Genomic DNA, 57671 nt, shown 5'->3' with positions numbered 1-57671 from the left:
GAGAGTTACCTGCTGGTGGACAAACTCATCGCCGCCGCCCAAGCCAGCGGCGCTCAGGCGATCCACCCCGGCTACGGGTTTCTTTCGGAAAACGCCGGCTTTGCCCGCGCCATTGAAGCCGCCGGGTTGATTTTTCTCGGCCCGCCCGCCTCGGCCATCGACGCCATGGGCAGCAAGTCCGCCGCCAAGGCGCTGATGGAAAAAGCCGGCGTGCCGCTGGTACCCGGTTACCACGGCGATGCCCAGGACATTGCCACCTTCCGCGACGCCGCCGAACGCATCGGTTACCCGGTGCTGCTCAAGGCTACCGCCGGCGGCGGCGGTAAAGGCATGAAGGTGGTGGAGCAGCAAAGCGAACTGGCCGAAGCCCTGGCCTCGGCCCAGCGCGAGGCGCTGTCGTCATTCGGCAATAGCCAGATGCTGGTGGAAAAGTACGTGCTTAAACCGCGGCACGTCGAGATTCAGGTATTTGCCGACCAGCATGGCCACTGCCTGTACCTCAACGAGCGCGATTGCTCGATCCAGCGCCGCCACCAGAAAGTGGTCGAAGAAGCCCCCGCCCCCGGCCTCAGTCCCGAGCTGCGCAAAGCCATGGGCGAGGCCGCAGTAAAAGCCGCGCAAGCCATTGGCTATGTCGGCGCTGGCACCGTGGAGTTCCTGCTGGATGCGCGCGGCGACTTCTTCTTTATGGAAATGAACACCCGTCTGCAGGTGGAACATCCGGTCACCGAAGCCATCACCGGCCTTGATCTGGTGGCCTGGCAGATTCGCGTGGCGCGGGGCGAAACGCTGCCGCTAACGCAGGAGCAGGTGCCGCTGATTGGCCATGCCATCGAAGTGCGCCTGTATGCCGAAGACCCGCAAAACGATTTTCTGCCGGCCACCGGCACCTTGCAGCTGTACCGCGAATCCGCGCCTGGCAGCGGCCGGCGGGTGGACAGCGGCGTGGCACAAGGCGATCAGGTGTCGCCCTTCTACGACCCGATGCTGGGCAAGCTGATCGCCTGGGGCGACAACCGCGAAGAAGCGCGTCTGCGTCTGCTGGCCATGCTGAGCGAATTTGCCGTCGGCGGGGTGAAAACCAACCTGGCATTTCTGCAACGCATCCTCGCCCACCCGGCCTTTGCCGCGGCCGAGCTGGATACCGGCTTTATTCCCCGCTACCAGACGCAATTGCTGCCTGCCCCCAGTGAACTGCCGCCGGCCTTCTGGCAATTGGCCGCCCGTGCCTGGCAACTGACCCTGGTAGCCCCGCAGCGCGACGATGACCCGCATGCGCCCTGGGCCACCACCAGCGGTTTTCGTGCCGGCCTGCCGGCGGAAACCGATCTGCATCTGAGCTGCGGCGGCGAACAGCAGGTAATCCGGCTGCGCGGTAGCGACAGCAGCGTGCAGCTGCGTGGCGACTACCTGCTGGTGGACGACCACGGCCTGCGCCGCCAGCATCTCGCCATCCGCCAGGGCGCGACGTTGTATCTGGACTGGCAGAACGAGCTGCACGCCGTGCAGCTGTTCGACCCGATTGCCGCCGCCGAAGCCAGCCATCAGCAGCATGGCGGGCTGACGGCACCCATGAACGGCAGTATCGTGCGCGTGCTGGTGAAACCCGGCCAAAGCGTAGTGGCCGGCACTGCCCTGGTGGTGCTGGAAGCGATGAAAATGGAACACAGCATCCGCGCGCCGCAGGATGGCACCGTCAAAGCGCTGTATTGCGCTGAGAGCGAGATGGTGGCCGAAGGGGCCGTGCTGGTTGAGCTGGAATAGCATCACGGCCGTCCCGGCTAAAGCCCCTCCCATAGGGACCGCAGTTCCCTGTGGGAGGGACTTTAGCCGCGACTCCTGGAAAAGAGGGCCCGTGGCTAGCTGATGCACTGTGCAGTGGTCCATCACCGTCATTCCTGCGCAGGCGGGAATCCACAATACTCAACGCAATGAAGATCGGAATGTCGGAGATTGCTATGCCCCTGCCCCACCACGTCCGCCTGGTCGAAGTCGGCCCGCGTGACGGTTTGCAAAACGAGAAACAGGCCATCAGTGTCGCGGCCAAGGTAAGGCTGGTGGACCAACTGTCCGCCGCCGGCCTGGGTTATATCGAAGTCGGCAGCTTTGTCTCACCCAAATGGGTGCCGCAAATGGCCGGCTCGGCCGAGGTGTTTGCCCAGATTCAGCGTCAGCCAGGCGTGACCTATGCTGCCCTGACGCCCAACCTCAAAGGGCTGGAAGCTGCCATTGAAGCGGGCGTTACCGAGGTGGCGGTGTTTGCCGCCGCCTCCGAGGCGTTCTCGCAAAAGAACATCAACTGCTCGATTGCCGAAAGCCTGGCGCGCTTTCAGCCGGTCATGGCGCTGGCCAAACAGCACGGGATCAGCGTGCGCGGCTATGTCTCCTGCGTACTCGGCTGCCCCTATGAAGGTGATGTGGCACCGGAACAGGTGGCGATGGTGGCCCGCGAATTGTTCGCCATGGGCTGCTACGAGGTATCCCTGGGCGACACCATCGGCACCGGCACCCCGGCCAGCACCCGCACGATGTTCGAGGTGGTCGGCCGGGATATCCCCCGCGACAAACTCGCCGGGCATTTCCATGACACCTACGGCCAGGCCCTGGTGAATATTTACGCCAGCCTGCAGGAAGGTATCGCCGTGTTCGACAGCTCGGTCGCTGGCCTCGGCGGCTGCCCTTACGCCAAGGGTGCCACCGGCAACATCGCCACCGAAGATGTGCTGTATATGCTCAATGGCATGGGCATCAGCACCGGTATCGATATGGGCAAACTGATTGCTGCCGGCCAAGGGATTTGCGACGTGCTCGGCAAGGCCAATGGCTCGCGCGCGGCTAAAGCGTTTTTGGCCAAGCAATAAGAGCATCGCGGCTGAAGCCGTTCCTACGAGATCGCGCGCTTTCGTAGCAGCGGCTTCAGCCGCGATGCTTTCAAGGAGCTACCGGCGGCGTATAGGTCAATGTGGTTCCCAACGCCCACAACAGCAACAACACCAGCGGCGCATGCACCAGCAGCTGCACAAAGGAAAACCCGATCAAGTCCCGCGCCCGCAGCCCCAGCACGCCCAACAGCGGCAGCATATAAAACGGGTTGATCAGATTCGGCAGCGCCTCGGCCGCGTTGTAGATCTGCACCGCCCAACCGCGGTGGTATTGCAGCTCGTTAGCCACCTGCATCACATAGGGTGCCTCGATGATCCACTTGCCGCCGCCCGACGGAATGAAGAAGCCCAGCACCGCCGAGTAAGTACCCATCAGCAGCGCGTAGGTGTCGTGGCTGGCGATCTGCACAAAGAAGGTGGAGATATGGTGGGCCAGGGTCTGGCCGTCGCTGCCATTCACCGTGGTCATGATCGCGGCAATCGAGCCATACAACGGAAATTGGATCAGCACGCCGGTGGTGGTCGGCACCGCGCGCGCCACGGCGTCGAGAAAACTGCGTGGCCGCCAATGCAGCAAGGCACCCACCATCAGAAACAACAGGTTGTAGGTATTCAACCCGGAGATCGCAGTGATCGCCGGCTTGCTGGCGAACTCCTGGGCCAACCAGCCGCCAGCCAGCACCACCAACACCAGGATCAGCAACGGGCTGTGTTCCAGCCACTCACCCGGGCGCGTCGGCTTTTCCAGCTTGGCGACGGTGAAACTCGGGTCAATGCCACAGGCCTTGGCATCGCGAGCACTGGCGGCACCCGGCGCGGTGACGTACGCGATGAGCAGGGACACCAGCACCAACGCCAGCAGCAACACGCCGGACTGCCAGAGAAAGATGGTTTCGGTAAAGGGGATTACCCCGGTGATGGCCAGAATCGACGGCGGCAGGCTGGTGGGATTGGCCTGCAACTGCGCCGCCGAGGAAGACAGCCCCAGCGCCCAGACCGCGCCCAAGCCCAGATAGGCCGCCGCCCCCGCCGCCCGGTAATCCATATGCAGCTCTTCGCGTCGCGCCAGGGCACGCACCAACAGGCCGCCAAACACCAGGCTCAGGCCCCAGTTGAGCAAGGACGCCGACATGGAAATCAGCGCCACCCAGGCCACCGCCTGACGTCCGTTTTTCGGCACCCGCGCCAGCACATCTATGAGCCGCGAAGCCGGCCCGGAGCTGGCCACCACATAGCCGCCAATCACCACAAAGGCCATCTGCATGGTGAATGGAATCAGGCTCCAGAAGCCGTCACCAAAGGCCTTGGCGGTCTGCTGCGCAGGGGCACCCATACCCAGCACCGCCAGGCTCACCAGCAATACGGCCAGGGTGGCGAACACCCAGGAATCGGGAAACCAGCGCTCCGCCCAATTGGAGCAACGCATGGCGAACCGCGCGAACGCGCTTTTTTCGACTTGAGTATTCATGCTCGAACCTCATGTTTGTTGTTCTACTGGCTCGGTTATCCACGGTGTCTGTACGAACGCATCGCGGCTGAAGCCGCTCCTACGGTCCGCACAACCTGTAGGAGCGGCTTCAGCCGCGATACTTTTCGGCAAACGCTCTAAACCACACAGTGTGATAGTGCCGCGCCGCTGCGTTTAGTTCCGTCTGTATGCGTCTGCCGGCCTTTCTGGCACGCTTGCCCCTCTCCCACACAAGGCCCACGCCCGATGAAAGACGCCGACAACCTCAAGGACTACCGGCAGGTACGCCAACTGGCGATCCGTTCGTTGTTCGAGATTGTCGAGCAGTCCAGTGAGGGCACGGTGATCGTCGACAAGGACGCGCGCATCGTCTGGATGAACGAGCGTTATGCCCGCCGTTATGGACAGCCCAGCGCCAAGGCGACGGTGGGCCAGGAAGTGGAAAAGGTCATTCCAGGCAGCCTGATGCGCCAGGTGGCGGAGACTGGCGAACCGATCCTGCTGGATATGCTCGACACCCCCAACGGCCCGCTGGTGGTGATGCGCCTGCCAATCCATGACGGTGCCGGCAAGGTGATCGGGGCCATCGGTTTTGCCCTGTTCGACCAGCTCACCCGCCTGGCACCGCTGGTCACCCGCTTCACCCAGATTCAGAAGGAACTGGCGTCCACCCGCTCGCTATTGCAGGCACGCCAGGCCAAATACAGCTTTTCCCATTTTATTGGCACCAGCGCCCGCAGCCTGGAGGTGAAACGCCATGCGCGGCGTGGTGCCAGCAGCGAAAGCCCGATCCTGCTGCTGGGCGAAACCGGCACCGGCAAGGAACTGCTCGCCCACGCCATTCACAGCGCCAGTGCACGGGCCTACAAGCCCTTTGTCAGCGTCAACTGTGCGGCGATTCCGGAGAATCTGCTGGAAGCCGAGTTCTTCGGCACCGCCCCCGGTGCCTTTACCGGTGCCGACCGCAAAGGCCGTTCCGGCAAGCTGCAACTGGCCGAAGGCGGCACTCTGTTTCTCGATGAAATCGGCGACATGCCCCTGGCCCTGCAAAGCAAATTGCTGCGGGTGCTACAGGAGAAGGAATACGAACCGCTGGGCTCCAACCAGATGCTGCGCAGCGATATCCGCCTGATCGCCGCCACTTCGCTGGATCTGGAAAGCGCAGTGAGCGCCGGCCGCTTTCGCGCCGACCTGTACTACCGCCTGAATGTGCTGCCGATTCAGGTGCCGCCGTTACGCGAACGCCTGGACGACCTGCCGGCGCTGTGCGATGCGATTCTCGATGAACTGCTGATGGGTGATGGACGTGGCCATTTCGAACTGGCTGGCGATGCCCTCGCCCTGCTCGCCAGCCATGCCTGGCCGGGCAATATCCGCGAGCTGCGCAATGTGCTGGAACGGGCGGCGTTGCTTAGCGACGAGCCCGTGCTGAATGCCGCCGCGCTGCGGGTGGCGATTGGCCGGTTAAGTCCATTGCCCGCCCGGATAGCGCCCAAAGTCAGTGGCGACCAGGACTTCTACAGCGCCCGCGCCGCGTTTGAGCGCCAGTTGATCGAACAAAGCCTGGCGGCGCACAACGGCAATGTGGTGGAAGCGGCGAAGCGCCTCGGGTTGGGGCGCTCGACGTTGTACAAGAAGATGGTGGCGCTGGGGATTGGCGACTAGTAACACCGACTTCCCATCCACCACCGTCATCCCAGCGCAGGCTGGGATCCAGAATCTCGGACCATACGGATATTTACGCACGACACGAAAGTCTGGATCCCCGCCTGCGCGGGGATGACGGGGGGTTATACCTGCAACAACCGATCCCGCAGCTTGGTGATCTCATCGCGCATCTGCGCCGCCGCCTCGAACTCCAGGTCCCGCGCCAACTGGTACATCTTCTCTTCGAGCTGACGGATACGTTTGTTGATTTCGCTGGGCGAGCGCAGTTCGTTTTCGTAGCGCGCGTTTTCTTCCGCAGCCTTGGCCATACCTTTGCGCTTGTTGCTGCGCGAGCCTGGTACCACGGCACCTTCGAGGATGTCCTGGACGTCTTTCTTCACCCCCTTGGGGATGATGCCATTGGCCAGGTTGAAGGCGATCTGCTTGTCTCGCCGGCGCTCGGTCTCGCCGATGGCGCGCTCCATCGAACCGGTAATCCGATCGGCATACAGAATCGCCCGGCCATTGAGGTTGCGTGCGGCGCGGCCGATGGTCTGGATCAGCGAGCGCTCGGAACGCAGAAAGCCTTCCTTGTCGGCGTCGAGAATCGCCACCAGCGACACTTCCGGCATGTCCAACCCTTCGCGCAGCAGGTTGATGCCCACCAGCACGTCGAAGGCACCAATGCGCAGGTCGCGGATGATTTCCACGCGTTCAACGGTATCGATATCCGAGTGCAGATAACGCACACGCACGCCGTGGTCGGCCAGGTAGTCGGTAAGGTCTTCGGCCATACGTTTGGTCAGGGTGGTGACCAGCACGCGCTCATCGATGGCACTGCGTTTCTTGATTTCCGACAGCAGATCGTCCACCTGGGTGGTGGCAGGCCGCACTTCGATCTGCGGGTCGACCAGACCCGTCGGCCGCACCACTTGCTCGATCACTCGGCCGGCGTGCTCGGCCTCGTATTGGCCCGGGGTGGCCGAAACAAAAATGGTCTGCGGGCTGATGGATTCCCACTCGTCAAAACGCATCGGCCGGTTATCCAGCGCCGAGGGCAGACGGAAGCCGTATTCCACCAGGGTTTCCTTGCGCGAGCGGTCGCCTTTGTACATGGCACCCACCTGCGGCACGCTGACGTGGGACTCGTCGATCACCAACAGGGCGTTGGCCGGCAGGTAGTCGAACAGGGTTGGCGGTGCCTCGCCGGATGCGCGCCCGGACAGGTAGCGGGAGTAGTTTTCGATGCCGTTGCAGTAGCCCAGTTCGACGATCATCTCGATATCGAAACGGGTGCGTTGCTCCAGGCGCTGGGCTTCCACCAGCTTGTTATTGGCGCGCAGGTAGTCCAGGCGCTCCTTGAGCTCGACCTTGATGTTCTCCACCGCGCTCAGCAGGTTTTCCCGCGGCGTCACGTAGTGGCTTTTCGGGTACAGGGTGTAGCGCGGCAGCTTGCGCAGCACCTCGCCGGTGAGCGGATCGAAGGAGGCGATATTTTCGATCTCCTCATCGAACAGCTCGACGCGAATGGCCTCCAGATCCGATTCCGCCGGGAAGATATCGATCACATCGCCGCGCACCCGGAAGGTGGCGCGGGCGAAGTCGATATCGTTGCGGGTGTATTGCAGGTCAGCCAGACGGCGCAGCAGCTCGCGCTGGTCCATACGGTCGCCACGGTCCAGGTGCAGGACCATTTTCAGGTACGACTGCGGGTCACCCAGGCCGTAGATGCACGACACGGTGGTGACGATGATCGCGTCAGAACGCTCCAGCAGCGCCTTGGTGGCTGACAGACGCATCTGCTCGATATGGTCGTTGATCGAGGCGTCTTTCTCGATAAAGGTGTCCGAGGACGGCACATAGGCCTCGGGCTGGTAGTAGTCGTAGTAGGAGACGAAGTATTCGACCGAGTTGTTCGGAAAGAAGCTCTTGAACTCGCCATACAGCTGCGCGGCCAGGGTTTTGTTCGGTGCCAGCACCAAGGTCGGACGCTGCACCTGGGAGATCACATTAGCGATGCTGAAGGTCTTGCCCGAGCCGGTCACGCCCAGCAGGGTCTGATGGGACAGCCCCGCTTCCAGGCCTTCCACCATTTGTCGAATGGCCTCTGGCTGATCGCCAGCGGGCTGAAAACGGGTCACTAACTGAAACTGCGACATTCATTACCTCGACAAAAGGCTGTGACGTGGCGAAAAACCCTACGTCAAACCTGGCGAAATGCGTGCAGACGTTATCGCCCCACGCAACCTTGGTCGCTATACTAGCGGCCCACTTGCGCAACCCCTAGCACCTGCGTTGCAAGGCGGTTGTTTTGGTTTACCACCCTCTTCTTCGAGCTCCCGCATCATGAGTTTGTTCTCTGCCGTCGAAATGGCTCCGCGTGACCCTATCCTTGGTCTCAATGAAGCATTCAACGCCGACACCCGCACCACCAAGGTAAACCTTGGCGTGGGTGTGTACTGCAACGAAGAGGGCCGCATTCCGTTGTTGCGCGCCGTTGCCCAGGCCGAACAGGCACGTATTGCCGCGCATGCACCGCGTGGTTACCTGCCGATCGAAGGCATTGCCGCCTACGACCAGGCCGTACAAAAACTGATTTTCGGTGCCGACTCGGCACTGCTGGCGGAAGGCCGTGTGGTCACCACCCAGGCTCTGGGCGGCACCGGTGCGCTGAAAATCGGTGCTGACTTTATCAAGCGTCTGCTGCCGGACGCCGTGGTCGCCATCAGCGACCCAAGCTGGGAAAACCACCGCGCACTGTTCGAATCCGCCGGTTTCCCGGTACAGAACTACCGCTACTACGACGCCAGCACCCACGGGGTAAACCGCGCCGGCCTGCTGGAAGACCTGAAGGCCCTGCCCGCCCGCTCGGTGGTCGTGCTGCACGCCTGCTGCCATAACCCGACCGGTGTGGACCTGGGTACTGACGACTGGCTGAACATTCTCGAAGTGCTGAAAGAGCGCGAGCACGTGCCCTTCCTCGATATCGCCTACCAGGGTTTTGGTGACGGTATAGAAGAAGACGCCGCCGCAGTCCGTCTGTTCGCTAAATCGGGGCTGACCTTCTTCGTTTCAAGCTCGTTCTCGAAATCGTTCTCGCTGTATGGCGAGCGCGTGGGTGCGCTGTCCATCGTCACCGAGTCGAAAGATCAGGCCGCCAAAGTGCTGTCGCAGGTCAAACGAGTGATCCGCACCAACTACTCCAACCCACCGACCCACGGTGCCACCGTAGTCGCTTCCGTGCTCAACAGCCCGGAACTGCGTGCCCTGTGGGAAGAGGAACTGGGCGAAATGCGCGTGCGCATTCGCGACATGCGCATTGCCATGGTCGAGCAACTGGCTGCCCTCGGTGCCAAGCGCGATTTCAGCTTCGTCGCCCAGCAACGCGGCATGTTCTCCTACTCCGGCCTCACCGCCGAACAGGTTGAACGACTGAAAAGCGAGTTCGGCATCTATGCCGTCAGCACCGGCCGTATCTGCGTCGCCGCACTGAACACCCGCAACCTCGGAGCCGTCACCCACGCCATCGCCAACGTCCTGTAAAAATCTTCAGGGGAAGCTTGCTCACGCTTGACTTCCCCTTTTGAATCAGTAGGATACGCACCGTTGTCGAAAGACAGCTGTTCCGCGATAGCTCAGTTGGTAGAGCAAGTGACTGTTAATCACTGGGTCCCTGGTTCGAGTCCAGGTCGTGGAGCCAAATTCAAAAAGCCTCAGTTTCGACTGGGGCTTTTTTATGCCCTGAATATTTCGTACCGCAGCAGCTGACCTCCTGCCCTTCGAATTGCTGGAGCTGCGTGAACAGGAATCATGAGGCCAATATCAGAACAACCGTCGTCCCAGCGCAGGCTGGGACCCAGAGTTTTGGAACGAGCGGTGTTTTCTTGAAAGACGCTGGACCCCAGCCTGCGCTGGGATGACCCGAGCTATCGTCGTCACTAACGCGAAGGCGTGAATCCAGCGGTCCGCCGAAGGCGATAGACACGCTCATCCATCCGACTCAACCCACGCTGCAAAAACTTCCAGTTTTCTTCCGCTTGCAGCCCATTCTCGACATGCAGCAAAAGCGGCTGCCATTCTCCCAACAACGCCTGCACCTCCTCATCCGGCACCGAAAACGGCGGCCCATCCATTTGGCTCTGCTCGTAATCCAGGCTTACCAACAACCCCTGGCAGCCACTCGGCAGCACCCTCGTCAGATGCTGTGCATAGGCCTCACGCGCTGCTGGCGGAAAGGCTATCAGCGCCGCTCGGTCGTAAAAGGCAGTGCAGTCGCGTATATCGTCGGCAGTTAGCGCAAAGATATCGCCACACCAGAGCTGCACATTCGCAGCCTCATACACACGGAACGCGCCCTGCTCACGCACCTGCGGCTGCAGTTCCTGCTCGCGGAAAAAATCGACCACCGCTTGCTCGACCAATTCCACCCCGAGCACCCGATACCCCTGCCCCGCCAGCCACACCATATCCAGGCTTTTTCCGCATAACGGCACCAGCACCTGCGCGTCGGCGGGCACATTCAGTTGCGGCCAATACTGTTGCAGATAGGCATTGGTGGTCGGCGCATGAAAGCCGATCTGGTTGTTCTGCCAGCGCCTTTGCCAGAAGTCGGGCTGCATGATTGCCTCACTAATTCGATCAAATTGCTCGAAATTTTATACTGGTTTTCGATATATCCAAGCTCGAAGATGCGGCCATGAATATCGAGGATCTGCCCATGTCGCTCCCTAGCCTGTTTATCTCCCATGGCTCGCCCATGCTGGCGCTAGAGCCCGGTGCCAGTGGTCCGGCCCTTGCCCGCCTGGCCGCCGAGCTGCCAAGGCCGAAGGCCATTCTGATGGTGTCCGCACACTGGGAAAGCAATCAACTGCTGGTCAACAGCAACCCGCAGCCCGATACCTGGCATGACTTTGGTGGCTTTCCACCGGAGTTGTACGCGGTGCAATACCCGGCACCGGGAGCGCCAGAGGTAGCGGTCGCCGCCCGTGATTTGCTAGTGGCCGCTGGCCTGCCGGCCGAGCTGGATGCCAATCGCGTGTTCGACCATGGCGTTTGGGTGCCGCTGAGTTTGATGTACCCGGATGCGGATATACCTATCGCTCAGGTTTCCATCCCTACCCGCCTCGGCCCCGCCTTCCAGACCCGTGTCGGCCGTGCGCTGGCCAGCCTGCGGGAGCAAGGCGTGTTGCTGATCGGCTCGGGCAGCATCACCCACAACCTCGGCGAGCTGAACTGGCGCGCCGGGCCGGAAGTGATCGAGCCGTGGGCCAAAGCCTTCCGCGACTGGATGGTCGATCACCTGGCTGCTGACGATGAACAAACGTTGCATGACTACCGCAGCCAGGCACCGTTTGCCGTGCGCAGCCACCCGCGCGATGAACACTTGTTGCCGCTGTACTTTGCCCGGGGTGCGGGCGGTACGTTCAGCGTCGCGCACAAGGGGTTCACCATGGGGGCGCTGGGGATGGATATTTATCGCTTTGGTTGAAGATCAAGAGCATCGCCGCTGAAGCCGCTCCTACGGATCACGCGCCCTTGTAGGAGCGGCTTCAGCCGCGATGCTTTCGCCCATAAAAAAACCCGCACTTGGCGGGTTTTTTATCGACTAGCGCAGGCGCTTAGTCTTCGCGATAGCGACGCAGCTTCAGCTGCTTACCGGCAACGCGAGTGTCTTTCAACTTGGTCAGCAGACGCTCCAGACCTTCTTCCGGCAGTTCAACCAGGCTGAAGCTGTCGCGCACCTGGATGCGGCCGATGGCTTCGCGGGCCAGGCCGCCTTCGTTGAGGATCGCGCCCAGCAGGTTCTTGGCGGCGATACCGTCGCGTGCGCCCAGGGCGGTACGGCAACGGGCACGGCCTTCGGCCAGCGGCATTGGAGCGCGACGCTCACGCGGCTCGCTACGCTCGGAACCGGCAGGACGCTCGCTACGCTCACGCGGTGCGCTGGTCGGCACCAGTGGCTGCTCACGCTCCACTTCCGCCAGGGTCAGCGCTTGGCCATTGGTGGCCTTGCGCAGCAGGGCCGCGGCCAGGGCACGCGGGCTGCAACCGATATCAGCGGTCAGACGATCGAGCAGATCACCGTGGCTGGCTTCGGCATCGGCAACCAGCGGCGCGAGGGCGTTGGTCAGCTTCTTGATGCGGGCGTCCAGCACTTGCTGGCCGTTTGGCAGGCGCACTTCGGCAACTTTCTGCCCGGTAACGCGCTCGATCACTTGCAGCATGCGACGCTCACGTGGAGTCACCAGCAGCAGGGCGCGACCGGTACGGCCAGCACGGCCGGTACGGCCGATACGGTGTACGTAGGATTCCGGGTCGTACGGCATGTCCACGTTCATTACGTGGGTGATGCGCGGTACGTCGAGACCACGAGCAGCAACGTCGGTAGCGACAACGATGTCCAGACGGCCATCTTTGAGCGACTCGATCACGCGCTCACGCTGGTTCTGGGCGATATCGCCGTTCAGCGCAGCAGCCTTGTAGCCTTTGGCTTCCAGCGCGGCGGCCAGGTCCAGGGTGGCTTGCTTGGTACGTACGAAGGCGATCAGCGCGTCGAAGTCTTCCACTTCCAGCAGACGCAGTACGGCAGCGTGCTTCTGGTCAGCGTGAACCAGCAAGTGAGCCTGCTCAATGGCGGTCACGGTCTGGGTTTTGGTTTCGATTTTGACGTGCTTCGGGTCACGCAGGTGCTTTTCAGCAATGGCGCGAATCGAGTGCGGCAGGGTGGCCGAGAACAGTACGGTCTGACGGGTAGCCGGCATGGCCTTGAAGATAACTTCCAGGTCATCCATAAAGCCCAGCTTGAGCATTTCGTCCGCTTCGTCGAGAACCAGGTGCTGAATAGTCGACAGCACTTTTTCGTCGCGACGCAGGTGGTCAACCAAGCGACCCGGGGTAGCCACAACAATTTGAGCGCCATTACGGATGGCTTTCAGTTGTGGGCCCATCGGTGCGCCGCCGTAAACGGCAACCACGTTAACGCCAGGCATTTGCTTGGAGTAGGTTTCGAAAGCGGTAGCAACCTGCAGGGCCAGCTCGCGGGTCGGTGCCAGGATCAGCGCTTGTACTTCGCGCTTGGCGGGGTCGATGCGATTCAGAATTGGCAGGGCGAAAGCGGCGGTTTTACCAGTACCGGTTTGCGCCTGGCCGATCATGTCGTGGCCGGCAAGAATGACCGGAATGGCCTGCAATTGAATAGCCGACGGCTCTTCGTAACCGGTAGCGATTACTGCAGCGAGAATATTGGGGTTAAGTCCGAGCGCGGCGAAGCCGCCGGATACCTGGGTCATGGGTCTGCCTCAAAGTGCATCCGCAAAGACCCATGTTCCAAAGCTGCGCATGCCGTGTAAGACCCGAAGGTAACCCTGGCAGCCCTGTAGGCGGGGATTTGCGAAAACGTATTAATGAAAAAAGAAGATATTCAGGATGCTCACTTGGTGAACTGCAACCGAAGCTCGCTCCGGGAAAAACCTGCAAAACCTGAACACGGCTGTCTGAAGCCGGCGCGCACTATACCGGAAAATCTTGACCTCGGTGAAAGTTTTGCCAAGAAAATCCTGACGCTCCGCCAGCCGGTCACCGATTTAGACCGCTGCAACGCTTGTGAGCCGTGGCGCACAGGCGTACATGGACAAGCCAAAGCAGCCCAGCTATACCGCACCAGTCGCCCTCTTTCTTGCCACTTCCAATAAGGATAAATCGCCATGAGCAGCAGCAACGAAGGCCGCGTTACCCGTGAAAAACGTGGGCACATCATGCTCATCGGCCTCGACCGGGCGGCGAAACGCAATGCCTTTGACCTGCCGCTGCTCAACGACCTGACTCTGGCCTACGGCGAATTCGAACGCGACAGCGAAGCCCGGGTGGCGCTGGTGTTTGCCCATGGCGAGCACTTCACCGCCGGCCTGGATCTGGCCAATGTCGCCGCCACCTTTGTCAGCGGCTGGCAGATTCCGCCGGGCGGCTGCGACCCCTGGGGCGTATTCGGTGGGCCGCGAGTGAGCAAGCCGGTGATCGTTGCCGTGCAGGGGTACTGCTACACCATCGGTATCGAGCTGATGCTCGCCTCCGATATCAACCTGTGCGCCAGCAATACCCGTTTTGCCCAGATGGAAGTGCAGCGCGGCATCTTTCCTTTTGGCGGTGCCACCCTGCGCATGCATCAGACCGCTGGCTGGGGCAATGCCATGCGCTGGCTGCTGACCGGTGACGAGTTCGACGCCCACGAAGCCTGCCGCCTTGGCCTGGTTCAGGAAGTGCTGGCCAGCGAAGACCTGCTGCCGCGTGCCCTGTACCTCGCCGAACGGGTGGCCGCCCAGGCACCGCTGGGCGTGCAGGCCACCCTGGCCTCGGCACGCCAGACCATCAACGAAGGTGAAGACGCGGCCGCCGCCAACCTGCCGCTAACCATGCGCCGGCTGATGGCCAGCGAGGATGCCCAGGAAGGCGTACGCGCCATGCAGGAACGCCGCCCCGGCACATTCAAAGGGCGCTGATTCAGGTGGCCGGGCGAACCAACTCGATCAGAGGCTGGAGGGAATAACCGAGCTGCGCCTGCAACGCCGCCGCGCGTTGCTCCAGCGCGGCGATATCCAGTTGCTGATCGAGATCGGCCGGCACGAGCAGGATCACATTGCCCTCCTTGACCGGCAGCTCCCAGTAGTGACGGTGGTACAACCCACGCAGCAGTGCCGCGCCCAGGGGCTTGCCGTCGTCACTGGCCCATTGGTTGATCACCAGCCAGCCGCCCGGATTGAGGCGCTGCTGACAGCCTTCGAGAAAGCGCCAGGCCAGATGGCCAACGGCGGGGCCGGTGTCGGTATACAGGTCGACGAAAATCAAGTCGGCACACTCGGCACTTTCCAGCAGCTCCAGGGCATCGCCGATGCGCACGTACAGCCGCGGATCATCGTCCAGGCCCATATATTCCATGGCCAGGCGCGGCACATCCGGGCGCAGCTCGATGGCCTCGACATCCTCCAGCGGCAGAAACTTCAGACAGGCCTGGGTCAGGGTACCGGCACCAAGGCCGAGAAACAGCGCACTGTCCGGCTGCTCGTGGCACAGCGCGCCAATAAACATGGCGCGGGTGTAGTCGTACTCCAGCCAAGTGGGCTCGGGCAGGAACACGCAGCTCTGCTCGATGGCATCGCCAAACTCGAGAAAGCGGTAGTCGCCCACCTGCATGACCTTGATCACCCCGTGCTCGTCATGCACCTCGGCCAATAGCAGCTCTTCGGTCAGCTCGTCCCGTGGCGGCTGTTCAGGCATTGCAGTCTCCAGCGTTCATGACATCCCCGACCAGAGGTTTGCAGGGAAAGGCGCAGATTGTCATTGAAGAGTCGGGGCCTGGTCACGCGATAATTCGCCCACTCAAGCCCTGCCTACAATAAGAAATTCAGGAGCACGTCATTTATGTACGCCATCATTGGTGCCGGTCCTATGGGCCTGTGCACTGCCCGACAGCTGCAAAAACACGGCATCGCCTTTATCGGCTTCGAGCTACACGACGACGTCGGCGGCCTGTGGGATATCGATAATCCCCACAGCACCATGTACGACTCGGCGCATCTGATCTCTTCCAAGGGCACCACCCAGTTCAGCGAATTCCCTATGCGTGACGAGGTGGCACCCTACCCGCACCACAGCGAAATGCGCCGCTACTTCCGCGACTATGCCGAGCATTTCGGCCTCTATGAAAACTTCCAGTTCGGCACCCGCGTGCTGCGTATGGAGCGTCAGGAGAAAGGCTGGAAGCTGTACACGGAAAAAGCCGGCGTCGCCCATGAATGGCAGTTCGACGGCGTGCTGATTGCCAATGGCACCCTGCACAAACCCAACCTGGCCAAGCTGCCGGGCCAGTTCAGCGGCGAGCTGCTGCACTCCAGCGACTATCGCTCGGCGGAGATTTTCGCCGGCAAGCGCGTGTTGATCGTCGGCTGCGGCAACTCGGCCTGCGATATCACCGTGGACGCCGTGCACCGCGCCGCTTCGGTGGACCTCTCGGTGCGCCGCGGCTACTACTTCCTGCCCAAATTCCTCCTCGGCCGGCCCATCGACACCTTTGGCGGCGCGGTAAAACTGCCGCGTGCCTTGAAGCAACGCATCGACGGCCTGCTGATTCGCGCGCTGATCGGCAAGCCGTCCAACTACGGGCTGCCGGACCCGGATTACAAACTCTACGAATCGCACCCGGTGGTGAACTCCCTGGTTCTGCATCACCTTGGCCATGGCGATATCAAGGCGCGCCGCGACGTGGTCAATGTCGACGGCAAATGGGTGACCTTCACCGACGGCGAGCAGGCCGAGTACGACCTGATTCTGCAGGGTACCGGCTACAAGCTGGACTACCCCTTTATCCAGCGCAGCCACCTCAACTGGCCGGAGACTGCCGGTGCGCCAAAGCTGTACCTCAATGTGTTCCATCCCGAGTACGACGACCTATTTATGATGGGCATGGTCGAGGCCTCGGGCCTGGGCTGGCAGGGGCGTGCCGAGCAGGCCGAACTGGTAGCGCTGTTTATTCGCCAGCTGCAGGCCGACAGCCCGGCGGCCAAAGCCTTCCAGGCCACCAAGCGCGAGCGCGCCAGTATTCGTCTGGATGGCGGTTACCAGTACCTGGAACTGGAGCGCATGGCCTACTACGTACACAAAGATACCTACCGCCAGAGCATCGCCGAACACGCCGCCGAACTGGCCCTGGCCGAGGCACACGCGACGCCATTGGGCGCCACCGCGAATGCCACCTGAGGTTCATCTGGCGCTAGGCGTTTTTATTCTGCTGGCCTACACCCTGGAAGCCATTACCGGTTTCGGCAGCGTGGTGATTGCCCTGTCGCTGGGGGCCCTGCTGCTGCCCATTGAGCAACTGCTGCCGATTCTGGTGCCGCTGAATATCGCCATGACCGGGTACCTGAGCTGGCGCTACCGACGCCTGATCGACCGGCGCTTGCTGCTCGGCAGCATTCTGCCGGGCATGCTGCTGGGAACGCTGCTGGGCTATTGCCTGTTGCCGTGGCTGGACGGCCAGGCGCTGAAACGCGGCTTTGGTGTGCTGGTGTTGTGGTTCGCCGCGCGAGAGCTGCTGCGCCGCCCGAGCGCAAAAGTCCGCCATGTACCGATCTGGATCATGCGCGCCATCACCACCGCCGCGGGTATCTGTCATGGCCTGTTTGCCTCTGGCGGGCCGTTGCTGGTGTTCGCCCTGGCCGGCAGCAATCTGGATAAAAGCCGCCTGCGCGCCACTCTGGTGGCGGTGTGGTTCACCCTCAACGGGCTGCTGACCCTGGCCTTTCTGCTCGATGGCCGGCTGCTGCCGGCACTGCCGCAGGTGCTGAGTTATGCGCCCTTGCTGGTGCTCGGCGTGTGGGCAGGCGAGCGCCTGCATCGACAAGTGCACGAGCGCTATTTCCGAAACGGCATCTATGCGCTGCTGATGATCACCGGCGTATTGCTGATCGCGCCGTGGACATTGTTCTAAAAACGCGTATGCAGTGCCTCTATCGCGCCAATCGGCAGCCTCTGCGCTTGTGAGCCCGGGCTGATCGGTTACCATGCCTGTCCGCCTAATCTGCTTGAGCCGAGAACCTCGATGTCGCAACCATGGAGCCCCAGCAGCTGGAGAGCTAAACCCATCCAGCAGCAACCGCAGTACCCAGACGCCGCCCACCTGAGCACCGTTGAACAAACCCTGGCCGGTTATCCGCCACTGGTGTTTGCCGGCGAAGCGCGCGAACTGCGCCGCCAGTTTGCCGAGGTCACCCAGGGCCGTGCGTTTCTACTGCAAGGGGGCGATTGCGCCGAGAGCTTTGCCGAGTTCAGCGCGGCGAAAATTCGCGACACCTTCAAGGTGCTGCTGCAGATGGCCATCGTCATGACCTTCGCCGCCGGCAGCCCGGTGGTAAAAGTCGGGCGCATGGCTGGCCAGTTCGCCAAGCCGCGTTCGGCCAATGACGAAACCATCGACGGCATCACCCTGCCCGCCTACCGCGGCGATATCGTCAACGGCATCGGCTTCGACGCCAAAAGCCGCGTGCCAGACCCGGAGCGCCTGCTGCAGGCCTACCACCAGTCCACCGCCAGCCTCAACCTGCTGCGCGCCTTTGCCCAGGGCGGTTTTGCCGACCTGCATCAAGTGCACAAATGGAACCTGGAATTTATCGAGAACTCGGCGCTCGGCGAAAAGTACAACCAACTGGCTGACCGCATCGACGAAACCCTGGCCTTTATGCGCGCCTGCGGCATGGACACCTTGGCGCAAGTCCGCGAGACCAGCTTCTTCACTGCCCACGAAGCGCTGCTGCTGAATTACGAGCAAGCCTTTGTGCGCCGCGACAGCCTGACCGGCGGCGACTACGCCTGCTCGGCGCATATGCTGTGGATCGGCGACCGCACCCGTCAGGTGGACGGTGCCCATGTGGAATTCCTGCGTGGCGTCGGCAACCCCATCGGCGTGAAGTGCGGGCCGAGCATGAGCAGCGAAGACCTGATCCGCCTGATCGATATCCTCAACCCGGACAACGATCCAGGCCGCCTCAACCTGATCGTGCGCATGGGTGCCGACAAGGTCGAAGCCGGCCTGCCGCGTTTGCTGCGCACGGTAAAAGAAGAAGGCCGCCATGTGCTGTGGAGCTCCGACCCCATGCACGGCAACACCATCAAGGCTTCCAGCGGCTACAAGACCCGCGACTTCGCGCAGATCCTTGCCGAGGTGAAACAGTTCTTCCAGGTCCACGAAGCTGAAGGCACCTATGCCGGCGGCATTCATATCGAGATGACCGGACAGAACGTCACCGAATGCATCGGCGGCTCGCGGCCGATTACCGAAGATGGTTTGTCCGACCGCTACCACACCCACTGCGACCCGCGGATGAACGCCGATCAGTCGCTGGAGTTGGCCTTCCTGATTGCCGAAACCCTGAAAGGCGTGCGGCGCTAACGCCGCGGCAGGTTGGGTCGGTCTGCGTTCGGTGAGCGCCGCGAAGACCAATCCAACCTACCCGCGCTCTACCACGTCCAGTTCAACCCCACCCGCCCCTCCACCCCATGGCTATTGTCGCCGTCCAGGGCCAGGTTGTAGTCGGTGCTGGCGAACACTTCCAGATTGCTCTGCAGCAACCCCGACACACCAAGTCCGGCCTGCCCCCAACTGCCGTTCATATCGGCATGCAGGGTCACAGGAAAACGGCCGCTGGGTGCCGAAAAAGTGGTGCTGGCGTCGCTGCCAAATGCTTGCCAGGCGTTAAGCCGTAGCCAGGTGGTCAGGGGCCGACCACTCTGGCGGTCTTGCTGATGCACCAGGCGCACACCCAGGCGACCGTAGGTCATATCGAGATTGCCCTGGTCGATGCGGGCAAAACGGTCGGCACCATCATCAATGCCAGTGTGCTGGTGAATCACCTGCGCCTGCGGCTCGACCACAACATTGCCACCCAGCTCGATCGGATAGCCGCCCTCCAGCGAGCCGAGCAGCCCATAGGCGCGGAACTCCGCGGATTCGCCCTGGCTGGAGCGGGCACGCAGGTTGTCGTACCAGGTCGCCTGCACCACAGTGTCCAGATAAGCCCCGCTGTCGCCCTTGCGGTTCCAGTAGCCGCCCAGGGAATAGCCGTTGACGCCCGACGTACCGGCATTGCCACCGTACACGCCAGCCACATCCGCGCTGGCGCGGCCGACGGCAACATAGGCACCGGCGCTGTCGTGGCTGCCATCGGTGTTGGCATGGCGATACAGATCCGCACCGGCGGCCATGCCGGTAACCGTGTAGTCGTAGGTCGGGCCATTGCGGGTAAAGCTTTGCAGACGGCTGGACGCACTGCCGCCGTGGTCGTAACCCACCGAACCGCGCTGGCCATATACCCGGCTCCAGGTAGCGGGCTGTGCACTGGGGTCGGCAGTTACCTGAGGGTATTGATCGGCCCCTACCCGGTCGTGATAAGTGCCGAGCATGGCCAGGCCCAGGCGGTTGAGCATGGCGGGCACGGCCAGGTTCACCGGCACCTCGTCACGGTAATTCGGCAGGCTGGCTTCTTCGGGATCGCTGGCAACCCGGGTCGAGCGCAGGTACCAGTTCTGGTCGGCAGGGTCGCCGCCGGTGACGGGATCGGCACCGTAGAACAGGCTGTACTCATAAACGCCCGCCGCCACCCGGCTGCCCAAGGTAAAGGCACCGGCGGTAGTGCCGTTGTTGCCCTGCACCACTTGCACACCCAGCCCGCTGGTGGGGCCGCCCAGCCCGGCCAAACTGCCCACCCGCAGGGCGGTCTCGCCATTTACCGCGTTGCCGCCCAGCTCCAGCACCAGCAGGTCGGCAGTGGTTGGTTGGCCGGGCTCGAGGAAGGTGTTGAAAAACACCTGACTGCCCGGGGCGAAGGTGAGCTGCTGGCTGTCGAGGGTAAAGAAGCTGCGGGCGGTCTGCCGCCCGCCAAGGGACAAATCGCCGCCCAGAGTGAGCTGATCGGCAATCACCGTGCCGCTGCTGCCGCCCTGCAAGGTGCTGCCCGCCGCGGTGGTAAATACGCTGGGTGCCGGTCTGCCGACAGTGCTGGCATGCACGCCATACACCGCATTGTTGGCCACCTCGAAGGTACCGGCCTGCACGCTGGTGTTGGCATACACAGTCGACCAACGATCTGCGGCGCTGCTGTACTGCGAGCCATCGAAACTCACCAGGCCGGGACCATTGCTGACCACCGAGAGCAGTCCGTTAGCCGCGTTGCTGGTGATCGGATCCAAAAAGCGGATGGCGTTGCCGCTGTCGGCAAAGAAAGTGGCCACTGCACTGCCGCCGCCATTGTTCAGATACAGGGCGTTGGCCCGGGCGGTGCTGGCTGTGCCTTGGCTATTGCCGCTGAAGGTCATGTCGCCACTGGTAGCCGCCAGGGTCAGGTTGCCAGCGGCCCAGACCACCCCGCCAAGGGTGCCGGCGCTGTTGCCCTGGGCGATCAGGCTACCGTCCAGACGTAATGGCGCATCGCTGTAAATGGCACCGCCTCGCCCGGTAGCCAGGTTGTTGGACAGGGTGATGGTACGACCGCGGATCAAGGTTTCCACCCCCGCACCCAGGTTGGCAATCGCGCCGCCGTCGCGCACGCCACTGAGCGCCTGCCCGGCGGCGTTGTAACCGGCCCGGTTGCCGGTGATGGTGACCTCGCCAGCCGCGTTGCCGATGGCCACATCGATATTGGTGTTGGTAAAGATCGCCCCGCCGGCTTGCCCGGCGATATTGTTTTGCAAGGTCACATCACCGCCGTTCAACGACAGGCTGATATTGCCAGGACTGGTGGCGGCTACGGCGGCGAAGATGGCACCGCCGCGGCCGGTGGTGGTGTTGTTGGTCATGCTGGTGCTGCCATTGACCGTGACACCCACCCCCGAAGAGAACGCGCCACCATCGAATGCGGTGCCGGCCAGACCGGCAGCATTGGCGTCGGCAAACAGATCGCCATTGATGATGATGGCCCCGGTCGAACGTATCGCCCCAGCCATACCGGCAGCCTGATTTCTCGAGATGGTCACCGTGCGACCGGTGATAACCAGCGGGAAATTGTTGCCACCGCCATTTCCCAGCGCCCCATGGCCATAGTTAGCGTTGGCACCCGAGATAAGCCCGGCAGAGTTGTCAGTGATCAGCACAGTACCGTTGGCATTGCCGATGGCCAAGCCACCGGGCATCTGGCTATACAGCGCGCCGCCATTCTGCGAGGAGTGGTTGTTGGTGATGACCACATTGCCGGATGTGGTCGCCAGATTCAGGTGTCCGTTGGCGTAGATGGCACCTCCGGTGCCAAGCCCCTGGTTACCGCTGATGGTAATGGTGCTGCCTTCGCTGGCATTCAGGTTGAGATTGGTGCCGGTAAACAAACTGCCACCGGCGCTGGGGCGCGAGCCGCCGGTAAAGGTCAGGTCGCCGACCACATTGACCGTCACCGTCCCCGAGCCGGTGAAATTGCCAAAGGCTGATGCGCCGTTGTTCAGGGTAATCACACTGCCGCCCGCCGCCGCCTCAATGGTCAGGCCGACGCCAACGGGCAAGGTCCGGGCAAAGTTGGCCGCCGGCGAGGCACCTGGGCCGAAGAGGTTGGCGTTGCCCTGCAGAATCCAGCGGTCACCCGCTGTGCTGGCCGGCACGACTGTGGTGTCACCCAGATTGCTGCCGTCGGCCACGGTGATGGTGGCAGCCGAAGCCTGGCTGCAGGCCAGGGCCAGAAAGGTGAATGCCAATAGAGTTTTCAACGAGCTTGCTCTCCCTGACCTTGGTCAGCAGGTGTAAACAGCTCGAACCAACAAGCGGTTTACTGACAAGCTCTACTCCACCACAACGTCCCTGGGGCAGCCCTCGGACGCCCCTTATGATCCTGTAGGTATTTCCTTACTTAAAAATAGGACCTCGCGCCCCTACCCGCGCAAACCCGGGCTCAAGCGCAGCATATCCAGCGCCACGTCCACCATGCGCTCGGCCTCTTTGCCCAGGGCAAAGCTCTTCGGTGCCAGCAGCCACTTGGCCAACACCCCATCAATCAAGGAATGCAGCAAGATCGCCGCGCGCTGGGTATCCAGGTCGGCCGGCAGCTGGTTTTTATTGATGGCGTTGCGCAGGGTCAGTTCGATGCGTTGGTCGCAGTCGATGCTGTTGTCCTGCATCTGCTGGCGCAGGTCATTGAGCTCATCGGTGTATTCACATTTGTGGAACAGAATCTCGTTGATGCGTCGCACCTTGGCGTCCGAGGCGGTCTGCTTGAACAGTTGCACCAGCAGTTCGCGCATACGTCCCAGAGGGTCGGGCTCGGTGCTGCTTTCACTGGCCTTGGCCAGCTCTTCGAACGGCAGGTGCGCGCGTTCGAGAATGGCCTGGAACAAGTCGCTCTTATTGCTGAAATGCCAATAGATGGCACCCCGGGTCACCCCGGCGACATCGGCAATTCTGGCCAGCGTAGTGCGCCCCACACCGTGCTCGTAAAATGCCTGCTCGGCGGCATCGAGAATCTGGCTGCGGGTTTCCTGCGCTTCTTCTTTGGTACGTCTGACCATGCAAAAACAGCCCTTGGTTAGCGACACGTAAGGCTTTTGTCAGCGTCGCGTCAGTTAAGAGCAAAGCTTGAAAAAAGCTTATGTAACAGTGGGTTTTAGGCGTTTACAAACAGCCGTGAATGTAAGTATATTTCTTAGCATCCTACCTATCCACCCTAAATTTTTACTTTTCGATCACTCTTTGATCAGCCGCCTAACTAAAAACGCTTAAAAACTAACCAATCGTACCGACGCTCTTTAAAGCGCCGATCGACATGAGGCCTTTCATGCAATTCAAGCCAGCCCACACCGCCCTGGTTTCCGCCGTCGCCCTGGCAACCTTATTGCTCACTGGATGCGAAAAAGCAGCTGAAGCGCCGCCACAACAAACCCCGCAAGTGGGTGTGGTGACCTTGAAACCGCAGGCCTACTCCCTGGTCAGCCAACTGCCAGGCCGCACCAATGCCTACCGCGTTGCCGAAGTTCGCCCGCAGGTGAACGGCATCATCCTCAAGCGTCTGTTCACTGAAGGCCGCGAAGTCAAAGCCGGCGAGCAGCTGTATCAGATCGACGCCGCTGTTTACGAAGCCACCCTGAAAAGCGCCGAAGCCACCCTGCAGTCGGCCAAGTCCCTGGCCGACCGTTACAAGCAGCTGGTCAATGAGCAAGCCGTAAGCCGCCAGGAATTCGACGACGCCGTGTCCAAGCGTCTGCAAGCCGAAGCCGCTCTGCAAAGCGCACAGATCGACCTGCGGTACACCAAAGTGCTGGCACCGATTGCCGGTCGTATCGGCCGTTCCGCGGTCACCGAAGGTGCGCTGGTGAGCAATGGCCAGACCACCGCCCTGGCCACCATCCAGCAGCTCGACCCGATCTACGTCGACGTCACCCAGTCCTCCGCGCAACTGCTGAAACTGCGTCGCGAACTGGAAAGCGGCAACCTGCAGAAGGCCGGCGACAACGCCGCCAAGGTCAAGCTGGTGCTGGAAGACGGCAGCCTGTACGAGCAGGAAGGCAAGCTGGAATTCTCCGAAGTGTCGGTGGACGAAGGCACTGGTTCGGTGACCATCCGCGCCGTGTTCCCCAACCCGCAGCACCAACTGCTGCCGGGCATGTTCGTCCACGCCCAGCTGCAGGCCGGGGTTAACGAAAACGCCATCCTCGCCCCACAACAAGGTGTAACCCGCGACCTCAAAGGCATGCCCACCGCGCTGGTGGTCAACGCAGAGAACAAGGTCGAGCTGCGTCAGCTGAAAGCCGAACGCACCCTGGGCACCGACTGGCTGATCAACGACGGCCTGAAAGCCGGCGACCGCGTCATCACCGAAGGCCTGCAGTACGTCAAACCGGGCGTCGAAGTAAAAGTGTCGGAAGCCAGCAACGTTGCGCCTGCCAATGGCGGCGCAGCGCAACCGTCGGCTCCGGCCAGTGAAAAAGCCCCAGGCGAAGGGAAGTAACTCATGTCGAAATTCTTTATCGACCGGCCGATTTTCGCCTGGGTAATTGCCCTGGTGATCATGCTGGTCGGCACCCTGTCCATCCTCAAGTTGCCGATCAACCAGTACCCGGCCATCGCACCACCGGCCATCGCCATCCAGGTCACCTACCCGGGCGCGTCCGCACAAACCGTGCAGGACACCGTGGTGCAGATCATCGAGCAACAGCTCAACGGTATCGACAACCTGCGTTATGTCACCTCGGAAAGTAACTCCGACGGCAGCATGACCATCACCGCCACCTTCAACCAGGGCACCAGTCCGGATACCGCCCAGGTTCAGGTGCAGAACAAGCTCAACCTGGCCACCCCGCTGCTGCCGCAAGAAGTGCAGCAACAGGGGATCCGCGTTACCAAGGCAGTGAAGAACTTCCTGATGGTGGTGGGTCTGGTGTCCGAAGACGGCAGCATGACCAAGGACGACCTGTCCAACTACATCGTCTCCAACATGCAGGACCCGATCTCGCGGACCGCCGGTGTCGGTGACTTCCAGGTGTTCGGTGCCCAGTACGCCATGCGCATCTGGCTCGACCCGGCGTTACTGAACAAATACCAACTGACCCCGGTGGACGTAAAAACCGCAGTGGCCGCACAGAACGTGCAGATCTCCTCCGGCCAGCTCGGTGGTTTGCCAGCGGTGGCCGGCCAGCAGTTGAACGCCACCATCATCGGCAAGACCCGCTTCCAGAACGCTGACCAGTTCAAGAACATTCTGCTCAAGGTCAACTCTGACGGTTCGCAAGTACGCCTCAAAGATGTCGCCAAGGTCGAACTGGGCGGCGAAAACTACAGCATCAGCGCCCAGTTCAACGGCAAACCGGCTTCCGGTCTGGCGATCAAACTGGCCACCGGGGCCAACGCCCTGGACACCGCCAAAGCCATCCGCGCCACCATCGCCGACCTGCAGCCGTTCTTCCCGCCAGGCATGAAAGCGGTGTACCCGTATGACACCACGCCGGTGGTTACCGCCTCCATCGAAGGGGTGGTACACACCCTGATCGAAGCCGTAGTGCTGGTGTTCCTGGTGATGTTCCTGTTCCTGCAGAACATCCGCGCCACCATCATCACCACCATGACCGTACCGGTGGTATTGCTCGGCACCTTCGGCATCCTCGCGGCTGCCGGTTTCACCATCAACACCCTGACCATGTTCGGTATGGTGCTGGCCATCGGCCTATTGGTGGACGATGCCATCGTGGTGGTGGAGAACGTCGAACGGGTAATGGCCGAAGAGCACTTGTCGCCCAAGGAAGCCACCAAGAAGTCCATGGGGCAGATCCAGGGCGCTCTGGTTGGTATCGCCATGGTGCTGTCGGCAGTACTCCTGCCAATGGCCTTCTTCGGCGGTTCCACCGGGGTGATCTATCGCCAGTTCTCGATCACCATCGTCTCGGCCATGGGCCTGTCGGTACTGGTCGCGCTGATCTTCACCCCGGCCCTGTGCGCCACCCTGCTCAAGCCCGTCAAGGAAGGCAGCCACGGCGTACCGAAACGTGGTTTCTTCGGCTGGTTCAACCGCAACTTCGACCGCAGCGTGCGCGGTTACGAGCGTGGCGTGGCCAGCATTCTGCGCAACAAGACGCCGTACCTGCTGGGCTATGCCGTGCTGTTTATCGGCATGATCTGGCTGTTCACCCGCATCCCCACCTCCTTCCTGCCGGAAGAAGACCAGGGCGTGCTGTTTGCCCAGGTACAGACTCCAGCGGGTTCCAGTGCCGGTCGCACCCAGGTGGTGGTGGATGAAATGCGCGCCTACCTGCTCAAAGATGAAGCGGATACGGTCAACTCGGTGTTTACCGTAACCGGCTTCAACTTTGCCGGTCGCGGTCAGAGCTCGGGCATGGCCTTTATCATGCTCAAGCCCTGGGACGAGCGCGCCAAAGAGAACACCGTCTTCGCCCTGGCGCAGCGTGCTCAACAGCACTTCTTCAGCTTCCGCGATGCCATGGTGTTCGCCTTTGCCCCGCCAGCGGTATTGGAGCTGGGTAACGCCACCGGCTTCGACGTGTTCCTGCAAGACCGTGCCGGCGTTGGTCACGACAAGCTGATGGAAGCGCGTAACCAGTTCCTCGGCATGGCCGCGCAGAGCAAAAAGCTGATGCAAGTGCGCCCCAACGGCCTCAACGATGAACCGCAGTTCCAGCTGACCGTCGACGATGAGCGCGCCAGCGCCCTGGGCGTAACCCTCTCGGACATCAACAACACCTTGTCGATTGCCCTGGGCGGTAGCTACGTCAACGACTTCATCGACCGTGGGCGGGTGAAGAAGGTGTATATCCAGGGCGAAGCGAAATCGCGCATGACCCCGGAAGACCTGCAGAAATGGTACGTGCGCAACAGCGAAGGCAAGATGGTGCCCTTCTCTGCCTTCGCCTCCGGCTCGTGGATTTACGGTTCGCCGAAACTGGCCCGCTACAACGGCGTAGAAGCCATGGAAATCATGGGTTCGCCGGCACCGGGTTACTCCACCGGTGAAGCCATGGCCGAAGTCGAAGCCCTGGCCAAGAAGCTGCCGGCGGGTATCGGTTACTCCTGGACCGGTCTGTCGTACGAAGAGCGTCTGTCCGGCTCGCAAGCGCCGGCGCTGTACGCCATCTCGCTGCTGCTGGTGTTCCTCTGCCTGGCAGCCCTGTATGAAAGCTGGTCGATTCCGATCGCGGTGATTCTGGTGGTGCCGCTGGGTATCATCGGTGCCCTGATGGCCACCAGCCTGCGCGGCTTGTCGAACGATGTGTTCTTCCTGGTGGGGCTGTTGACCACCGTGGGTCTGGCGGCGAAAAACGCCATCCTGATCGTCGAATTCGCCAAAGAGCTGCATGAACAAGGCAAGTCGCTTACCGAAGCGGCGCTTGAAGCCTGCCGCATGCGTCTGCGGCCGATCATCATGACCTCCATGGCCTTTATCCTCGGCGTGGTGCCATTGGCGATCTCCACCGGTGCCGGTTCGGGCAGCCAGCACGCCATCGGTACCGGCGTGATCGGCGGCATGATCACTGCCACCGTATTGGCGATCTTCTGGGTGCCATTGTTCTTCGTCATGATCTCTTCGCTGTTCAAAGGCAAGCAGACCGAAACCCCAAGCAATGAGGCTGGCCACTGATGCGCAAGTCACTCCTGTCCCTCGCGATTGCCAGCCTGATGCTCAGTGGCTGCTCGCTGATCCCTGAGTACCTGCAGCCGGCCTCGCCGGTTGCCCAGGCCTACCCGCAAGGCCCGGCTTACGGGCCGAACGAATCGGCCCAGGTGGCCGAAGCCGAGCAAGGCTGGCGCCAATTCTTCCACGACCCGGCGCTGCAACAACTGATTCACACCGCCCTGGTCAATAACCGCGACCTGCGCGTGGCGGCGTTGAACCTCGACGCCTACGCCGCGCAGTACCGCATCCAGCGCTCGGAGCTGTTTCCCAAGGTGAGCGCCGATGGTACCGGCGTGCGTCAGCGCACCCCGGGCGACCTGTCGCAAACCGGCTCGGCCACCACCAGCGGCCAGTACTCGGCCACCCTGGGCGTCAGTGCCTATGAGCTGGACCTGTTCGGTCGCGTGCGCAGCCTCAGTGAAGAAGCACTGCAAACCTACTTCTCCAGCGAGCAAGCGCGGCGTAGCACCCAGCTCAGCCTGGTGGCCAACGTCGCCAATGCCTACCTGACCCTGACCGCCGACCAGGAGCTGTTGCGCCTGACCCAGGAAACCCTGAAAACCTACGAAGACAGCTACAAGCTGACCCAACGTAGCAATGAAGTGGGCGTGGCCTCGGCCCTGGACCTCAGCCAGGCACGCACCTCGGTGGAAAGCGCACGCGTGGCCCTGGCCCAGTACCAGCGCCTGGTCGCCCAGGACCGCAACAACCTGGCCCTGCTGCTCGGCACCTCGGTGCCGGATGACCTGGTGGCCAACAAGCCGCTGGCCGACGACCTGCTGGAAGAACTGCCCGCCGGTTTGCCGTCTGATCTGCTGCAACGCCGCCCGGATATTCTCCAGGCCGAGTTCCTGCTCAAAGCCGCCAACGCCAATATCGGCGCTGCGCGGGCTGCGTTTTTCCCCAGCATCAGCCTCACCGCCAATGCCGGCAGCAGCAGCGCCGACCTGTCCAACCTGTTCAAGGGTGGCTCGGGCAGCTGGTATTTCTCGCCCACCATCAGCATCCCGATCTTCAACGCCGGTGAACTGGAGGCCAGCCTGGACTACTCGAAAATCCAGAAAGACATTCGTGTAGCCCAGTACGAGAAATCCATCCAGACCGCCTTCCAGGAAGTCTCCGATGGCCTGGCCGCGCGCCAGACCTACAACCAACAGCTGCAGGCGCAACGTGACTTCGTGGCCGCCAACCAGGACTACTACCGCCTGGCAGAACGCCGCTACCGCACCGGTATCGACAGCAACCTGACCTTCCTCGACGCCCAGCGCTCGCTGTTCAGCGCGCAACAATCGCTGATCACCGATCGCCTGGCGCAGCTCACCAGCGAGGTCAACCTGTACAAGGCCCTGGGTGGGGGCTGGGTGGAAAACACCGGACAGAAACCGGCTGAGCCGGCTACGCCCGGACAGATCTCCGACTGACAAAAAAACCCGCCGAAATGGCGGGCTTTTTGTTTGCGCAACGCCCTTATTGGCATCGCCGCCCGCAAGACAATCAAACATCAACGCCCACACACCGTCGTCCCAGCGCAGGCTGGGACCCAGACGCTCGAACCGGGCCTCAATACCGAGCCCGGCGCAGCATTCTGGGTCCCAGCCTGCGCTGGGACGACGGTGGAAATTTGCAGCTCGGTTGGCTAAACACCGGCCTATCGCGTTCCCCTTCGCTGCGGTGCCGAACCGCGATTACCCCAGCTCAGCCAAGGTCAGATCCAGGCACTTACGCGCCTTCTCCACCAGCTCATCAATCTCGGTTTTGCTGATCACCAGCGGCGGCGCAATGATCATGGTGTCGCCTACGGCGCGCATCACCAGGCCGTTGTTGAAGCAATGCCCACGGCAGATCATGCCCACGCCCTTGCCTTCGTAGCGGCTACGGGTGGCTTTGTCTTTTACCAGTTCGATGGCACCGAGCATGCCCAGACCACGCACTTCGCCTACCAGCGGGTGGTCCGCCAGTTCACGCAGGCGTTGCTGCAGGTAAGGCGCGGTGTGTTCGCGGACGTTCTCAAGGATTTTTTCCTCACGAATGATCCGTAGGTTTTCCAGCGCCACAGCCGCCGCCACCGGGTGACCGGAGTAGGTAAAGCCGTGGTTGAAATCGCCGCCTTCGTTGATCACCTCGGCAACCTTGTCGCTGACGATCAGGCCACCCATGGGGATATAGCCGGAGGTCAGGCCCTTGGCGATGGTCATCAGGTCCGGGGTGTTGCCGTAGTAGTCACTGCCGAACCACTCGCCGGTACGGCCAAAACCACAGATCACTTCATCGGCGGCAAACAGAATGTCGTACTTGGCGAGGATTTCGCGCACGCGCGGCCAGTAGGTGTCGGGCGGAATGATCACGCCGCCGGCACCCTGGATCGGCTCGGCAATAAAGGCCGCGACCTTGTCTTCGCCGACTTCGAGAATTTTCTTTTCCAGCTGATCCGCCGCCCAGATGCCGAACTCGGCCGGGCTCATATCGCCGCCTTCACCGAACCAGTAAGGCTGCGGGATATGCACGATATCCGGCAGCATGCCGCCCTGCTCGTGCATGCCTTGCATACCGCCCAACGCGGCACCGGCCACGGTGGAGCCGTGGTAGCCGTTGATACGGCCAATCACCACTTTCTTCTCGGGCTTGCCCTTGACCTGCCAGTAGTGACGAACCATGCGCAGCATGGTGTCGTTACCTTCGGAGCCCGAACCGGTGAAAAACACATGGTTCATATGCGGCGGTGCCAGGTCGGCGATGGTCTTGGCCAGTTCCAGCACCGGCGGGTGCGCGGTCATAAAGAAGGTGTTGTAGAACGGCAGCTCTTTCATCTGCTTGGCGGCGGCATCAGCCAGCTCGTCACGGCCATAGCCGATGGCCACGCACCAGAGGCCGGCCATACCGTCGAGAATCTTGTTGCCTTCGCTGTCCCACAGGTACACGCCGTCGGCCTTGGTGACGATGCGCGGGCCGACCTGCTTGAGCTGCTTGTAGTCGCTGAACGGCGCCAGGTGGTGGCTATCGCTCAGGGCTTGCCATTCGAGGGTCTTGGGGTTGTTCACTGACTTGCTCATACGCACTCCTTACAGCCCGGCACCACGGTGCCAGGCGGGGAAAAATTAAAGAAACCAGCGGTACTCGCGGGCGCTGATTTCCTGCAGGAAGGCCAGGTGGTCCTGACGCTTGTTCTCGCAGTACACATCCACAAACTCGGCACCCAGACCCTGGCGCAGTTCCGGTTGCTGCTGCATGGCACGCACGGCTTGAAGGATGTCCAGGGGGAAATCCAGGCCGCTGCTACGGTCTTCGTTCAGCGGTGCAATCGGCTCACGGCCATTGGCCAGGCCCTGCTCCAGGCCGACCAGAATGGCCGCCAGCACCAGATACGGGTTGGCATCGGCACCGGAAATACGGTGCTCGATACGCAGGTTCTTCGCGTCCGACTCGGGAATGCGCACACAGGCATCGCGGTCTTCATAACCCCAGCTGGCGCGGGTAGCGGCGTTCACCGTACCGCCCAGGCGGCGGTAGGCGTTTTGATTGGGGGCAAAGATCGGCATGCAGTGCGGCAACAATTCCAGACAACCGGCCACCGCATGACGCAGCGCCTGTTGTTCGTTGCCGGCCAACAGGTTCTGACCGTCGGCGTCGTACAGGCTGACATGCACGTGCATGCCGCTGCCCGGATGTTCCAGATACGGCTTGGCCATAAAGCTGGCGCGGTAACCGTGCTTGAGCGCCACGCCACGGGTGCTGCGGCAAAACAGCGCCGCCCAGTCGGCCGCCTTGAGGCCGTCGTCGAGGTGACCGAAGTTGATCTCGAACTGGCCAGGGCCGAGTTCGGCGGTGATCACCGTGGTGTCGATGCCCTGCACACGGGCGGTTTCGACCATATCGTCAAGCACCGGGGCAAACCGCGAGAGGCGCTCGATATGCATATTCGGCATGTCGTCGCCGTCGTCACTCAGCTCATCGCGGGGGAACTGCGGCAGGCCATCGCGGAGTTTTTTGTCGAACAGATAAAACTCCAGCTCGAACGCCACCACCGGGTGAATGCCTTTTTTGCGCAGACGTTGCAGCACCTGGGCCAACACCTCGCGCGGTTCGAACTCGATGGGTGCAGCGGTGCCATCCGAGGTAATCAGCATCTGCCCGACGGGCGACGCCTCCCAGGTCACCAGTTTGAGCGTGCCCGGTACCAGACGGCGCACGGCGTCCGGGTCGCCGTCATGGAAGCAGTAGTCACCAATCTTGAACAGCCCGCCCTGCACCCCCAGCAGCACGCAGTTCTGCGGCAGCTTCAAGGCGCTGCCGGCGGCGACCTTTTCGAGCATCTCCACGGGGTAGCGTTTGCCGTAGAAGTGCCCGGGAATATCCAGGGAAATCAGGTCGACATAACGCACCTCGGGGTAGCGCTGGCGGAAAGCCTGCACTTCGTTCAGCAGGTCGGCATTCATGGTGGCGGTTCCTAAAGCGTTCATCAGGTGTACACCCACAGCACGCGCGTGGGCAGTTCGGAAAGGTTGCCGTAGCGGCAATGGGCATGTTGGGCGAGCTGGAAGGCATCGCCGGTACGCAGGGTCACCGGCTCATCGCTGTCACCCAACCACAGGGTCAGCTCGCCTTCCAACACGTAGCCGCCCTGCTCGGAAATATCGCTCAAGGTGCGCTCGCCGGAACTGGAGCCCGGCTCAAGTAAGCTCTCCAGCATGGAGAAACTCGCGGACATCTTCGGCGACACCAGAATGTCGGTAATGCCATTGGCGAAATACAGGGTGCGACGCTCGTCCGGGCGAGTTACCCAGGGCAACTGCTTGGGCTTGGACAGGTTGTAGAAGTAGGTGGTGGTGACATCCAGCGCCTGGCTGATGGCGGTAAGGTCGGCCACGGTCGGGCGCGACAGGCCACGCTCCACCTGCGACAAAAAACCCACCGAGCGGCCGATTTTGTCTGCCAGCTCCTTGAGGGTGTATTTCTTGTGCTTGCGCAGGTCGTGAATCAGGATCGCCAGCGCGGCAATTTCTTCGTCTTTGGTCACCGGGGTGTGCTCCATCAGATGCTGTCGCGCAGGCGATACCAGGCCTTGCCCACCGCTTCCAGCGGCGCTGCCAGGTAACGGCCGCCGGGGAAGCCTGGGTTGCTCAGGCTCTGGTACAGATTAAGAAGGTCGGAGTTGCCGAGAATGGCGTCGCTCACCGCACGGGCACCGGCCAGGGTCGGTAATACGCCATGCCCCGAATAGCCCTGCAGCCAGTAGCGATTGCCCTCGCGACCGAGGTCCGGGGTGCGTTTAAGGGTGATATCGATATGCCCGCCCCAGGCGAACTCGATGGGCACGCCCTTAAGCTGCGGAAATACCCGTTCCAGGAAGGGCCGAGTGGCACCGGCGATATCCTTGGGCATGCCGCCCAGATAGGTGCAACCGCCGCCAAACAGCAGGCGGTGGTCGGGGGTTAGGCGGAAGTAATCCAACACAAACTGGTTGTCGGTGACGCAGGCATTGGTCGGTAGCAGGGCCTTGGCCTGGGCGGCGTCCAGCGGCGCGCTGGCCACCTGATAGGTGCCCACCGGCAATACGCGCTTGGCCAGCGGCGGGTCCAGCTTATCGATATAGGCATTGCAGGCCAGCACCAAAACATCGGCACGCACACTGCCCTGCTCGGTTTTCACTGCATAGCCCTGGCCTTCCTGGCGATAACTCAATGCCTTGCTGTGCTCGTGAATGCGTCCGCCGGCCGCCTCGACGGCCGCAGCCAGACCCAGGGCCAGTTTCAACGGATTGAGGTGACCGCCTTCGGGGTCATACAAACCGGCCTGGTAGCGCTCGCTGGCCACCCAACCGGGCAGCTCGCTGCGGGGGATAAATTGCAGGGCATCGTGGCCCCATTTGTGGCTGGCCTCGTGTTGCCATTCATGGAGGATCGCGTTGCGCCGCGGCATCACCGAGGTCCACAGGTGGCCGGCGCGGTAGTCGCAATCAAAGCCGTGACGGCCGGGCAGGTCACGAAGCTCCTGGGCGGCCCACCGCATGCTGTCCCATAGCCGCCGCGCACGCTCCAGACCCAGAGCAGCTTCCAGCGGCGGCATATCGCAGGACCAACCGAGAATCGCCTGCCCGCCATTACGGCCACTGGCGGCCCAGGCCACACGACTGGCCTCGATCACCGTCACCCGCTTGCCAGCCCGCGCCAGGCGCAACGCCGTATGCAAGCCACTGAAACCGGCACCAACCACCACCACATCGGTATTGTGCTCACCCTGCATCGGCGGACGCGAGATCAGCAGATCGGCACAACTGTGGGCGTAATAACTGGCAACGTGCTGGGCAGAGCGCTGAAACATGAGCCGTCCAAATTCACGCATATGAAATTTATAAAGAATAATTTCATGAAAATTATCCGAAAAATTTCACCAAGGCAACCTTGCGGCTTAAAACTGCGCCTTGACCTTGCCACGGTGGTAAGCACGACCCTGCTGAGTATTGAGTGCAGAGCGACCTGTGTACGGCGCAATACTCTGGGTCCCAGCCTTCGCCGGAACGACGGTGATAGGGGTAAAACCTCCGTCGTCCCAGCGCAGGCTGGGACCCAGAATTTCACAGCAAACCCCATTCGCTCCACCCAGCAGCTGCAACCACACCATGGCACCCCTTCGGACTGGAACACCCCATGACCACCCGACGCACCTTCGTCAAAACCCTCGCCGCCGGCACCGTGCTCGGCGGCCTGGGCCTATGGCGCACCCCAACCTGGGCGGTATCCAGCCCCGGCCAGCAACAGGTATTGAGCGGCACCAACTTCGACCTGGTAATTGGCGAAGCCCCGGTAAACTTCACCGGCGCGCCGCGCACCGCCATCACCGTCAACGGCAGCCTGCCCGGCCCGCTGCTACGCTGGCGCGAAGGCGACACCGTGACCCTGCGGGTAAAAAACCGCCTGCGCGAAGACACCTCCATCCACTGGCACGGCATTCTGCTGCCGGCCAACATGGACGGCGTGCCCGGCCTGAGCTTCAACGGTATCGCCCCGGACGGCCTGTACACCTACCAGTTCACCGTCAAACAACACGGCACCTACTGGTACCACAGCCACTCCGGCATGCAGGAACAGGCCGGCGTCTACGGCCCTTTGGTGATCGACCCACGCGAGCCGGAAGCCGTCGCCTATGAGCGCGACTACGTGGTGATGCTCAGCGACTGGACCGACGAAAATCCCAATCAACTGCTGCGTACCCTGAAAAAACAGGCCGACTACTACAACAGCCACAAACGCACCCTCGGCGACTTTATCGACGACGTCGGCCAACACGGCTGGCGCGCCACCTTCAGCGAGCGCCTGGCCTGGGCGCAGATGCGCATGACCCCCACCGATATCGCCGACGTCAGCGGCCAGACCTACACCTACCTGATCAACGGCCACACCCCTGACGCCAACTGGACCGGCCTGTTCCAGCCTGGCGAACGCCTGCGTCTGCGCCTGATCAATGCCGGCAGCATGAGCTACTTCGACCTGCGCATCCCCGGCCTGAAAATGACCGTGATCGCCGCCGATGGCCAAGCGGTGAACCCGGTCAGCGTCGACGAACTGCGCCTGGCCCCAGCGGAAACCTACGACGTGATCGTCCAGCCCGCAGGTGCCGAGGCCTACACCCTCTTCGCCCAGGCCATGGACCGCAGCGGCTACGCCTGCGCCACCCTCGCCGTGCGCCAGGGCCTGCGCGCCGCCGTGCCGGTCCTCGACCCACGGCCACAACTGAGCATGGCCGACATGGGCATGAACCATGGCGATATGAAAGGCATGGACCACAGTCAGATGGCCGGCATGCAACAGCACCCCGCCAGCGAAACCGACAACCCGCTGGTAGACATGCAAACCATGGCCCCCACAGCGAAACTCGACGACCCGGGCCTGGGCCTGCGCGCCAACAGCCGCCGCGTGCTGACCTACAGCGACCTGCACAGCAGCTTCGCCGACCCCGACGGCCGCGCGCCCAGCCGCACCCTGGAACTGCACCTCACCGGCCATATGGAAAAATTCGCCTGGTCGTTCGACGGCGTGCCCTTCTCCGCCGCCGACCCCATCCGCCTCAGCTACGGCGAGCGGGTGCGCATCGTGCTGGTCAACGACACCATGATGAGCCACCCCATTCACCTGCACGGCCTGTGGAGCGACCTGGAAGATGAACACGGCAACTTCCAGGTCCGCAAACACACCATCGACATGCCCCCCGGCAGCAAACGCAGCTACCGCGTCAGCGCCGACGCTCTCGGTCGCTGGGCCTACCACTGCCACCTGCTGCTGCACATGGACGCCGGCATGATGCGCGAAGTGCGCGTAGAAGAAGGACAACCGACATGAAGCGCCTGACCTGCGCCGCCCTGGCCGCCGCCCTGCTGAGCAACGCCCAGGCCGCCGAAACCATGGACCACTCCCAGCACAGCGGCATGAGCATGCCGGGCATGGACATGGGCGAAATGGACCACAGCTCGATGAACCACGATATGAGCGCTGGCAGCACCCCACTGCCCACCGCCACGGAAAGTCGCACACCCCTGCCCGCCCTCACCGACGCCGACCGCCAAGCTGCCTTTGCGCCTGTCCACCAAGGCCACGCCAGCCACGACCAAGCCCTCAACAGCTATCTGCTGATCGACCGCCTGGAATGGCAAAACCTCGACGCCGGCAACGCCCTGGCCTGGGACATTGACGCCTGGCTGGGCGGCAATATCGACCGCCTGTGGCTACGCAGCGAAGGCGAACGCACCGACGGCGCGACCGACAAAGCCGAACTGCAAGCACTGTGGGGCCACGCCATCAGCCCCTGGTGGGACTTGCTGCTCGGTGCCCGCCAAGACTTCAAACCCGGCAGCCCGCAAACCTGGGCCGCCCTCGGCATCCAGGGCACACCCCTGTACGGCCTGGAAACCGAAGCCACCGCCTACCTCGGCGAAGCCGGCCAGAGCGCCCTGCGCCTGAAAGCCGAATACGATCTGTTGCTGACCCAACGGCTGATCCTCCAGCCCTTGATCGAAGCCAACTTCTACGGCAAAAACGACCCCGAACGCGAAGTGGGTTCAGGCCTTGGCAACACCGAACTGGGCCTGCGCCTGCGCTACCAGATCCGCCCGGAATTCGCCCCGTACATTGGTCTGACCTGGAACCAAAGCCACGGCAATACCGAGGCCGAAGAAGACGATGGCGATGCGCGTTTGGTGCTTGGTATTCGGGCGTGGTTTTAAAAACACCATTGCGATGGGCTTTGAAATTCGCGCCTAACGCAGCATTCCGGGTCCCAGCCTTCGCTGGGACGACGGAAGTGTTCTTCCGTTCTCCGTCATCCCAGCGAAGGCTGGGCCCCAGAGTCTCAAGCTAGAACGCAAACCCAAGTAGGCCCCCTCTCCCAAACCCTCCCAACCATTGCCGAGCCCCAGTCCCCCTCTTAAAGTGACCCCACCCTCAGCCAACGGAGCCGCCACCATGTCCACCGACACCCTCACCCTGATTGCCGTGCTCACCGCCAAACCCGGCCTGCGCGACCACCTGAAAACCGCCCTCAAAGCCCTCGTCCTACCGTCCCGCGACGAGCCCGGGTGCCTGGACTACGCCCTGTTCCAACTACACGACAACCCCGACTGTTTCTACGTACGCGAAACCTGGAAAGACCAGGCGGCACTGGATGCCCATATCGCCCTGCCGCACTTCCAAAGCTTTGCCGCACGCATGGATGATTTGTTGCTCGAACCGCTGCAGCTGATTGCCCTAGAGCCGGTTGAGCCTTGAAGAACTGGTTCATATAAAGAGCAAACCGGAGGGGCATGATCCATTTATGAATCATGTCCTGACTGCCCCATGCCTCAACTCTGCCAAAGCTGCGCTCTTTTCAACCCGATCTGGCTGTCACTGGAGAACAGGACGCTGTAATCGAAGTTGTTCTCCGTGCCCACTATGGGTGTCGAGGCCGCTTGGTATTGGCAGGTGCGTTTGGCCACGCTGAAGCGCGCTTTGCCTGGGTCAAATTGCATGGCTTTCGCGCGCAGTGCAGACCAGCTGTGAGAGATGTGCGGACGATAAATTTAGGTTGTTTGAAGCGAACGCTGCGTTAAACGTCGCCATAATTTGTCGGCCATGGCAAAGCCACTGGGCACAAGCCCTAGTAGTGCCAACAAGCATCTACAACGATGGTTTGGGATGGCGGTACGGTTGCGGGGGATAACACCGGCGACGTCCATGACCAAGTGAGCTGTTTTCATCCATGTAACTCGCAGCGTGAAGGTCTGTCGCTGCGCCATTAAACGCTGCCCGCCGTCCTCCCCCTCAAGCGCGGCGTGCAAGGCCTTCAAGCCTCACCGCAACCGATGTTTGTGCAACAACCGATAAAACGTCGGCCGCGAAATCCCCAGCATTCTTGCCGCGACGCTCATATTGGTGCCGTAGCGTGCCAGGGCGTCGCTTAAGGCTTGGCGCTCGGCGTTGCGTTTGTAGACGTCCAGGGTGGCGAGTGGTGGTGGGGTGTCGTGGCTATCGAGCATGTCGAGCATGGCGTGCTGCTCCCTGGCGGCTTTATATTTTTTCCGATTAAAAACAAGCGTTTTCGAGCCCTGTTTGAACGGTAGCAAGTTTTTTGACGGCACTTGGATGCTTTTCTTATAAGGAGCGCCATTGCCCTATAAGAAAGGTTCCCGAAGACCGTAAGAACATTAGGTGCTTAGCGTCTTGCCATTCCTGTAATTGCAGGGCATAAACGCTCAGCCCACAAAAAATGCACAAGGATTGTTTCCATGAGAGTTGTGAAGCGGGTTTTGCTTCTGGTGCTGCTCGCCGTTTTGGCGCTGCTCGCCGTGGTGTTGTATTACATCGCCAATCCCAACTTGCCGGCGTATGAGCAGCCCAGTCAGCTGCACTACCTGGAGCAGTGGAGCGCAGAGGCGCGGCAGACTTACTACTACACGCCGCAGGGCACTGAAGTTAAGGGCCTGCGCTATGAGTGGTTTACGGCGCTGGAGCTGCCGTTTTCCGAGGACAGGTTCGCGGCGCCGAACTATCTCGCCCGCTTCGGTTTTCTCACCGAGCCCAATCAACGGCCCACCGCGTTGAACCCCGGCAATCTGCCGGTGGGTTTTGCTCGCCATGTGGAAGACGACACCGGCGCACAGTTGCTGGATATCAGCTGCGCCGCTTGCCATACCGGCGAGCTGCGTTTCAAAGGCCAATCGGTGCGTATCGATGGTGGCGCGGCGTTGCATTCGTTGGCGTCTACTGTGCCGACATTAAAGGGTGGCAGTTTTGGTCAGGCCCTGGGCATGAGCCTGGCGTTCACTTATTACAACCCGCTGAAGTTCACGCGCTTCGCCAAGAACGTGCTGGGCGATAAGTACCCGGAAGGCCGTGATCAGTTGCGCACCGATCTCAAGGTGACGCTCAACCGCATTCTGTCCCAGGCCTGGAACGATACCCACCGCGGCCTGTACCCCACCGAGGAAGGTTTTGGCCGTACCGATGCCTTTGGCCGGATTGCCAACAGTGTGTTTGGTGATGCCATCGACCCGAGCAATTACCGGGTCGGCAATGCCCCAGTGAGCTATCCGCAGTTGTGGGATATCTGGAAGTTCGATTGGGTGCAGTGGAACGGTTCGGCGATGCAGCCGATGGCGCGCAATATCGGTGAAGCCCTGGGGGTTGGTGCCACGGTAAAACTGTTCGAGGACAATCAGGGCCGTGTACCGGAAGCCGAGCGTTATGCCTCCAGCGTGCGCGTGCGTGACCTCTATACCCTGGAAGAAACCCTCAAGCAGCTCAAGCCGCCGGCCTGGCCGGAGCCGGTGTTGGGCAAGGTCAATCTCGAGTTGGCCAGCCGTGGCCGGGCGCTGTATCAGGAGAACTGCGCGTACTGCCACGCGCCAGACCCGAAGGCACCGGACAAACGCCTGGCGCCGACCCGCGACCCGGAATGGCATATGCGCATTGTGCCGGTGAGCATTGTCGGTACCGACCCGACCACGGCCGACAATATTGCCGACCACCGCTTCAATATCAGCAAGCTGGGCTGGAGCAAAGAGCAGCTCAGCACCCTCGGCGTGAAGCTGTTTGACGGCAAGTTGGAAGACCTGAACTTCCGCAGCATTTCCAGCGCCAAGGGTCTGGCCTATGTCACTGCTTATGTAGAGAATCGCGCCTATCAGGACGCCGGCATCAGTGGTGAAGAGCGCTGGAAGATGGATGGCTACGGCCTGCCAATCGGCGTGCAGGAAAAACGCGGCTACAAGGCGCGGCCGCTGGATGGCATCTGGGCCACCCCACCCTTCTTGCACAACGGCTCGGTGCCATCGCTGTTCGAGCTGCTGTCGCCTGTTTATGAGCGCCGCACCGAGTTCTGGGTGGGCAACCACGAGTACGACCCAGAGCGCGCCGGCTATCGCAGCGAGAAATTCGACGGTGGGTTTCTGTTCAAGACCAGCGTCACCGGCAACAGCAACCAGGGCCACGAATTCCGCGATGGCTGCCGCCAGCAAGGGGTGATCGGCCGTGGCTTGCAACCCAATGAGCGCCTGGCGCTGATCGAGTACCTCAAGGTGCTGGGCAACGCCACCCTGGAAAACCAGCTGCAGCCGATTACCCCGGCGCCGTGGAGCCCAGGGCCGAGCTGCCAAGGATAAGACTCTCCCCTCCCGTGTAGGAGCGGCTTCAGTCGCGATGCTCTTGAGCGTAAAAGCATCGCGGCTGAAGCCACTCCTACGGGAGCCCGGATACAACAAAAAGGACTCGCTTTATGCTTAAACGCTTCTGGCTGTGGCTGGGCCGCTTGCTTGGCAAATTGGTGCTGTTTCTGGCGGTGGTCGGCCTGGGTGGCTGGGGCATTGCCGAGCTGTATTACGCCTGGAAATTCTCTGGCCCGGTGTCTGCCGAGGAGCAGATTCCGCCCGGCGAAGCGGCGATGACCCGCGGCATTATCGAAGATGCCATTCGCGTGGTGGAGCAACACAAAGACCAGACCCGCGTGCTCCGTGACGCCCACGCCAAGGCCCATGGCTGCGTGAAGGCCGAGGTCACGGTGTTGCCGGAATTGAATGGCGAGCTGCGCCAGGGCGTGTTCAGCGAGCCGGGCAAAACCTGGCAGGCGCTGATGCGTTTATCCAACGGCAACGCCTACCCGCAATTCGACCGTGTGCGCGATGCCCGTGGCATGGCAATCAAGCTGTTCGATGTGCCCGGCACCAAGCTGATGAGTTCGCCCGCGGTGGCCGGTGAGCAGGATTTTGTGATGTTCAATCACCCGTCGTTTTTCGTCAGCGACGTGGCCGAGTACCAGAGCAACTTCAAGGCGCAGGCCGATGGCAAGCAAATCGGCGCGTTCTTCCCCAGCCTGGACCCGCGTACCTGGCAGGTTCGCCACCTGACCATCGCTCTGAAAACCCTGGCACCGGCACCCGACAGCCCAGTAGCGACCACCTACGATTCGGTGGCGCCATTCAAATTCGGCCCACACAACATCAAGTACCGCGTGGTGCCGGCACCGGAGCGATGCCCGGCGTACACCCTGCCGACGGTCAACACCGATATGCCCAACTTTCTGCATGACGCGCTGTATCAGCAGTTGTCGCTGGACCGCGTACCGGCCTGTTTCGAACTGCAAGTACAGCGGCAGAACCCCGACCATTACATGCCCTTGGAAGACACCAGCATCGAATGGAGCGAAGCCATTTCACCGTTCGAAACCGTGGCCACCATCCAGGTGCCGGCGCAGGATTTCGACAGCACCGAGCAGACCATCGCCTGCGACAACCAGTCGTTCAACCCGTGGCATGCGCTGCCGGAACACCGGCCGTTGGGTGGCATCAACCGCTTGCGTAAAGCCGTGTATGAAGCGGTGAGCGCGTATCGGCATGAGCGCAATAACCCGCAATAGCCGCAATTCTCTGTGGGAGGGGCTTTAGCCGCGAGCTCTTAAAATCAAAAGCTCGCGGCTGAAGCCCCTCCCACAAGGGCTGCGTTTCATCCTTAAAAGCCCTGCCAGCCGGGGCTTTTTGTTGAAAAACCTGGCGCTTTTATCAGTTTTGCGACTTTTTTCTGCTAATCAGCGACTTTCTTGTGACTCCAGGGTCAGGTGCGGCCATCAACACCTTGAAGGCCCCAGTAGCGAAGACTCGCTCCAGCGGCCGCTTACTGTTTGGGACCCATCGGAGAAACAACCCCATGAACACCCCGCTCCGTGTTAACGAAGCCTTGTTGATTGCCCATCGTGCTTTTCAACCTTTCCAGTGCGTAGCCTGGGCGCCGCAAGATGGCACCGGCGAAGTCAATTTTTCTGTCGTCGACCGCACCAATACCCGTCTGCTGGGCCGTAACCAGGTTTCCCCCAGCGCCTTCACCAACCCAGCCGAGCTGGAGCGCCTGCTAAAACAATCGCGGGCCGAGTTGAACCAGCAAGGTTATGACCTTGAGCCTTGGCAGATGACCGCCTAAGCGCATTCTCAGCACCACCCCAACGGGCAGCCTTCGAGCTGCCCGTTGGCGTTTCTGCTTCTGCCATTTGCGCACGGCGCAAATACTCCGAACCTCCCCCGCACCTCGCCGTCTACCTTCTACAACCCAGACAGGCAGGACGTCTTCCATGTTTCTACCCTTGAGCCCACGGCCATGACCGCCTTCGATTGGCAGCGGATGCTGATCGACAAACTGCCAGTGCCCTTTCTGTTCGAAGTGACCCTGCGCACGCTGTTCGCCTATCTGGTGGTGTTCAGCTTTCTGAAGATTTCCGGACGCCGCGGCGTGCGACAGCTGTCGTTGTTCGAGCTGGTGGTGATCCTCACCCTGGGCTCGGCGGCAGGCGATGTGACCTTCTATGACGATGTGCCGCTGCTGCCGATTGTGATGGTGTTTATCACCCTGCTGTTGCTCTACCGCGTCACCACCTTTGCCATGGAGCGCCTGCCAAAGTTTGGCGACTGGCTGGAGGGCAAACCGGCGGTGATTATTGAGGATGGCGTGTGCGATGTGCCGAGTCTGGAAGGCAAGAACATCTCCACCGATGAGTTCTTTATGGAGCTGCGGCAAAAAGGCGTGGAGCACCTGGGCCAGGTGCGCATCGGCATCATGGAAGTGAACGGCGATGTCAGCCTGTATTTTCAGCCAGAAGAACAGGTACGCCCCGGTTTGTCGGTGTTGCCCAGTCCGTTGCGCCAGCAGTATCGCCAGGTACCCAGTTCCGGTCTGTACGCCTGCACCTGCTGCGGCCTAACCACCGCTATGCAGGCAGGCGAGGCAGGCAAATGCCGACGCTGCAACCATGAAGAATGGAGCGAGGCGATCAACAGCCAGAGGCACGGGCCGATATGACCAGCGCGATCAAGCCCGAAGTACTGCCCCTGGCCAAAGGCCAACGGCCGCTCCCGGATGACGAAGGCGGCGACACCGGCACCCTGCTCTGCCCGGCGCTGCCCCCCGATCTGCATTATGTCGACGACCGCCAGCCGGGTTTTCGCCGGCGCAAGTTGCGCGGCAAGTTCGCCTATTTCGATCTGCACGGCGAACGCATACGCGATGCCGACGAGGTGCAGCGCATCAACAAGCTGACCATTCCACCGGCCTACCAGGACGTGTGGATCTGCCCCGATCCCAAGGGCCATCTGCAAGCCACCGGCCGCGATGCCAGGGGGCGCAAGCAGTACCGCTACCATCCCCGCTGGCGCGAGATCCGCGATGCCGACAAATACGAGCGTTTGCTGGAATTCGGCCGCGCCCTGCCGAAGCTGCGCACGCGCATGGAAGAGCACCTGCAACTGCCCGGTCTGGGCCATGACAAGGTGGTCGCCACGGTAGTCGCGCTGCTGGATTCCACCCTGATTCGGGTCGGCAACAGCCAATACGCCCGCGACAACAAATCCTTCGGCCTCACCACCTTGCGCAACCGCCATGTCGAGGTAAAAGGTGCCGGCATCCGCTTTCAGTTTCGCGGCAAGAGTGGCGTCGAACATCAGGTCAGCCTGCAGCACCCACGGCTGGCGCGGATCATTCGACGCTGCCGGGAGCTGCCCGGCCAGCATCTGTTCCAGTACCTGGACGACGACGGCGAGCGCCGGGTGGTGACCTCCTCCGATATCAACCAGTACCTGCAGGAACACAGCGGCAGCGACTTTACCGCCAAGGACTACCGCACCTGGGCCGGCACCGCCCTGGCGCTGGACCAGTTGCGCCAGCTGCCAGTGGAAGAACGCTCGGCCACCGAGCAGAAACGGCTGATCAACGAGGTGATCAAGGATGTCGCCAGCCAGCTGGGCAACACCCCCACCATCTGCCGCAAGTGCTATGTGCATCCGGCAGTGCTCGAGCATTTTATTGCCGGCGAGTTGGCCGGCCTGGGCAAACCGCGGGCGCGCAAAGGGCTGCGCGAAGAAGAAGTGACGCTGATGCGCTTTCTTGAGCAGCTGCATCCCGACTAACCCCCCTTAATTTCGTAGGAGCGGGTTCAACCGCGTTCGCGGCAAACGACAAAAGCATCCGAGCTAAAGCTTCTACAGGTCCCAGTGAAACCCAATGGCAAGATCTGTGGGCTTATTGTCATTGTTGCCAACGCCTTCGCGCGACAGAATGGCCCCATTGTTTCCAAGGTGCCCTGCCGATGCTTTCCCCCGCCCCTCTGCGTACAGTCGCCTGCCTGATCTACCCGCAGGTGATGAGCCTCGACGTTACCGGACCGATGCAGGTGTTTGCCTCCGCCAACGTGGAGTGCGGACGCCAAGGCCGCCCAGCGTTCTATGAGCTATTGCTGGTAGGTGCCGACTTGCAGCCGGTGGCCACTTCAGCCGGCATGCGCTTGTGTGTCGACCTTGCCTGGCGCGAGCTGGATCTGAGCCGCCTGGACACCCTGCTGGTGCCCGGCGGCCTGGGTGTCGATGAGCAGATGCAGGACGCCGAACTGCTGGCCTGGTTACACCGCGCTGAACCGCAGGTGCGACGTCTCGGCTCGATCTGTTCGGGGGCGTTGATTCTCGCCGCCGCCGGCGTGCTGGATGGGCGTCAGGCCACCACCCATTGGGCGGATGTCGACGAACTGCGCAGCTGCTTCCCCAACGTACTGATCGAAAGCGATCGCCTGCACACCTTCGACCCGCGCAATCAGGACGGTGACAGCCACGTGTTCACCTCGGCCGGGGTTACCGCCGGCATCGACCTGGCCCTGGCGCTGGTGGAAGCCGACCTCGGGCGGGCCATGGCGCTGAGCGTGGCGCGGCGGCTGGTGATGTTTCTGCGCCGGCCCGGCGGGCAAACCCAGTTCAGCGCCCTGCTCACCCCCGAGCCCAGCCGGGTGCCGCGTCTGGCCGCCTTGCTCGACTGGCTGCCGGCCAACCTGGGTGCCGACCTGTCGCTGGAGGTGCTGGCGCAGCAGGCCAAGCTGACGCCGCGCACCTTGTCGCGGGTATTTACCCAGGAACTGGGCATGGGGCCGGGGCGCTATGTGGAGCGGCTGCGGTTGGAGGCCGCGCGGGCGTTGTTGCAGGACGCCCAGGCGTCGATTGCCACAGTGGCGCGGCTGACCGGGTTTGGTCATCCGGAGAATTTGCGCCGCACCTTTCATAAGCATTTGGCGGTAAGCCCGCAGGAATACGCCCAACGATTTGGCTGATAAACAGCTAGCGGCTGCAGCCGCGATGCGTGTGATCTAAATGACAAGGAGCCCCACCATGCTGGAACTACGCCCCAACTGTGAATGCTGCGACCGCGACCTGCCCCCCGACTCGTTGGACGCGCGCATCTGCACCTTCGAATGCACCTTTTGCCGCGACTGCGCCGAAACCCACCTGGCCGCAAGCGGCTGCCCGAACTGCGGCGGTGAACTGCTGCAGCGCCCCCGTCGCCCGGCGGCGAAGTTGGTAAATAACCCGGCCTCGACCGAACGCGTGCTAAAGCCTCAAGGCTGCGCCAAAGCCGGCTAGCCCCCTCTATCGCTACAAGGAATCGCACCATGTTGTTGCTGCGCAATGCTTCCGTTCGCCTGCTGTTTGCAGGCCAAGCCCTGTATTGGTCCTGCTCGCTGATCGGTATCACCCTGACCTCGCTGGTGGGCTTGCAACTGGCACCGAGCAACGCGCTGGCCACCCTGCCCCTGGCTTTGCTGGTACTCGGCAACCTGTTGGCGGTGCAGCCACTGTCAGTGTTTATGCAGCGCCATGGCCGGCGGCCGGGGCTGATGCTGGGAGCTGGAGCGGGTGTGGTGGGCGGTCTGGTCTGTGCCTTGGGCGTAGGCATTGGCGATTTCAGCCTGTTCTGCCTGGGTGCATTGCCGATTGGCGCTTATCAGGCCTCGGCCATGTACTACCGTTTCGCCGCCCTGGAGGCCGTGGATGAGCGCGAAAAAGGCCGCGCCACGGCCTATGTCATCGGCGGCGGCGTGCTGGCGGCGCTGATTGCTCCCAGCCTGGCGCTCTGGTCGCGCACCGCCCTGAGCACACCTTATATGGGTGCCTACCTGATGATCGCAGCCTTGGCGGCCCTGGGCCTGTTAGTGGTCAGTCAGTTGCGCGAAGGTGCCGCCCCGGCACCGGGCAAAGCGGGCCTGGCAGTTATGCGCCAGTTACTGGCACGACCGCTGGTGCGAGCGGCCATCGCCACCACGGCGGTCGGCCATGGCTTGATGATTCTGGTGATGAACGCCACGCCGTTGGCGATGAGCTTTTGTGGCTTTGATGTGGCCACCAGCGCCGGGGTGATTCAGTGGCATATGCTCGGCATGTTCCTCCCGGCATTTGGGGCGGGGCCGTTGGTGGACCGCCTGGGCAGTCGCCGGGTAGCAGTGCTTGGCGGCAGTATCTTATTGGCCAGTGCGGTGGTGGCCCTGGCAGGCCTTAGCCACACGCACTTTCTGCTCAGTTCGTTTCTACTTGGCCTGGGCTGGAATCTGGCGCTGATCGCCGGCACCACGCTGCTGGCTGAAGGGCATGCAGCGGCAGAACGGGGTCAGGCGCAGGGCTTGATGGAGTTGGTAAATGGCTCGGTGGCGGCCTGTGCGTCGTTTGCATCCGGGGCATTGATTACCGGGCTGGGATGGGCGGCGATCAATATCGGGATTTTGCCGCTGGTGGCGCTTGCGCTGCTGATGTTATGGCCAGCGCGACGGGTGGCGGCGGCGTAAACAGGGGCGCTATGATCCCGGCTCTTTCTTCAAGGATGAATTGTTATGTCTACGGATCTGCCGTCGCCCGTTTCGGGTTTTGTTGATCAGTATGTGGTGGTGACCGGCACGTTCAGCGGCTACACCCGCCCGCAATTGGAAGACCTGATCAGTCAGCAGGGCGGCACCATTCAGAAATCCGTAAACGGCAAAACCACCCTGCTGGTATCAGGCAGCAAGCCCGGTACCGACAAGACCAGCAAGGCCGCCGCCCTGGGCGTCCAGGTGATGCAAGAGGCCGAAGCGCTGGCACGCTTGGCCGGTGGCGAGGCCGTGGCCGATGCCCCGGTTGCCGTCGATGCCGCTGCAGCGCCCGACGCCGACAGCGAGGTCGCCAAGACCAACCGCGCCATGCTCAAGCGCGCAGCCGCGTTGGCCGAGCAGTATCAGTTGCCCATCGACGCCCAATGGCTCGCTGCGCCGGACCTCGAGCAAACCGCGCCGCACCATGTTCACCAGCTATTTGGCCCGCGCAGTTGCAACCACAACATGGAGCAAGGCAGCTCCCCGTCGTGGTACTACCCGCAATTGCTGCAGGAATATGCCGCCGCCAGTGGCGGGGAACTGGAGATCAGCGACGTCGAGTCCGACTCCGACGACGGTTGGGATTCGGCCCTGCTGCTGTTCAAGCTGGGCGGCAAAAAGCAGCGTATCCGCGTCAAGGGCGTGGAGGACTCGGACTGGTTTTCGCCGGAGTTCGTCAAAGCCCTGAATCGCGCCGCCAAGCGCTGGGAGTTGCCGGGTCGCTGGGTGGATTTCTACGACCGCGACGATGGCTGCACCTCGGTGTATGTGCCGGCCGAGGCCGAGGCGGCGTTTATAAAGCTGCGCAAGGCCTGGTCGGCCCATTCCGGAGCCGAAGAAGAGAAGAAAATGTCGGCCGCTGAAGAGAAGGCGTATATGGCGCCCCATCTGGCCGAAATCCAGAAAATGGACCGCATCCCGCCGCTGCCCACCTATGGGCAAACCGCCGCCGGGCTGGCCGCGCGTAAAGCCAGCTGGCCTTCGCGGTTGCAGCGGATCCAGTACATGGGGTTCTACACCAAACGCGAGATGAAGGCGTTCGAGCAGTACTACCTGAGCGCCAAAGAGCCCAGGTGGGATAACGATCAGTTGGATGACCCGATCCCGCTCGTGTTGCGCCTGTGGCTGCACCCCGACAACAGCGATGAAAACTGGTGTGCCATTACCGAGCATTTGCTTTCCTATCCGGGGCGCAACGTGCCGATGTACAGCCTGAGCGACTCCAGCAAATTGATGTACCACGCTGAACGCTCGACCTTTACCTACTTTTCGAACGATGCCGCGATTGATGCGTTTGATGGCGACGAAAAGCGCCTGTACCAGTTTTTGACCGGACAAACCGAATGCAGCCGGAGGTTCCGTTTCGACGGCAAGCCGCTGTACAGCGCCAGCGGTTCGCACAACGGCTACATGTACAACGAACTGACCAAGTGGCTCGACCACGAACCGCAGATCAATCCCCACTCCGTTCTGTATTACGCCCTGGATGCGTGGGCCGTGTATCTGGACGCCCCCAAGCGGGAGCGCACTTTTGCGGAAATGGACCCAGAAGATTCGCAACGGCTGCGCAAGTACCTGCGCAAGGTGGCGCATTACCCGGCACCAGTGGCGGGTGGTAGCGATCTTGAGCGGCAAGAGTATTGCCAGCAGGTGCGCGAGATTCTGGATAGCCGGGAGTTGGTACCGCGATTGGCTGAGTGGTGGGTGCAGGCAAAACGCGGGGATGGGGTGCTGGAAGACTGAGATCAACCGGGTCAGCTTAAGATCAACAGCATCGCGGCTAAAGCCCCTCCCACAAGTGCCCTCGCTTCTCTGTGGGAGGGGCTTTAGCCGCGAGCTTTTGATTTCCCCCCACCCAAGAGGCACAAAAAAGGCGACCCTCAGGTCGCCTTTTTTGCAACTGAACGCGCTTAGTAGTAAGCGTTTTCCTTGTTGGTGTGGTCAGTCACGTCACGCACACCTTTCAGCTCGGGGATGCGTTCCAGCAAGGTTTTCTCGATGCCTTCCTTGAGGGTCAGATCGACCTGACCACAGCCCTGGCAACCGCCGCCGAACTTGAGTACGGCGATGCCGTCTTCCACCACGTCGATCAGGCTCACTTCGCCACCGTGGCTGGCCAGCCCCGGGTTGATCTCGGTTTGCAGGTAATAGCTGATACGCTCGTTGATCGGGCTGTCTTCGTTGACCATCGGCACTTTGGCGTTGGGTGCCTTGATGGTCAGCTGGCCACCCATACGGTCGGTGGCGTAGTCGACCACGGCGTCTTCCAGAAAGGCTTCGCTGAACGCGTCGATATAGGCGGTAAAGCTTTTCAGGCCTATGGCGTGGTCTTCAGGTTTTTCTTCACCGGGCTTGCAGTAAGCGATGCAGGTTTCGGCGTATTGGGTACCCGGCTGCGTGATGAATACGCGGATACCGATGCCGGGGGTGCTCTGCTTGCTCAGCAGGTCGGCTAGATAATCGTGGGCAGCTTCAGTAATGGTGATGGCGCTCATGGCAACTCCTCGCAAACATGGGCGCAGTTTACGCCCATGGGGCTTGTGAATAAAGCCCTAGTAAATCAGTCAGGAATAGCCGATCTGTTCGTAGTCGCGTTCTGGTTGTCTAGCCAGACCTTAGCCTGCTGGAAAAAACGTTTCTCGATCAGCTCGTAGCTGCCCCAAGAGGCGAGCACGATAGCCGGAATGCAGGCACCGATCACCCAATAAATATTCAGTTGGAAGCGTTGGCTGAGGTAACAGCCCAACGACAGCACCAGCACATGCACCAGATACACCGAATAGGAGCAGTCGCCCAGCGACTTGAGCACCCGGTTGCCGCGGAAATAGTCTTCCAGGGCAATGCAGCTGGCGACGATCAACGCGCTCGGCACCCCCCAATGCAGCACGCGCATGGCGCTATCCAGCTGATAGATGGCCAGCAGCGAAGCGGCGATCACCAGCACCGGCAGCCAGCGGCCCGGCTTGATCCAGCCGCGTTGATAGACCATGCCCAGCAGGATGCCGAAGAGAAACTCGTAAACGATGCTGTTGCGGTAAAAGTCGCTGACCCAGCTTTCCCGGGTGGCCACAGTGCCCACCAGAAACAGCGCAGCGGCGATCAGCCACAGACGAAAGCGCTCCGGCACGCTAAAGCCCAAGGCAAACAGCAGATAGAAGAACATCTCGTAATTGAGGGTCCAGCCCACGCTCAGGGTCGGATACAGGCCGAAGCCGCCAGGGTTGTCGGCGGGGATAAACAGCAGTGACAGCAAAAAGTGCTGCAATTCGAAACTCTGCCCCGGCATCACCGGTTTGGCGTACACGATGAGTAGCGCCGCCAGCAGGGAAAACAGCCAGTAGGCCGGCACAATGCGCAGCACCCGATTCAGCAGAAAGCGGCCTGCCGCGATGTCCTTGCCCTGGGTGGACAGGTAAATCACAAAGCCGCTGATCACAAAAAAAATGTCGACGCCAACAGCGCCCTTGTCGATAAAAAATTGCCCTAAAGGGCTGTCTGCCTTGAAGTCAAAAAACACCTGCATGATGTGGTGTCCAACCACCAGCCACGCCGCCAACGCCCGTAGCGCTTGCAGTGAAATCAGCATAGAACCCGCCCCTAACGCCTGTTCGTATTACAGGATTGACCCTGGCGAGATTGGAAAAGGTCCATAAATCAGACGGTAGGGTTGGAGGCGGGTTCGTAGGCGCGGCTTTAGCCGCGATGCTTTTAAAATCAAGGGCATCGCGGCTAAAGCCGCTCCTACGAGTTCAACAGACGGTCACAGATTCTCGTAGCGGTTCATGTCCAATACCCCGGCTTCTACCGGCTCGGTGCGTTGGATATAGCGGTCCAGGTCATGAAAATACCGCCAGAAATCCGGATGACTGCGACGCACGCCCCAGCGCTGCACCAACTGCTCGAACGCCGCGCTGTCCTTCACCTGCTCCATGGCGGCGACAAACTCTGGCACCTGCGCCACCGGCACGTTGAACATAAAGTTCGGATAGCTGCTCATCACCCCCGGGTACACCGTCAGCGTGTCCAGGCCCGGCTGGTAGCGCAGGCTTTCGCCCATCATAAAGGCCACGTTGCTGTGGGCGCGGTTGCGCAGCAGGCTGTAGAAATCGATGCTGCCATCACCCTCTTCCACCCGCAGCATGGTGGCTTCCGGCATCTGCTGAATCACCTTGAGCCCGGCCCCTGGCTTGTTGGTCAGGCGACTCAGGGCCTGTTCGGCATCCTGCTGGGGTTTGGGGAAATTGCGCCGGTAGCAGTTGCCACTCACACAACGGTTGATCGGGTCCGGGCGCATATTGAAGCCGGCATAGCGCTCCAACAGTTGCAGGGCAAACACGTTCTTGGCCGCGGCTTCCGGCAGCTGCAAACCACTCGGGCTGTCTTCGTCGATATCCTGATAGTCCATCCACATCTTCAGCTTGCCGCTGTTCTGGTACCAATCATCCAGAATCGCGGCGCGCGAGTCTGGCGGCATCAGACGCAGAAAATTCTGCTCGGCACCGTTACGGATCAAGTCGAAATACAGCCGCGTCTGCGCCTGGTGGGAGACATTGCCGAACACGTCGAAGTTGACCACCAACTGGTAATAGGTGCGCTCCAGCAGCGGAAAGTCCATCCACCAAAGGGTCTGCGGCACTTCGCCGATCAGGCCTTTCGTCACCGTGGCGCTGTCGAAATGGCGGAAGATCGACAGCACCGCGTTGTCGTTACCGGCCCAGATATGCGACCAGCTCGGTGCCGGCGCATCGGCATAGGCGTCCTGGCGTGCAGCTTCGTATTCGTTGCGTTTGTTGCGGTAGCTGCGCCACAGGCTGAGGGTGGCACCGAGGTCATCGAGCTGCCCGGGCAACGCCAGTTTGTCGGTGATCTGGCCGCGGTATTGGGGATCGGTGATAAACAGGTCGTGATCGGGGTCCTGGAACATCACCCAGAAGTTGTCGCGAATCACGTCGGTGGCGATCTGCCCGCGGCACACCGGGCCGCGGATAAAGGTCTGCACAAAGTATTCGGCGTTCTCCAGCATGAACTGGTAACGCGCCCGTGCCGGAATCGCGGCGAAGGTTTCAAACGGGTTGGCGCGGCGCTGCGGGCCGTAACCCGGCGAGGCCTGCACCTGCCAGTCGGTGCCATAGAACAGGTGCTTGACCCGCGCCAGCTTCTGCACGCTGAGCGGATAGGTGATGTGGGTTTTATGCACGATCACGCCCTGCACAGGAATCAGCCGGTAGTAGAAGGTGGTGCCCGGATCGTCATTGGGCCGGCGGCTGGCGATGGGGTCGACGGCCGTGCCACTCGGCGTACGTGAACGCACCACTTGGAAGAAATGGCGGTTGTCGCCATTCTGGAAATACAGATGGGCGAGAAACAGATGCTCATACAGCCAGCGCGCCACCAGGCTTTCCCGGGCACCCGGGGCATTGAACAGGTCTTCCCACTGTTGCACCTGGGCCAGCTCGATATCGTTGGCCACCAGGGCCTGTTGGTCCAGCGGCGCACCAGCGGCCAGCCAGCGCTGCAGGGTTTGCAACTCGGACGACGTCAGACCGCTAACCCCCAAGGGCATACCTTCGTGGGCGTGGGTTTTGGCGTAGCTGTCGAACTCCCCGGGCAGCGGGCAGGCGTTGGGGCGATCGACGCCCAGCTTGATGCTGTCTGGCAACTTGGCATTGGGCTGCACCGGGTTCGCCTGGCCCAGCTCCAGCATCCGCGACATCAGCGCGGCCTGGCCGCTCTGGGCATCAAGTACCGAATAGAATCCCTTCTGCCGCCAGGCCAGGGGGCCATGGGCATCGAGAAAAAGACGGGTAGTGTCTGTCGCTGCGGTGCGTCCGCCGTCATACACAGGCGTTTTACTCGCCCCACGGGAAACACCCTCACCGCTGCCCAGATTCAACTGACAGGGCGCGTCGTAGCAGGCATGGCAGGCCACGCACTTCTCGGTGAGTATCGGTTGCACATCGCGGGTATAAGAGATCGATTCGGCGCCGGCACCTGTAGCAAGAAACCACAGGACTGCTGCGACGTAAAAGCGGTTTGGCATTGGCACTTCCTTGCATCATTAGCGGGCAAGTCTACCTGTCTACCGACAGTTACACAGCCAATGGCGACTGCTCAAGCGTCACTCTGACGAGTCTTCTATAGCAGCATTTCCATCCATTTCGCTGCGCGCCAACAGGCGATTGGCAGCGTTCAGACGCACCAGCATGTCCTGCTCCAGCAACAGATCGAGAAACATCTGATGGCGCTGCGCTGCCGGTACACTTCCTTGCAGCAAACGTTGGGCTCGCTCGCTTTGTGGAGTGAACCCCAACAACTCGGCATCCACGCACCAAGCCTGAATGCGCGCGCGAGTTGCCTGGCTCGGGCTGCCCAGGCCGGCGGCAAGCAGGCTATCCAGCCAGTCGCCCCAACTATCCAACCAGTGTTCGAGGGAATGGCTCATCACACCTCACAGAACAGCAATAGCTGGCCGCTGTCATCGATCAACACCACCGGATACAGGGTCGGGCAGTCACCCTCCACCGTCCACCGCCCCAGCAACAGGCTGCTGCCCTGACCTGCCTGGCCCAGACGTTGCGCCGCTTTGGCCGTCATCGGGCCGCTCGGCAAGACAATTCGCAGCAGCTGCCCGGCGTCATCCACCGCCTCCCCCAGCCAGCGCTGGCTAAAACGCTCGAACTGCGGTGCAGCCACCATTCGCGCGGCGATCAGCGCCAGCGGCTGCGGGTCGTTGCGGTACAGCCAGCGCCGTCGGTGTTCGGCAAACGCCTGCAGGCGTGCGGACGGTGACTGCGCGTGGGCTACCAGCTGGTCCAGCGTCACCTCGGCGCCAATCTGCAGCTGACTGCCGTCACGGCCGGACAAGCGCCCTTCCTCACTCACCCAGCCCTTGAGCAACTGACAGCGTTTACCCAGTAGGCTGCTTAGTTGACGACCACAGAACAGGCCTTGGGCAAATGCCTGCGTCGCCTGCCAGCCGGGGTTCAGCGCCTGGCTACGGCTTTCCGAATGGGTGAAGAAACGTCCGCTCGCCGGGTTGAGAAAATACAGGCTGTAACCGGCAAACCCGCTGTTGGTGGTCCAGCATTCGGCACCGATGCAGAGCAACTCGAGGTTATGGCAAGGCTGATAGCTGCGCCGATGGACACCAGCCAATTGCTGCATGGGTTGCGGCAACGGCTTGCACCCCAGAGCGCGGCGAAAGGCCAATAGCTCCGCCACCTGCAAACGCGCCTGACGCACCGTGCTGCCGGCCAGGCTGCGGCGTTCGTCGTCCAGCGCCCTTACCAGGCGCGTCAGCAGCCGTCCCGGCAACGGCAAATCAGCCTGTTGCAAGGCTGTGGCCAGCGCCTCTCCGCGGGCGACCAACATGCCCGAAGCACCCGCCAGGCCCAGAGTGGTCAGCTCCCGCAGCCACTGGTCCAGCTCCAGCAAGGCCTGCTGCTGGCTGTCATCCAGCGCCTCGACTTGCTCCTGTACCGCTTCGGGATCGGACAGCCGCGTTAGTTGCAGCACCACCAGAGCGCGGTGCGCGCAGCGACTTTCGCCACAGGAACAAACCGACCCAGGCAAACCCACCGCGCGAGGAATACTCAGCGTAAACAACCCGCTCACTTCCAGACGCGCCTGCAGGCGCAGTTCATCCACCGCGCACTCGGCGCTGACGCCCTGGGCCTGCCAGCGTTGCGCCTTGCTCAACGCCGGCTGACCGAGCGATTCCTTGCGCTGCTGGGCATCGGCGATCAGCCAGGGCTCAGCCAATAGGGTGCTGGCCGCTGCGGCTGGCGCTTGGCTCGCCAATCTTTCGCGCAGGCCCAGCAACAACGCCAACTGGTGATGACAGCTGGCCAGGGCCGGACAACTGCAGCGCAGCCGATCAAAGCCGACGCCCTCCACCCGCTGCACAAAGCCATCCAGCTGCGCCTCGGCAATCTCGTCCTGCAGCAGCCAATCCGCTGGCGTCTGTCCCTCCAGTAGCTTGTAGCCGCGGCGCAGCAAACCCTTGTTAGCCCAGGCTTCGAGGGTTTCGTCTGTAATTGCGCTCAACCATAGCTGCAGGCTCATGGCTGACGCCCCGCCATGCATGCAGCTACCCAGTCGGCCAGGTGATCCGGGGTCATCGCCGCTACCTGCATGCCCCGCGCGCCAAGTTGCAGTGCGGTGTCGTGGTCGTAATCGGGCTGCGCACCCTGATCCAGCGCGGCCAGGCCCAGCAGGCTGACACCCGCCTCATGCAAGCGGGTGACGCTGGCATACAGGCTGTCGAGCGAGCCGCCTTCATAGAAATCGCTGAGCAGCACCAGCATGCTGCGCCGTGGTTGGCTGATCAGCCTTTCCGCATGCAGTAAGGCCTGGGCGATATCGGTACCGCCACCCAATTGCACGGCCAGCAAGGTTTCTACCGGATCGTCGAGCTGCCCGCTGACATCCACCACCTGGGTATCGAACAGCAACACACGGGTGTTCAGGCTGCGCAGCTGACTAAAGATGCTGGCAATCACCGCCGCATAGATGATCGAGGGTGCCATCGAGCCGCTCTGGTCGACCAGCACGATGATGTCCCAAGGCAATTGCCGCTGACGCGCCGGGTTGTAGTACAGACGTTGCAGGGCCAGCACGTCGCCGTCTATATCGTAATCGCGCAGGTTGCGGCGGATGGTTAGGTGCAAGTCCAGTGCCGCCTGGCTCGGCCGGCCGCCACGGGCCTGCCGATTGCGCCGGCCTTCGATGCGGCTGCGCAGCGTACGCGCCAGGCGCTGTTCCAAGTTCTGGCAAACCGTGCGAATCACCTGGCGCACTTCGTCCATCAGGCTCGCCGGCAGGTGATTGCGAAAGCTCAGCAGGGTTTGCACCAGATTGAGGGTTGGCTGGCTTTGTCGCAGCACCTGCGGGTCGGTCAGCAATGAGGTCAGTTGGTAGCGTTCGATGGCCTGACGTTGCAGCACTTCGACGATGCTGACTGGAAAAAGTTTGCGCACCTTGGCCAGCCAGGTGGCCGGGGTCATACGCGAGGCTTCGCGGCCAGCGCTGCGCTGCTCGTCTTGGCCCTGCTGGTTGCTACGCTGCTGGTATTCGCGCTGGTAGAGAAAGTCCAGCGCGGCATCGCGTTCGCTGTCGCTGGCATCCAGGGACTCGCCCTGCTCGTTGGCGTTCGGCTCGGCGTCACGGCCCAGGGCCAGGCGCCAGCGGCGACGCAGTTCGGCGTCAAGCATCAACACCTCCATCCCACGGCTGGCGCGCGCTGACAAGGGCGGTGCGTAACGCAGCGGCGGCCTGCAGATCGGCTACCGACCAGGATCGAGCATTTACCGCCATCGCCGCCCCATTGCCGCCGAACAGCATGCCACCGAGCTCGCCCAACTGCCGAGGCGACAGGCGCGTAAAGGCCAGGCGCAAGCCCGGCAACACCTGCAGAAAGGTATCTTCATCCCAGCCCTGCAACGAGTCGCTGATGCCCTGCTGCAAGCTCGGCTCCTGCAGAAAACGATGGCGCGCTACCCGCAACAGCCCAGCGATAAATTGGCCCGGCGCCGAGGCATCGCGCTCGGCATAACCGGCCGCCTCGGCATAAGCAGCCACCACCTCGACGCAGTTCAAATGCCCGGCCTCCAGCAATACGCCTTGGGCCAGCCCGCCCAACAATGGCGAGGGCTGCATGGCCAGCAGCAAATGCAAGGCTTCGAAAAAGCTCTCGGCATCGCAACCCGGGGTATCCAGGGCCAACAGATTGCGCATGCCCACCAGGGCATCGGCCAGGCCTTCCAGGTGTTCGTCGCCAAGGACACCCACCCAGGGCAGGCACAGGCAGATGCGTTGGAAACACTGGCCAAGCAATTCGTCCAGCGTCTCCAGCCCCTCGCCACCCAACACCACCTTGGCATGCCGCGCGGCGTCCAGGCGCAACAGGCCCAGACACAGGCTGGTGAGGTCGCTTTCCTGCGCCAACCAATGGCGTACCTGGTTGAGGATGGTGCCAAGCAGCTCGTGCAAACCCATCGCCAAAGCGTCGATCAATATCTGCACTGGCGCTGCGCCGCGCTGACGGCACGCTTGCAAGCGCTCCAGGCAACGGGCGGTGGCCGCGTCAAGCAGGCGCGCGCCGTAGTGGCTTTTCTCGGTCAGGGCCGCTTCGGTTTCCGGCTGCCAGCGAATCGCCCATACCTCGCGTACCCGCGCCAGGTCTTCGCCACTGGCGAATTTCGGCCCGGCGATGCAGCGAGCATAGTCGGCATCCAGGCTCACCAGCCGATGCAGAAAGCGCGACTGCTCACGATGCAACGGGCTGCGGTAGATATCCAGCGCGCGCTCCAGCGGTTGCGCCGCGGCCCGGGGCAAACGCAGGCGGCGACAGGTCTGGCGGAAATCCTCCACCAACGGCGACACCGGCAAACCGGCCGGCAAGCGGCCGACCTCGTTACCGGCAAAGAACTGCTCGATATCCGCCAGCAGTGCCCTTTCGCTGCCATCCAGGCTGCTTTTGTACAGGCTGCTGAGCAGGGCTTCACGTAGTTCCAGGCGACCACCCCGATGACCGCGCAAAGCGCCCAGGCGCTGGGCCAGGGTCACCGCTTCGATGGCATCCGGTAGGCTGGCGGCGTAGCGCCGCTTACGCAGGTAATTGACCAACTCCGCGGCCATGCTGGCCTGGGTTTGCGCATGCACCTCAGCGGCGTTTTCCCGCCGCCGCGCCAGGGCGCTCCATACCCGCGCCTGGTAGGCACAATCGGGAATCCCGGCGGCGTAATGACGGGTGGCGTTCAGTCGGTTCAGCGAATAGCTGATCAGGTGCACACCGGTGCCCTCCGCGGCTGCATCCGCCACCACCGCGGCCTGCCCCAACCGCTGCAAGATGCCAGCGCAATGAAATGCCCC

General features: G+C 61.9%; 43 protein-coding genes, 1 tRNA gene and 2 pseudogenes (2 of these 46 cut by a window edge). 26 read left to right on the top strand and 20 right to left on the bottom strand.

Annotated features, from left to right (window positions below; translation table 11 throughout):
• Both ACVW0Y_RS18835 and ACVW0Y_RS18830 read left to right on the top strand, forming a co-directional pair.
• On the top strand, positions 1-1764 hold the 3' portion of the coding sequence (locus tag ACVW0Y_RS18835; RefSeq protein WP_457440373.1) for an acetyl/propionyl/methylcrotonyl-CoA carboxylase subunit alpha. Its footprint begins 171 nt before the window's first position; the window shows 1764 of its 1935 coding nt (coding positions 172-1935); its start codon lies beyond the left edge, outside the window; it ends in the stop codon at positions 1762-1764.
• Positions 1765-1958: 194 nt separating this feature from the next.
• Positions 1959-2861, top strand: coding sequence for a hydroxymethylglutaryl-CoA lyase (locus ACVW0Y_RS18830; RefSeq protein WP_457440387.1), 903 nt, complete (start codon positions 1959-1961; stop codon positions 2859-2861).
• A 70-nt stretch (positions 2862-2931) separates the two neighbouring features.
• On the opposite strand, the gene ACVW0Y_RS18825 is transcribed toward ACVW0Y_RS18830, so the two are convergent.
• Positions 2932-4350 carry a short-chain fatty acid transporter gene (locus ACVW0Y_RS18825; RefSeq protein ID WP_457440371.1) on the bottom strand — a complete coding sequence of 473 codons (1419 nt, stop codon included), beginning with the start codon at positions 4348-4350 and terminating at the stop codon, positions 2932-2934.
• A 246-nt stretch (positions 4351-4596) separates the two neighbouring features.
• Between ACVW0Y_RS18825 and ACVW0Y_RS18820 the strand changes: the two genes are divergently transcribed.
• Positions 4597-6015, top strand: coding sequence for a sigma-54 interaction domain-containing protein (locus ACVW0Y_RS18820; RefSeq protein WP_457440369.1), 1419 nt, complete (start codon positions 4597-4599; stop codon positions 6013-6015).
• Positions 6016-6140: 125 nt separating this feature from the next.
• Here the strand turns inward: ACVW0Y_RS18820 and uvrB are convergent, their stop codons facing one another.
• Entirely contained in the window at positions 6141-8156 is a 2016-nt protein-coding gene (gene uvrB, locus ACVW0Y_RS18815; RefSeq protein WP_457440367.1) for an excinuclease ABC subunit UvrB, read from the bottom strand.
• A gap of 187 nt (positions 8157-8343) precedes the next feature.
• On the opposite strand from uvrB, the gene ACVW0Y_RS18810 reads away from it, so the two are divergent.
• The gene (locus ACVW0Y_RS18810; protein WP_457440365.1) at positions 8344-9540 is read left to right on the top strand and encodes an amino acid aminotransferase; all 1197 of its coding nucleotides are present in this window, start codon (positions 8344-8346) and stop codon (positions 9538-9540) included.
• Between the two features lie 81 nt (positions 9541-9621).
• A tRNA-Asn gene (locus tag ACVW0Y_RS18805) sits at positions 9622-9697 on the top strand.
• 238 nt (positions 9698-9935) lie between these two features.
• Here the strand turns inward: ACVW0Y_RS18805 and ACVW0Y_RS18800 are convergent.
• Positions 9936-10616 carry a thiopurine S-methyltransferase gene (locus tag ACVW0Y_RS18800; protein WP_457440362.1) on the bottom strand — a complete coding sequence of 227 codons (681 nt, stop codon included), beginning with the start codon at positions 10614-10616 and terminating at the stop codon, positions 9936-9938.
• Between the two features lie 98 nt (positions 10617-10714).
• On the opposite strand from ACVW0Y_RS18800, the gene ACVW0Y_RS18795 reads away from it, so the two are divergent.
• Positions 10715-11485: a DODA-type extradiol aromatic ring-opening family dioxygenase gene (locus tag ACVW0Y_RS18795; protein WP_457440360.1), complete on the top strand. Its 771-nt coding sequence runs from the start codon at positions 10715-10717 to the stop codon at positions 11483-11485.
• 130 nt (positions 11486-11615) lie between these two features.
• Here ACVW0Y_RS18795 and ACVW0Y_RS18790 read toward each other — a convergent pair.
• A pseudogene (locus tag ACVW0Y_RS18790) lies at positions 11616-13320 on the bottom strand (DEAD/DEAH box helicase).
• An 80-nt stretch (positions 13321-13400) separates the two neighbouring features.
• On the opposite strand from ACVW0Y_RS18790, the gene ACVW0Y_RS18785 reads away from it, so the two are divergent.
• Both ACVW0Y_RS18785 and ACVW0Y_RS18780 read left to right on the top strand, forming a co-directional pair.
• The gene (locus ACVW0Y_RS18785; RefSeq protein ID WP_457440358.1) at positions 13401-13688 is read left to right on the top strand and encodes a hypothetical protein; all 288 of its coding nucleotides are present in this window, start codon (positions 13401-13403) and stop codon (positions 13686-13688) included.
• 12 nt (positions 13689-13700) lie between these two features.
• Positions 13701-14492, top strand: coding sequence for a crotonase/enoyl-CoA hydratase family protein (locus ACVW0Y_RS18780; RefSeq protein WP_457440356.1), 792 nt, complete (start codon positions 13701-13703; stop codon positions 14490-14492).
• Position 14493: 1 nt separating this feature from the next.
• Here the strand turns inward: ACVW0Y_RS18780 and ACVW0Y_RS18775 are convergent, their stop codons facing one another.
• On the bottom strand, positions 14494-15240 hold the full coding sequence (locus ACVW0Y_RS18775) for a spermidine synthase (protein ID WP_457440385.1): 747 nt from the start codon (positions 15238-15240) through the stop codon (positions 14494-14496).
• 171 nt (positions 15241-15411) lie between these two features.
• On the opposite strand from ACVW0Y_RS18775, the gene ACVW0Y_RS18770 reads away from it, so the two are divergent.
• From ACVW0Y_RS18770 to ACVW0Y_RS18760, 3 genes are all read left to right on the top strand, one after another.
• The gene (locus tag ACVW0Y_RS18770; protein ID WP_457440354.1) at positions 15412-16746 is read left to right on the top strand and encodes a flavin-containing monooxygenase; all 1335 of its coding nucleotides are present in this window, start codon (positions 15412-15414) and stop codon (positions 16744-16746) included.
• On the top strand, positions 16736-17476 hold the full coding sequence (locus tag ACVW0Y_RS18765) for a sulfite exporter TauE/SafE family protein (protein ID WP_457440352.1): 741 nt from the start codon (positions 16736-16738) through the stop codon (positions 17474-17476). The genes ACVW0Y_RS18770 and ACVW0Y_RS18765 overlap by 11 nt, the downstream gene beginning before the upstream one ends.
• A gap of 111 nt (positions 17477-17587) precedes the next feature.
• Positions 17588-18934, top strand: a complete 1347-nt coding sequence (locus tag ACVW0Y_RS18760; RefSeq protein ID WP_457440350.1) for a class II 3-deoxy-7-phosphoheptulonate synthase — start codon at positions 17588-17590, stop codon at positions 18932-18934.
• Positions 18935-19002: 68 nt separating this feature from the next.
• Here ACVW0Y_RS18760 and ACVW0Y_RS18755 read toward each other — a convergent pair whose 3' ends face one another.
• Both ACVW0Y_RS18755 and ACVW0Y_RS18750 read right to left on the bottom strand, forming a co-directional pair.
• Positions 19003-22230 (bottom strand): autotransporter outer membrane beta-barrel domain-containing protein, encoded by a 3228-nt coding sequence (locus tag ACVW0Y_RS18755; protein ID WP_457440348.1) that lies wholly within the window; start codon positions 22228-22230, stop codon positions 19003-19005.
• A 162-nt stretch (positions 22231-22392) separates the two neighbouring features.
• Complete coding sequence (locus ACVW0Y_RS18750; RefSeq protein ID WP_457440346.1) at positions 22393-23025, bottom strand: TetR family transcriptional regulator; 633 nt, start codon at positions 23023-23025, stop codon at positions 22393-22395.
• Between the two features lie 266 nt (positions 23026-23291).
• On the opposite strand from ACVW0Y_RS18750, the gene ACVW0Y_RS18745 reads away from it, so the two are divergent.
• From ACVW0Y_RS18745 to adeC, 3 genes are read left to right on the top strand one after another with little or no spacing between them, the layout of a single operon-like run.
• A complete protein-coding gene (locus ACVW0Y_RS18745) occupies positions 23292-24461 on the top strand; it encodes an efflux RND transporter periplasmic adaptor subunit (protein WP_457440344.1) in 1170 nt (389 codons plus the stop codon).
• A 3-nt stretch (positions 24462-24464) separates the two neighbouring features.
• A complete protein-coding gene (locus ACVW0Y_RS18740; protein WP_457440342.1) occupies positions 24465-27599 on the top strand; it encodes an efflux RND transporter permease subunit in 3135 nt (1044 codons plus the stop codon).
• A complete protein-coding gene (gene adeC / locus ACVW0Y_RS18735) occupies positions 27599-29056 on the top strand; it encodes an AdeC/AdeK/OprM family multidrug efflux complex outer membrane factor (RefSeq protein WP_457440341.1) in 1458 nt (485 codons plus the stop codon). The genes ACVW0Y_RS18740 and adeC overlap by 1 nt, the downstream gene beginning before the upstream one ends.
• 264 nt (positions 29057-29320) lie before the next feature.
• Here the strand turns inward: adeC and ACVW0Y_RS18730 are convergent, their stop codons facing one another.
• Genes ACVW0Y_RS18730 through ACVW0Y_RS18715 form a run of 4 tightly spaced genes read right to left on the bottom strand, consistent with a single transcriptional unit; the run spans position 29321 to position 33953 of the window.
• Positions 29321-30685: an aspartate aminotransferase family protein gene (locus tag ACVW0Y_RS18730; protein WP_457440339.1), complete on the bottom strand. Its 1365-nt coding sequence runs from the start codon at positions 30683-30685 to the stop codon at positions 29321-29323.
• A gap of 45 nt (positions 30686-30730) precedes the next feature.
• The gene (locus ACVW0Y_RS18725; protein WP_457440383.1) at positions 30731-32068 is read right to left on the bottom strand and encodes a glutamine synthetase family protein; all 1338 of its coding nucleotides are present in this window, start codon (positions 32066-32068) and stop codon (positions 30731-30733) included.
• 23 nt (positions 32069-32091) lie between these two features.
• The gene (locus ACVW0Y_RS18720; RefSeq protein ID WP_457440337.1) at positions 32092-32649 is read right to left on the bottom strand and encodes a helix-turn-helix domain-containing protein; all 558 of its coding nucleotides are present in this window, start codon (positions 32647-32649) and stop codon (positions 32092-32094) included.
• A 14-nt stretch (positions 32650-32663) separates the two neighbouring features.
• A complete protein-coding gene (locus ACVW0Y_RS18715; protein WP_457440335.1) occupies positions 32664-33953 on the bottom strand; it encodes an NAD(P)/FAD-dependent oxidoreductase in 1290 nt (429 codons plus the stop codon).
• A 326-nt stretch (positions 33954-34279) separates the two neighbouring features.
• On the opposite strand from ACVW0Y_RS18715, the gene ACVW0Y_RS18710 reads away from it, so the two are divergent.
• The 3 genes from ACVW0Y_RS18710 to ACVW0Y_RS18700 all read left to right on the top strand — a co-directional run bounded on the left by ACVW0Y_RS18710 (position 34280) and on the right by ACVW0Y_RS18700 (position 37390).
• Positions 34280-35968: a copper resistance system multicopper oxidase gene (locus ACVW0Y_RS18710; protein ID WP_457440333.1), complete on the top strand. Its 1689-nt coding sequence runs from the start codon at positions 34280-34282 to the stop codon at positions 35966-35968.
• Positions 35965-36849: a copper resistance protein B gene (locus ACVW0Y_RS18705; protein ID WP_457440331.1), complete on the top strand. Its 885-nt coding sequence runs from the start codon at positions 35965-35967 to the stop codon at positions 36847-36849. The genes ACVW0Y_RS18710 and ACVW0Y_RS18705 overlap by 4 nt, the downstream gene beginning before the upstream one ends.
• A gap of 238 nt (positions 36850-37087) precedes the next feature.
• Positions 37088-37390, top strand: a complete 303-nt coding sequence (locus tag ACVW0Y_RS18700; protein WP_457440330.1) for a putative quinol monooxygenase — start codon at positions 37088-37090, stop codon at positions 37388-37390.
• Positions 37391-37464: 74 nt separating this feature from the next.
• Here ACVW0Y_RS18700 and ACVW0Y_RS18695 read toward each other — a convergent pair whose 3' ends face one another.
• Complete coding sequence (locus tag ACVW0Y_RS18695) at positions 37465-37632, bottom strand: hypothetical protein (RefSeq protein WP_457440328.1); 168 nt, start codon at positions 37630-37632, stop codon at positions 37465-37467.
• 321 nt (positions 37633-37953) lie between these two features.
• A pseudogene (locus tag ACVW0Y_RS18690) lies at positions 37954-38115 on the bottom strand (helix-turn-helix domain-containing protein); the annotation flags it as partial.
• Between the two features lie 273 nt (positions 38116-38388).
• Here ACVW0Y_RS18690 and ACVW0Y_RS18685 point away from each other — a divergent pair.
• From ACVW0Y_RS18685 to ACVW0Y_RS18645, 9 genes are all read left to right on the top strand, one after another.
• A complete protein-coding gene (locus ACVW0Y_RS18685) occupies positions 38389-40263 on the top strand; it encodes a di-heme-cytochrome C peroxidase (protein WP_457440326.1) in 1875 nt (624 codons plus the stop codon).
• A gap of 113 nt (positions 40264-40376) precedes the next feature.
• The gene (locus ACVW0Y_RS18680; protein WP_457440324.1) at positions 40377-41513 is read left to right on the top strand and encodes a catalase family protein; all 1137 of its coding nucleotides are present in this window, start codon (positions 40377-40379) and stop codon (positions 41511-41513) included.
• Between the two features lie 287 nt (positions 41514-41800).
• Positions 41801-42070 (top strand): hypothetical protein, encoded by a 270-nt coding sequence (locus ACVW0Y_RS18675; protein ID WP_108094406.1) that lies wholly within the window; start codon positions 41801-41803, stop codon positions 42068-42070.
• A 174-nt stretch (positions 42071-42244) separates the two neighbouring features.
• Entirely contained in the window at positions 42245-42943 is a 699-nt protein-coding gene (locus tag ACVW0Y_RS18670; protein ID WP_457440322.1) for a DUF421 domain-containing protein, read from the top strand.
• Positions 42940-44046, top strand: coding sequence for a DNA topoisomerase IB (locus tag ACVW0Y_RS18665; protein ID WP_457440320.1), 1107 nt, complete (start codon positions 42940-42942; stop codon positions 44044-44046). The genes ACVW0Y_RS18670 and ACVW0Y_RS18665 overlap by 4 nt, the downstream gene beginning before the upstream one ends.
• 179 nt (positions 44047-44225) lie before the next feature.
• Positions 44226-45230: a GlxA family transcriptional regulator gene (locus ACVW0Y_RS18660; RefSeq protein WP_457440318.1), complete on the top strand. Its 1005-nt coding sequence runs from the start codon at positions 44226-44228 to the stop codon at positions 45228-45230.
• A gap of 58 nt (positions 45231-45288) precedes the next feature.
• Positions 45289-45540, top strand: a complete 252-nt coding sequence (locus ACVW0Y_RS18655; protein ID WP_457440316.1) for a DUF1272 domain-containing protein — start codon at positions 45289-45291, stop codon at positions 45538-45540.
• A 32-nt stretch (positions 45541-45572) separates the two neighbouring features.
• Entirely contained in the window at positions 45573-46736 is a 1164-nt protein-coding gene (locus ACVW0Y_RS18650; protein ID WP_457440381.1) for an MFS transporter, read from the top strand.
• A 45-nt stretch (positions 46737-46781) separates the two neighbouring features.
• Positions 46782-48542, top strand: a complete 1761-nt coding sequence (locus tag ACVW0Y_RS18645; protein ID WP_457440314.1) for a BRCT domain-containing protein — start codon at positions 46782-46784, stop codon at positions 48540-48542.
• Positions 48543-48709: 167 nt separating this feature from the next.
• Here the strand turns inward: ACVW0Y_RS18645 and nfuA are convergent, their stop codons facing one another.
• The 7 genes from nfuA to ACVW0Y_RS18610 form a co-directional block, all read right to left on the bottom strand.
• Positions 48710-49294: a Fe-S biogenesis protein NfuA gene (gene nfuA, locus ACVW0Y_RS18640; RefSeq protein ID WP_457440312.1), complete on the bottom strand. Its 585-nt coding sequence runs from the start codon at positions 49292-49294 to the stop codon at positions 48710-48712.
• Between the two features lie 65 nt (positions 49295-49359).
• Positions 49360-50385 carry an acyltransferase family protein gene (locus ACVW0Y_RS18635; protein WP_457440310.1) on the bottom strand — a complete coding sequence of 342 codons (1026 nt, stop codon included), beginning with the start codon at positions 50383-50385 and terminating at the stop codon, positions 49360-49362.
• A 174-nt stretch (positions 50386-50559) separates the two neighbouring features.
• Positions 50560-52839 (bottom strand): fatty acid cis/trans isomerase, encoded by a 2280-nt coding sequence (locus tag ACVW0Y_RS18630; protein WP_457440308.1) that lies wholly within the window; start codon positions 52837-52839, stop codon positions 50560-50562.
• A gap of 78 nt (positions 52840-52917) precedes the next feature.
• Positions 52918-53241 (bottom strand): hypothetical protein, encoded by a 324-nt coding sequence (locus tag ACVW0Y_RS18625; protein WP_457440306.1) that lies wholly within the window; start codon positions 53239-53241, stop codon positions 52918-52920.
• Positions 53241-54863, bottom strand: a complete 1623-nt coding sequence (locus ACVW0Y_RS18620) for a hypothetical protein (protein WP_457440304.1) — start codon at positions 54861-54863, stop codon at positions 53241-53243. The genes ACVW0Y_RS18625 and ACVW0Y_RS18620 overlap by 1 nt, the downstream gene beginning before the upstream one ends.
• Entirely contained in the window at positions 54860-56011 is a 1152-nt protein-coding gene (locus tag ACVW0Y_RS18615) for a VWA domain-containing protein (RefSeq protein WP_457440302.1), read from the bottom strand. Before ACVW0Y_RS18615 ends, ACVW0Y_RS18620 begins: the two co-directional genes overlap by 4 nt.
• A protein-coding gene (locus ACVW0Y_RS18610) for a DUF5682 family protein (protein ID WP_457440300.1) crosses the window boundary here: on the bottom strand, positions 56004-57671 show its 3' portion. Its footprint extends 699 nt past the window's final position; 1668 of the gene's 2367 nt are visible here — the last part of the coding sequence; the start codon falls outside the window, past its right edge — the gene reads right to left on this strand; it ends in the stop codon at positions 56004-56006. The genes ACVW0Y_RS18615 and ACVW0Y_RS18610 overlap by 8 nt, the downstream gene beginning before the upstream one ends.

The organism is Pseudomonas sp. TE3786, assembly GCF_054057335.1.
The sequence above is the reverse complement of the archived record's forward strand: the minus strand, read 5'-3'. Positions and strand labels throughout refer to the sequence as shown.

What these genes read in the sequence shown, in the direction of transcription:
- ACVW0Y_RS18670 (WP_457440322.1), top strand. Translation starts at nt 42,245, where the DNA reads ATGACCGCCTTCGATTGGCAGCGGATGCTGATCGACAAACTGCCAGTG.
- ACVW0Y_RS18770 (WP_457440354.1), top strand. Translation starts at nt 15,412, where the DNA reads ATGTACGCCATCATTGGTGCCGGTCCTATGGGCCTGTGCACTGCCCGA.
- ACVW0Y_RS18630 (WP_457440308.1), bottom strand. Translation starts at nt 52,839, where the DNA reads ATGCCAAACCGCTTTTACGTCGCAGCAGTCCTGTGGTTTCTTGCTACA.
- ACVW0Y_RS18830 (WP_457440387.1), top strand. Translation starts at nt 1,959, where the DNA reads ATGCCCCTGCCCCACCACGTCCGCCTGGTCGAAGTCGGCCCGCGTGAC.
- ACVW0Y_RS18795 (WP_457440360.1), top strand. Translation starts at nt 10,715, where the DNA reads ATGTCGCTCCCTAGCCTGTTTATCTCCCATGGCTCGCCCATGCTGGCG.
- adeC (WP_457440341.1), top strand. Translation starts at nt 27,599, where the DNA reads ATGCGCAAGTCACTCCTGTCCCTCGCGATTGCCAGCCTGATGCTCAGT.
- ACVW0Y_RS18800 (WP_457440362.1), bottom strand. Translation starts at nt 10,616, where the DNA reads ATGCAGCCCGACTTCTGGCAAAGGCGCTGGCAGAACAACCAGATCGGC.
- ACVW0Y_RS18825 (WP_457440371.1), bottom strand. Translation starts at nt 4,350, where the DNA reads ATGAATACTCAAGTCGAAAAAAGCGCGTTCGCGCGGTTCGCCATGCGT.
- ACVW0Y_RS18810 (WP_457440365.1), top strand. Translation starts at nt 8,344, where the DNA reads ATGAGTTTGTTCTCTGCCGTCGAAATGGCTCCGCGTGACCCTATCCTT.
- ACVW0Y_RS18760 (WP_457440350.1), top strand. Translation starts at nt 17,588, where the DNA reads ATGTCGCAACCATGGAGCCCCAGCAGCTGGAGAGCTAAACCCATCCAG.
- ACVW0Y_RS18700 (WP_457440330.1), top strand. Translation starts at nt 37,088, where the DNA reads ATGTCCACCGACACCCTCACCCTGATTGCCGTGCTCACCGCCAAACCC.
- ACVW0Y_RS18780 (WP_457440356.1), top strand. Translation starts at nt 13,701, where the DNA reads ATGAGCAGCAGCAACGAAGGCCGCGTTACCCGTGAAAAACGTGGGCAC.
- ACVW0Y_RS18620 (WP_457440304.1), bottom strand. Translation starts at nt 54,863, where the DNA reads ATGAGCCTGCAGCTATGGTTGAGCGCAATTACAGACGAAACCCTCGAA.
- ACVW0Y_RS18710 (WP_457440333.1), top strand. Translation starts at nt 34,280, where the DNA reads ATGACCACCCGACGCACCTTCGTCAAAACCCTCGCCGCCGGCACCGTG.
- ACVW0Y_RS18765 (WP_457440352.1), top strand. Translation starts at nt 16,736, where the DNA reads ATGCCACCTGAGGTTCATCTGGCGCTAGGCGTTTTTATTCTGCTGGCC.
- ACVW0Y_RS18750 (WP_457440346.1), bottom strand. Translation starts at nt 23,025, where the DNA reads ATGGTCAGACGTACCAAAGAAGAAGCGCAGGAAACCCGCAGCCAGATT.
- ACVW0Y_RS18615 (WP_457440302.1), bottom strand. Translation starts at nt 56,011, where the DNA reads ATGCTTGACGCCGAACTGCGTCGCCGCTGGCGCCTGGCCCTGGGCCGT.
- ACVW0Y_RS18820 (WP_457440369.1), top strand. Translation starts at nt 4,597, where the DNA reads ATGAAAGACGCCGACAACCTCAAGGACTACCGGCAGGTACGCCAACTG.
- ACVW0Y_RS18715 (WP_457440335.1), bottom strand. Translation starts at nt 33,953, where the DNA reads ATGTTTCAGCGCTCTGCCCAGCACGTTGCCAGTTATTACGCCCACAGT.
- ACVW0Y_RS18660 (WP_457440318.1), top strand. Translation starts at nt 44,226, where the DNA reads ATGCTTTCCCCCGCCCCTCTGCGTACAGTCGCCTGCCTGATCTACCCG.
- ACVW0Y_RS18665 (WP_457440320.1), top strand. Translation starts at nt 42,940, where the DNA reads ATGACCAGCGCGATCAAGCCCGAAGTACTGCCCCTGGCCAAAGGCCAA.
- ACVW0Y_RS18740 (WP_457440342.1), top strand. Translation starts at nt 24,465, where the DNA reads ATGTCGAAATTCTTTATCGACCGGCCGATTTTCGCCTGGGTAATTGCC.
- ACVW0Y_RS18695 (WP_457440328.1), bottom strand. Translation starts at nt 37,632, where the DNA reads ATGCAATTTGACCCAGGCAAAGCGCGCTTCAGCGTGGCCAAACGCACC.
- ACVW0Y_RS18655 (WP_457440316.1), top strand. Translation starts at nt 45,289, where the DNA reads ATGCTGGAACTACGCCCCAACTGTGAATGCTGCGACCGCGACCTGCCC.
- ACVW0Y_RS18680 (WP_457440324.1), top strand. Translation starts at nt 40,377, where the DNA reads ATGCTTAAACGCTTCTGGCTGTGGCTGGGCCGCTTGCTTGGCAAATTG.
- ACVW0Y_RS18645 (WP_457440314.1), top strand. Translation starts at nt 46,782, where the DNA reads ATGTCTACGGATCTGCCGTCGCCCGTTTCGGGTTTTGTTGATCAGTAT.
- ACVW0Y_RS18730 (WP_457440339.1), bottom strand. Translation starts at nt 30,685, where the DNA reads ATGAGCAAGTCAGTGAACAACCCCAAGACCCTCGAATGGCAAGCCCTG.
- ACVW0Y_RS18635 (WP_457440310.1), bottom strand. Translation starts at nt 50,385, where the DNA reads ATGCTGATTTCACTGCAAGCGCTACGGGCGTTGGCGGCGTGGCTGGTG.
- ACVW0Y_RS18675 (WP_108094406.1), top strand. Translation starts at nt 41,801, where the DNA reads ATGAACACCCCGCTCCGTGTTAACGAAGCCTTGTTGATTGCCCATCGT.
- ACVW0Y_RS18745 (WP_457440344.1), top strand. Translation starts at nt 23,292, where the DNA reads ATGCAATTCAAGCCAGCCCACACCGCCCTGGTTTCCGCCGTCGCCCTG.
- ACVW0Y_RS18685 (WP_457440326.1), top strand. Translation starts at nt 38,389, where the DNA reads ATGAGAGTTGTGAAGCGGGTTTTGCTTCTGGTGCTGCTCGCCGTTTTG.
- ACVW0Y_RS18705 (WP_457440331.1), top strand. Translation starts at nt 35,965, where the DNA reads ATGAAGCGCCTGACCTGCGCCGCCCTGGCCGCCGCCCTGCTGAGCAAC.
- ACVW0Y_RS18725 (WP_457440383.1), bottom strand. Translation starts at nt 32,068, where the DNA reads ATGAATGCCGACCTGCTGAACGAAGTGCAGGCTTTCCGCCAGCGCTAC.
- uvrB (WP_457440367.1), bottom strand. Translation starts at nt 8,156, where the DNA reads ATGTCGCAGTTTCAGTTAGTGACCCGTTTTCAGCCCGCTGGCGATCAG.
- nfuA (WP_457440312.1), bottom strand. Translation starts at nt 49,294, where the DNA reads ATGAGCGCCATCACCATTACTGAAGCTGCCCACGATTATCTAGCCGAC.
- ACVW0Y_RS18785 (WP_457440358.1), top strand. Translation starts at nt 13,401, where the DNA reads ATGAAAAAAGAAGATATTCAGGATGCTCACTTGGTGAACTGCAACCGA.
- ACVW0Y_RS18625 (WP_457440306.1), bottom strand. Translation starts at nt 53,241, where the DNA reads ATGAGCCATTCCCTCGAACACTGGTTGGATAGTTGGGGCGACTGGCTG.